At 61.2% G+C, this 57,671-nt stretch carries 47 protein-coding genes (2 of these 47 cut by a window edge); 36 read left to right on the forward strand and 11 right to left on the reverse strand.

Translation table 11 applies throughout. The features are described from left to right. The 3 genes in view from DW024_RS01775 to DW024_RS01785 are tightly spaced (at most 2 nt apart) and all read left to right on the forward strand, a layout consistent with a single transcriptional unit that may run on beyond the window. Positions 1–3,455 carry the 3' portion of a hypothetical protein gene (locus DW024_RS01775; protein ID WP_118376842.1) on the forward strand. Its footprint begins 2,017 nt before the window's first position, so only the last 3,455 of its 5,472 coding nucleotides appear in the window; its start codon lies off the left edge, out of view; the stop codon is at positions 3,453–3,455. A gap of 1 nt (position 3,456) precedes the next feature. After that, positions 3,457–4,038 carry a hypothetical protein gene (locus DW024_RS01780; protein WP_118376843.1) on the forward strand — a complete coding sequence of 194 codons (582 nt, stop codon included), beginning with the start codon at positions 3,457–3,459 and terminating at the stop codon, positions 4,036–4,038. A gap of 2 nt (positions 4,039–4,040) precedes the next feature. After that, on the forward strand, positions 4,041–4,739 hold the full coding sequence (locus tag DW024_RS01785) for a hypothetical protein (RefSeq protein ID WP_117564342.1): 699 nt from the start codon (positions 4,041–4,043) through the stop codon (positions 4,737–4,739). Between the two features lie 702 nt (positions 4,740–5,441). Here the strand turns inward: DW024_RS01785 and DW024_RS01790 are convergent. Next, complete coding sequence (locus DW024_RS01790) at positions 5,442–7,742, reverse strand: LTA synthase family protein (RefSeq protein ID WP_118376844.1); 2,301 nt, start codon at positions 7,740–7,742, stop codon at positions 5,442–5,444. Positions 7,743–7,956: 214 nt separating this feature from the next. Here DW024_RS01790 and DW024_RS01795 point away from each other — a divergent pair, with 214 nt between their 5' ends. The 4 genes from DW024_RS01795 to DW024_RS01810 all read left to right on the forward strand — a co-directional run bounded on the left by DW024_RS01795 (position 7,957) and on the right by DW024_RS01810 (position 13,459). Next, the gene (locus DW024_RS01795) at positions 7,957–8,826 is read left to right on the forward strand and encodes a nitroreductase family protein (RefSeq protein ID WP_233541303.1); all 870 of its coding nucleotides are present in this window, start codon (positions 7,957–7,959) and stop codon (positions 8,824–8,826) included. Between the two features lie 158 nt (positions 8,827–8,984). Next, entirely contained in the window at positions 8,985–11,012 is a 2,028-nt protein-coding gene (locus tag DW024_RS01800; RefSeq protein ID WP_118376845.1) for a KUP/HAK/KT family potassium transporter, read from the forward strand. A 103-nt stretch (positions 11,013–11,115) separates the two neighbouring features. Beyond that, complete coding sequence (locus DW024_RS01805) at positions 11,116–12,741, forward strand: ATP-binding protein (protein ID WP_117803944.1); 1,626 nt, start codon at positions 11,116–11,118, stop codon at positions 12,739–12,741. Positions 12,742–12,745: 4 nt separating this feature from the next. Continuing rightward, positions 12,746–13,459, forward strand: a complete 714-nt coding sequence (locus DW024_RS01810; RefSeq protein WP_233541304.1) for a response regulator — start codon at positions 12,746–12,748, stop codon at positions 13,457–13,459. 94 nt (positions 13,460–13,553) lie between these two features. Here DW024_RS01810 and rlmKL read toward each other — a convergent pair whose 3' ends face one another. Beyond that, positions 13,554–16,121 (reverse strand): bifunctional 23S rRNA (guanine(2069)-N(7))-methyltransferase RlmK/23S rRNA (guanine(2445)-N(2))-methyltransferase RlmL, encoded by a 2,568-nt coding sequence (gene rlmKL / locus DW024_RS01815; protein WP_118376847.1) that lies wholly within the window; start codon positions 16,119–16,121, stop codon positions 13,554–13,556. 75 nt (positions 16,122–16,196) lie between these two features. Between rlmKL and DW024_RS01820 the strand changes: the two genes are divergently transcribed. Next, complete coding sequence (locus DW024_RS01820; RefSeq protein ID WP_158572112.1) at positions 16,197–17,024, forward strand: HAD hydrolase family protein; 828 nt, start codon at positions 16,197–16,199, stop codon at positions 17,022–17,024. A 193-nt stretch (positions 17,025–17,217) separates the two neighbouring features. Continuing rightward, positions 17,218–17,922, forward strand: a complete 705-nt coding sequence (locus DW024_RS01825) for a transaldolase (RefSeq protein ID WP_199576905.1) — start codon at positions 17,218–17,220, stop codon at positions 17,920–17,922. A 380-nt stretch (positions 17,923–18,302) separates the two neighbouring features. Here the strand turns inward: DW024_RS01825 and DW024_RS01830 are convergent, their stop codons facing one another. The 4 genes from DW024_RS01830 to DW024_RS01845 form a co-directional block, all read right to left on the reverse strand. Then, entirely contained in the window at positions 18,303–20,450 is a 2,148-nt protein-coding gene (locus DW024_RS01830; protein ID WP_118376850.1) for a Tex family protein, read from the reverse strand. Positions 20,451–20,871: 421 nt separating this feature from the next. Beyond that, positions 20,872–21,912 (reverse strand): Gfo/Idh/MocA family protein, encoded by a 1,041-nt coding sequence (locus DW024_RS01835; RefSeq protein WP_117655361.1) that lies wholly within the window; start codon positions 21,910–21,912, stop codon positions 20,872–20,874. A 68-nt stretch (positions 21,913–21,980) separates the two neighbouring features. Next, positions 21,981–23,237: an MFS transporter gene (locus DW024_RS01840; protein WP_117564355.1), complete on the reverse strand. Its 1,257-nt coding sequence runs from the start codon at positions 23,235–23,237 to the stop codon at positions 21,981–21,983. Between the two features lie 84 nt (positions 23,238–23,321). Further along, entirely contained in the window at positions 23,322–24,203 is an 882-nt protein-coding gene (locus DW024_RS01845; protein ID WP_117564356.1) for an SDR family NAD(P)-dependent oxidoreductase, read from the reverse strand. Positions 24,204–24,436: 233 nt separating this feature from the next. Here DW024_RS01845 and DW024_RS01850 point away from each other — a divergent pair, with 233 nt between their 5' ends. Then, the gene (locus DW024_RS01850; RefSeq protein ID WP_233541305.1) at positions 24,437–25,315 is read left to right on the forward strand and encodes a LysR family transcriptional regulator; all 879 of its coding nucleotides are present in this window, start codon (positions 24,437–24,439) and stop codon (positions 25,313–25,315) included. Positions 25,316–25,444: 129 nt separating this feature from the next. Here the strand turns inward: DW024_RS01850 and DW024_RS01855 are convergent, their stop codons facing one another. From DW024_RS01855 to DW024_RS01865, 3 genes are read right to left on the reverse strand one after another with little or no spacing between them, the layout of a single operon-like run. Next, positions 25,445–27,364: an ABC transporter ATP-binding protein gene (locus tag DW024_RS01855; RefSeq protein ID WP_117716362.1), complete on the reverse strand. Its 1,920-nt coding sequence runs from the start codon at positions 27,362–27,364 to the stop codon at positions 25,445–25,447. Next, a complete protein-coding gene (locus DW024_RS01860) occupies positions 27,357–29,171 on the reverse strand; it encodes an ABC transporter ATP-binding protein (RefSeq protein WP_118376852.1) in 1,815 nt (604 codons plus the stop codon). The genes DW024_RS01855 and DW024_RS01860 overlap by 8 nt, the downstream gene beginning before the upstream one ends. Beyond that, positions 29,164–29,667: a MarR family winged helix-turn-helix transcriptional regulator gene (locus tag DW024_RS01865; RefSeq protein WP_117800283.1), complete on the reverse strand. Its 504-nt coding sequence runs from the start codon at positions 29,665–29,667 to the stop codon at positions 29,164–29,166. Before DW024_RS01865 ends, DW024_RS01860 begins: the two co-directional genes overlap by 8 nt. Before the next feature lie 706 nt (positions 29,668–30,373). Between DW024_RS01865 and DW024_RS01870 the strand changes: the two genes are divergently transcribed. Both DW024_RS01870 and DW024_RS01875 read left to right on the forward strand, forming a co-directional pair. Beyond that, entirely contained in the window at positions 30,374–31,198 is an 825-nt protein-coding gene (locus tag DW024_RS01870; RefSeq protein WP_118376853.1) for a PfkB family carbohydrate kinase, read from the forward strand. Next, a complete protein-coding gene (locus DW024_RS01875; protein WP_199576906.1) occupies positions 31,191–31,520 on the forward strand; it encodes a TIGR04076 family protein in 330 nt (109 codons plus the stop codon). The genes DW024_RS01870 and DW024_RS01875 overlap by 8 nt, the downstream gene beginning before the upstream one ends. A gap of 227 nt (positions 31,521–31,747) precedes the next feature. Here the strand turns inward: DW024_RS01875 and DW024_RS01880 are convergent, their stop codons facing one another. Then, positions 31,748–32,194: a low molecular weight protein-tyrosine-phosphatase gene (locus DW024_RS01880; protein ID WP_195404543.1), complete on the reverse strand. Its 447-nt coding sequence runs from the start codon at positions 32,192–32,194 to the stop codon at positions 31,748–31,750. 51 nt (positions 32,195–32,245) lie between these two features. Beyond that, positions 32,246–33,490: an MFS transporter gene (locus tag DW024_RS01885; protein ID WP_369834732.1), complete on the reverse strand. Its 1,245-nt coding sequence runs from the start codon at positions 33,488–33,490 to the stop codon at positions 32,246–32,248. Between the two features lie 152 nt (positions 33,491–33,642). On the opposite strand from DW024_RS01885, the gene idi reads away from it, so the two are divergent. The 24 genes from idi to atpA all read left to right on the forward strand — a co-directional run. After that, the gene (gene idi, locus DW024_RS01890) at positions 33,643–34,590 is read left to right on the forward strand and encodes an isopentenyl-diphosphate Delta-isomerase (RefSeq protein WP_158572113.1); all 948 of its coding nucleotides are present in this window, start codon (positions 33,643–33,645) and stop codon (positions 34,588–34,590) included. 244 nt (positions 34,591–34,834) lie between these two features. After that, positions 34,835–36,292, forward strand: a complete 1,458-nt coding sequence (locus tag DW024_RS01895) for an SLC13 family permease (RefSeq protein WP_192934640.1) — start codon at positions 34,835–34,837, stop codon at positions 36,290–36,292. Between the two features lie 142 nt (positions 36,293–36,434). After that, a complete protein-coding gene (locus DW024_RS01900) occupies positions 36,435–37,922 on the forward strand; it encodes a UbiD family decarboxylase (RefSeq protein WP_118081653.1) in 1,488 nt (495 codons plus the stop codon). 33 nt (positions 37,923–37,955) lie between these two features. Further along, positions 37,956–38,534 carry a UbiX family flavin prenyltransferase gene (locus tag DW024_RS01905; protein ID WP_118094303.1) on the forward strand — a complete coding sequence of 193 codons (579 nt, stop codon included), beginning with the start codon at positions 37,956–37,958 and terminating at the stop codon, positions 38,532–38,534. 92 nt (positions 38,535–38,626) lie between these two features. Then, positions 38,627–39,490, forward strand: a complete 864-nt coding sequence (locus tag DW024_RS10180; protein ID WP_199576907.1) for a MerR family transcriptional regulator — start codon at positions 38,627–38,629, stop codon at positions 39,488–39,490. Positions 39,491–39,664: 174 nt separating this feature from the next. After that, positions 39,665–40,534 carry a hypothetical protein gene (locus DW024_RS01915; RefSeq protein ID WP_118376855.1) on the forward strand — a complete coding sequence of 290 codons (870 nt, stop codon included), beginning with the start codon at positions 39,665–39,667 and terminating at the stop codon, positions 40,532–40,534. 79 nt (positions 40,535–40,613) lie between these two features. Next, positions 40,614–41,507 carry an aldose 1-epimerase family protein gene (locus tag DW024_RS01920; RefSeq protein WP_118376856.1) on the forward strand — a complete coding sequence of 298 codons (894 nt, stop codon included), beginning with the start codon at positions 40,614–40,616 and terminating at the stop codon, positions 41,505–41,507. Positions 41,508–41,763: 256 nt separating this feature from the next. Continuing rightward, complete coding sequence (locus DW024_RS01925) at positions 41,764–42,690, forward strand: transporter substrate-binding domain-containing protein (protein ID WP_117806678.1); 927 nt, start codon at positions 41,764–41,766, stop codon at positions 42,688–42,690. A 9-nt stretch (positions 42,691–42,699) separates the two neighbouring features. Then, positions 42,700–43,848: an amino acid ABC transporter permease gene (locus tag DW024_RS01930; RefSeq protein ID WP_117637676.1), complete on the forward strand. Its 1,149-nt coding sequence runs from the start codon at positions 42,700–42,702 to the stop codon at positions 43,846–43,848. 22 nt (positions 43,849–43,870) lie between these two features. Beyond that, the gene (locus DW024_RS01935) at positions 43,871–44,656 is read left to right on the forward strand and encodes an amino acid ABC transporter ATP-binding protein (RefSeq protein WP_118376857.1); all 786 of its coding nucleotides are present in this window, start codon (positions 43,871–43,873) and stop codon (positions 44,654–44,656) included. A gap of 71 nt (positions 44,657–44,727) precedes the next feature. After that, positions 44,728–46,143, forward strand: coding sequence for a M20/M25/M40 family metallo-hydrolase (locus tag DW024_RS01940; RefSeq protein WP_118376858.1), 1,416 nt, complete (start codon positions 44,728–44,730; stop codon positions 46,141–46,143). Positions 46,144–46,372: 229 nt separating this feature from the next. Further along, positions 46,373–47,440 carry a peptide chain release factor 1 gene (gene prfA, locus DW024_RS01945; protein ID WP_118376859.1) on the forward strand — a complete coding sequence of 356 codons (1,068 nt, stop codon included), beginning with the start codon at positions 46,373–46,375 and terminating at the stop codon, positions 47,438–47,440. A 655-nt stretch (positions 47,441–48,095) separates the two neighbouring features. Next, entirely contained in the window at positions 48,096–49,370 is a 1,275-nt protein-coding gene (locus DW024_RS01950; protein ID WP_118376860.1) for a HemK/PrmC family methyltransferase, read from the forward strand. A gap of 75 nt (positions 49,371–49,445) precedes the next feature. Further along, entirely contained in the window at positions 49,446–49,841 is a 396-nt protein-coding gene (locus tag DW024_RS01955; protein ID WP_117840426.1) for a type II toxin-antitoxin system RelE/ParE family toxin, read from the forward strand. Next, complete coding sequence (locus tag DW024_RS01960; RefSeq protein WP_117840425.1) at positions 49,828–50,130, forward strand: helix-turn-helix domain-containing protein; 303 nt, start codon at positions 49,828–49,830, stop codon at positions 50,128–50,130. The genes DW024_RS01955 and DW024_RS01960 overlap by 14 nt, the downstream gene beginning before the upstream one ends. A 148-nt stretch (positions 50,131–50,278) precedes the next feature. Beyond that, a complete protein-coding gene (locus DW024_RS01965; protein ID WP_118376861.1) occupies positions 50,279–51,022 on the forward strand; it encodes an L-threonylcarbamoyladenylate synthase in 744 nt (247 codons plus the stop codon). Positions 51,023–51,035: 13 nt separating this feature from the next. After that, a complete protein-coding gene (gene glpK / locus DW024_RS01970) occupies positions 51,036–52,577 on the forward strand; it encodes a glycerol kinase GlpK (RefSeq protein ID WP_118376862.1) in 1,542 nt (513 codons plus the stop codon). A gap of 123 nt (positions 52,578–52,700) precedes the next feature. After that, on the forward strand, positions 52,701–53,348 hold the full coding sequence (gene upp / locus DW024_RS01975; RefSeq protein WP_118376863.1) for a uracil phosphoribosyltransferase: 648 nt from the start codon (positions 52,701–52,703) through the stop codon (positions 53,346–53,348). A gap of 280 nt (positions 53,349–53,628) precedes the next feature. Then, a complete protein-coding gene (locus DW024_RS01980; RefSeq protein ID WP_118376864.1) occupies positions 53,629–53,940 on the forward strand; it encodes a hypothetical protein in 312 nt (103 codons plus the stop codon). Positions 53,941–53,943: 3 nt separating this feature from the next. After that, positions 53,944–54,747: a F0F1 ATP synthase subunit A gene (gene atpB / locus DW024_RS01985; RefSeq protein WP_022094263.1), complete on the forward strand. Its 804-nt coding sequence runs from the start codon at positions 53,944–53,946 to the stop codon at positions 54,745–54,747. A gap of 123 nt (positions 54,748–54,870) precedes the next feature. Then, positions 54,871–55,065: an ATP synthase subunit C gene (locus DW024_RS01990; RefSeq protein ID WP_022094262.1), complete on the forward strand. Its 195-nt coding sequence runs from the start codon at positions 54,871–54,873 to the stop codon at positions 55,063–55,065. Positions 55,066–55,080: 15 nt separating this feature from the next. Further along, positions 55,081–55,683, forward strand: coding sequence for a F0F1 ATP synthase subunit B (atpF, locus tag DW024_RS01995; RefSeq protein WP_055286332.1), 603 nt, complete (start codon positions 55,081–55,083; stop codon positions 55,681–55,683). Next, positions 55,673–56,149, forward strand: a complete 477-nt coding sequence (locus tag DW024_RS02000) for a FoF1 ATP synthase subunit delta (protein ID WP_006235713.1) — start codon at positions 55,673–55,675, stop codon at positions 56,147–56,149. Before atpF ends, DW024_RS02000 begins: the two co-directional genes overlap by 11 nt. Further along, positions 56,149–57,671, forward strand: the 5' portion of a protein-coding gene (gene atpA / locus DW024_RS02005) for a F0F1 ATP synthase subunit alpha (RefSeq protein WP_117635547.1). The gene runs 76 nt beyond the window's last position; only the first 1,523 of its 1,599 coding nucleotides appear in the window; its start codon is at positions 56,149–56,151; its stop codon lies off the right edge, out of view. Before DW024_RS02000 ends, atpA begins: the two co-directional genes overlap by 1 nt.

The raw sequence follows: 57,671 nt of genomic DNA on the forward strand, positions 1-57,671 counted from the left end.
CTGCCAGCGCCACCTTTATCGGTTGGACGACGCAGCCGAGTGGCGAGGCCGGGATGCATGGCGGTTACGCGGCCATCACCTCGCCTGAGCTTGCCGAGTTAAAAAACGCCGGTGCGTTCTATCCTGCCGGCACCGAGATCACTGTGCTTGGCCCTACCGATTTTTATCCGGTGTACACCGACTATGTGTCGAACATCATGACGGTGTTTGAGGGCAATGAGCAGGATGCAACCGACGATCAGACTCGGCGCGACGGTGTGGGCAAAACTGACGTTAAGGTTGAGACTGCAGAAGATGGCACAAGCGCGTATACCGTACAGGTGCTCGACGTATCCGGTAAAGCTATATCCGAGGAGGGCCAGCTGCCCGACGGCTATCGTTTCCTGGGTTGGTATGAAAACAAGGGAACCGAGGATGCCCCGCTCGAGGTGCGCGTAAGCCGCGACCCCAGCTATACGCTCCCCGCCGATGTCGATTTAACCGCGCCGCATACCTACATCGCCCGCTTTGAGTACCGAGTGGATTATTACGTTCGGGCTTATACCAACCATGAGTTTACGGACAGCAAGCTACTTTGTTCCGTTTGGAATCGCTATCAAACGCCCTTTGAGGAAAACGTCGGTAGTACCTTCGTGCGTGAAAACGTCGTCCACTGGGGCCCGGAGCATGTTGACCACGGTATAAAGGATAGTTATGAAACGTGTGGCACGCGCTTCACGAAGGAAACCCTTGTCGTGAGTCCCCTTAACGCGTACTCGCACAACGTTAAAAACGATACGGGAGCCGATACTCTAAAAAACCTCTATGCCGATACCGATTTTCCAGGCGCTGCAACGCTAAGCGATACTTGGACTTCGGCTTCGCTGAACGTAACGGTCAAACCGGTGAATGATCGCTATCGCCTGAATTTCTGGACGCTTGAGCGCGATGGTGAATATTGGACATATGTGAAAAATCCCATCGAGAGCATGGTGCGTACAGATAAGAAGTACTACGTTCGCGCGATGATTACCACGGACGTTAATTTCTACAACAAGGGCGATAATGTCGTGAGGACTGCCACGCGGCGCTATGAGAGTAACTTGCTGCAGACCAAGGTGAACGGGGCGGATCCGACGTTCACGTATTACTACCCGCATGTTAATAAGTCGGTTAAAGTGGCCGAAAAGCCAGAAGATGGTGAGAAGGGATCGTATGAGAGCCCCCTGACCCTCGAAGCTTCCCCGACCGATGCCGACATGGCCGTGCCGGGCTATAAGTTCCTGGGCTGGATTTCGACCGCCGAGGTTCAGAAGGATTCTGACGTCTGGAAGTATATCTACGACGTCGCCGGCGACTCCTATGTGACGAGTGATCCGGATAAGGCAGAGCCGTATCTGGCGACCGACGAGTCCAAGGTCACCCAGTGGCAGGATGCCTATCCCGTCTACGCAAAGTACGACGTCAGCTACACCACCAACCTGCATCGCGCAGGTTTTGAGGGTACGGACAAGGTCAATGTGCCTAGCTACAACATCGCTCCCGTTATCAACGCGGACACCAATCCTGCTACGGCAACGGTGACCCCTGACGTTACGACGCTGGTTTATAAAGCAGGCGGTGAGCTGTATAAGTTGCAGAAGGTTGAGATCGAGCTTCCGAACGGCGAGATCAAGACGCTTCCCTACGATGTGGAGCATGGTACTTGCTCTTATCCGGTGGAACCTGGCGGAGCCTATACATTCGTGGCGTACTATTCGCCGTTGGCGGTTGTGTACCACCTCAATGCCACGGATGTGGACGGCAAAGTTGCTCAGCAAGACGATATGCTCGGCAACCTTAATGGCGGCATCCCGAAGCCTACTTATGACGTCAGCACTATCGATGCGGATACAGGCAAGTTCAACGTCTTCGTGGGCTGGACGGAAGCCGAGCCGGCACCTGGCAAGGGCTATGTCGCTTGGTCAGAGGGCATCCGTATGGTGAGTGCTTCTACCGTGGTCAAGGCCCCCATGGAGCTGTACCCGGTCTACCGTCCCAACCTGGTTACCGTTCAATCGAACATTGACTCTAAACTTGCGAATCCCGATCTTGTCCGTAGCCTCGGCCGCACTGATTCCGGCGACCAGATTTCTCTTGAGGTCAAGGCCGCCGAGGAGGTTGAGGGCACTGACGGCACCAAGTACGACTTTGTCGGCTGGTCGCGCGATTATGTCAATGACGGGCAGTACACCCTGATGACTGACGATGAGAAGTATCCCCTCGAGGGCAGCGAGCCCTTTGAGAGCGTGACCTACACTGCGGTGTACAAGAAGACGCCGCTTAAAGTGCGCTATCACGACACCGAAGGCAACGTCATCTACACCGCTACGGTAGACCCGAACGATACGAGTGTTCTGCGTGGCCAGGATGGCAATGCCGGCTTTGTTCAGACAGTTAAGGTGCCCAAGATGGACGAGAACGGCAACCCGGTCTATGACGACAAGGGTGAACCCGTCATGGAGCCAAAGGAAGTGGCCTACGATCCCGAAGCCTACTCCGCAATCGTCGCATTCCTGGGCGAGCGAGCGGATAGCAGCTTGAAGGAGTTGTTCTTGGAGTGGCAGTGGGTTAATGGCGACAAAGCTGTGGCGTGGAGCGACTTCAAGGGTAAACCGGTTACAGCCAACATGGATTTGTATCCGGTGACGTATAAGGTCGTCGCTAACGACACATCGGACGATGCGAGCCCTAAGAATGTGACCGGGCAGCTCAAGTGGTTGCTTGATCCCAATGCCGCGAACACGATAGATGACAAGAGCGATAAGGCGCCGTTCAAGGCTTGCTTTGCAAAGCCCTTCATGGGCACGCAACTGACGGTGCACGTTGACCGCGTGGGCTATGGTCTTCCTGGCCAGACTCCTGCGCCTGTCAACGGGAAGTATGTCTCGCTTTACAGTTCGGGTTCAGGCGAGGGCTCGTTTGAGCTGACGAATCGTTTGGACTACAAGCTCACGGGCGACGGCACTCAGAGCGATGGCAATGCGGTGTTCGATTTCGCCGCTACGCATACGCTCAAGATCGTCAAGCAAACCCAGGATAGCTGGGCGAAGGGCAAGACGTTCCGCTTCAAGGTTTCCCGGGCCGACATGGACGGCAACGCCTTGGATGAGCGCACGGTTGAGGTAACGGTGTCATCGGATGCGCAGCTGAAGGACGGTTCCGCCTGGTACTCCGGCGCTATCGAGCTTGCGGTCCCGGCGGGTATCTACACCGTCGAGGAGGACTCAGCGTGGGCATGGCGCTACAGCAGCCAAATCGGTGTCCCTGGCAAGCAGCCGGGCGATAAGGCGCAGGCGACTATCTCCGCTGCATCGAGCGCGAACGATGCCACGTTCACCTGCACGAACACGCGTGTGGAAGACAAATGGATCGACGGCAGCGATTGTGCCCATAACGTTTGGAGCAACGGCAACGTAGCAAAGAAGGAGGACTAGCATGTCCAAGCGCAAGCGCATCATCGCCTTGCTGGTGGGGGTTATCCTCCTGGCCGGTACGGCAGGCACGCTGGCCTGGCTTTCGGTTACGGGCGTGCTGGTCAACCAGTTCGGCATCGGATCGGTGACGCCATCGGTTCAGGAAACGCTCAACGGCAATGTGAAAAGCGATGTCAAGGCACAGAACACGGGTACTGCGCCCGCCTATATTCGTGCTGCAGTGGATATCTACTGGCAGGATGGAAACGGTGCCCGCCTGTGGGAGGAGCCGAAGGAGGAGCCGAAGGAGGAGGCGGATTACGAGATTGCGTGGAGCGTGGCTGATGCCTCGGACGCGAACTCGGCTGATAACTGGGTTAAGGCGAGCGACGGGTTCTATTACTGGACGTCGCCCGTCGCTCCCGGCGCGGAAACCGGCGTGCTCATTAATAGGGTTACCGAGCTCAAGGCAACCGAAGGTCGCAATCTTGTCGTGGATATCTCCACTCAGGCGGTCCAGGCGACGCCCGATGAGGCCGTGCACGACGCATGGGGTTGCTCGGTCGAGAATGACGTGCTGGTGCCGCCGCATGGAGGTGCGTAAGTATGGCGTTCCCGATTCGTAAAGGTGTTGCGCGCTCCTTGCGTTGCATGGTCGCGGCCATTTTCTGCGTGGTCGCGCTCGCTGTTCCCGCCCGTGCGTTTGCCGATACTCCCGCGATTGCCTATGACGGAAATGCGCGTCAGCTGACGGTCTCGGGGGCGACGGACTCCTCGGGGGAGCCCGATCTGTTTTTGGCCTTTAAAGATCTGATGCCTGGCGATGTGCGTGATCAGCAGATAGAGATTCGTGCCACGGGCGTAAAGTCCCAGGTGCGCGTGTTTGTGCGTGCCGTTGTCGATCACGAGACGGCACGCCTGCTGTCGCCCATTACCCTAACGGCGTCGGCGGGCGATGGCTCTGCAGGTTGGCTCCAGACAGGAACACCGGGCAGCGCGTTCGCTTATCCCACGCAAATCGCCACGTTTACGAGCGATGGCAGCACGGTGCTTAATTTGCAGCTAAACGTTCCGACATCGGTGGGCAACGAGGTTGCCGACGCAAACAAGACCATTCGCTGGGAGATTACCGCCGAGGACGATGGCGAGAAGATTCCCGTGCAGTCTGCTGACAGCAAGAAGCCCGGCTTGCTTGGTCTGGCGGCAACGGGCGACAACACGCTCACGTTGCTTTTGGTGTTGCTGACACTTGCAATCATCGCATTTATAGCCGCACTTCTTTTGTCCCGGAGGGATAAGCGCTAGGTTCATCTTCTAAACGCAACGCCCTCCCGGGCGGCGGGCACGAAGTTCCCTGCTCTACAGTCCTGCGCAAGACGAAGGCCACATTAAGTGGCCTTCTTTGCGTGCGGAACTCGCGATGAACTTCGAGCCCGCCGCTCGGGAGGGCGCCCCTTTATTGACGGAAGGCCTAATAAGCGGATATTCCATGCCCGGATGTATTCAGAGCGGGGCGGGCTTTCCGGATGGGCGGTGTTTCGGAAAGTGTGTCCCAGAATCGGCGCTCAGAGTGGTCCCCACTTTCCGGTTGATGTCTTGTCCGGAAACTATGTCCCGGAATTAAGGCTTGGAATGGGATGCACTTTCCGGTTGAGAGCCTTAGCGGAAAGTGCGACCCGGAATTTACTCTTGAAGTGGGATGCGCTTTCCCAACAGGCCCTCAAGTGGAAACTGCGTCCCATTCCGAAGGCAGATTCCGGGATACACTTTCCGAATACAAAGAAGGCCACTTAATGTGGCCTTCAACTTATATATGTTGCGGATGCTTTCATGACAAGCCGCGCTTCAACACCGAGGCGTCTGCCCGGCGACGCGGAATGTAAGGTTCATCGCGAGTTCCGCACGAGCCGGAGAGCACTTAATGTGCTCTCCGTGCGAGCAGGACTGTCCGAGCAGGGAACCTTACGTTTCGCGCCGCCGGGCAGACGAACCAGTTAAGACGTGTCGCTATTTGATCTTGGTTGTACCCGGTGCCAGGTTGGGGTCGGTCTCGTTGGCCTCGGTCTGGAAGTGCTCGGTGTAGACGTTCTTGCCGTCGCGGAACATCTCGTAGTACTGCATCTTGGCGTAATCCTCGCGCGCCTTGGTGGCGGCTGCGGCAGCGGCGTCGTCACCGGTGACGTTGGAGGAGAGCGCCCAGCGCAGGCTGGCGTCCTCGTAGCCCACGGAGTTGATGGCGGGCAGCGACTCGCGCAGCGTCATATGCGCCTTCTGGTAGTCGGTCAGCGGTGCGCCGATCAGCTGCATGAGCTGGGTGGACAGGTAGTTGGTGGACAGGTCGTCGGTCTCACTCGTCTGGTCGCAACCGGCAACGTCGTAGTTGGCCCAGATGATGTAGTCGGTCTGCCACAAGCGCTCCTGATGCGTGGCGTCGTCCTCGTCGGTAAACCACTTATCGTTGAACTTGGACGGGAAGAACGGCTGATGGTCGCCCCAGAACACCACGACCACCTTGCGGTCAAGCCTGCTCAAGGCGTTGAGGAAGTAGCGCAGCGCCTGGTCGGACTGCTCGATGCACGAGACGTACTCGTCGACATCGGACAGCGTGCCGTCCTCGACGGTCTTGGCGTCCAGATCGGTCGTGTCGATGTTCAGGTGCATCTGCTTATCTGCCGGCAGCAGGCCCGTGTCGTAGCCCGAGTGGTTCTGCATGGTCACGTCAAAGATAAACTGCGGATCGGCGTTCTGATTGAGCAGCTCAAGAATCTTGTCGTAGGTCGCCTGGTCGGTCACCATGCCGCGCAGGGTGTCGGCGCCCTGGAAGTCGTTGATGGACAGGAACTGGTCAAAGCCAAAGTCCTTGTAGACGTTCTCGCGGTTCCAGTTGGTCGCGTGGTTGGGATGCATGGCCGTGGTGGAATATCCGAGCGACTTGAACTGCTCTGCCAGGTTCCCGGTCGTTTCCATGTTGTAGATGGTGTAGGGGTACACGCCCGAGCCCAGGTTGGCCATGGAGTTGCCGGTCATAAACTCAAACTCGGTATTGGCCGTGCCGCCGCCGTAGGCGCTCACGTAGAGCTTGCCGCGGCTGAGGCAGTTGGACAGGCTCTTAAAGTACTGCGGACCCTCGTAGCCGGCGCGCATATTCTGGTAGATGGATAGGTCCGAGAAGGTCTCGTTCATGATGGCGATGACCGTGGGCTTCTCGCTGTCGAATTGCTCCTCTGCGGCGGCGCGCTCGTCGCTCTTGGCCGCGTCGGACTTGTCGTAGGCCTTGGCGTACTTTTTGAGCGTGGCCTTGGCATCGTCGACGGAGTAGTCGGCGGGTTTGGGCGGCTTGATGGACTGCGCTGCGCTAATGAAAGCGGGCAGGTAGCCCTCGCGCCAGTAGCTCTCGAGCGGACGCCAAGTGTAGACGGTGATGCCGAGAGTGTTGTAGTAGTCGATGAGCGTGACATGCGCGGTCACACCGCCCAGGCATAGCACTGCCACGAGCAGGTTGGTGAGCAGCATGCGCTTGGCGTTGGCGGCACCCTTCTGACGGTGCGGTGCCACCAGGCCGGCGTACTCGCACAGCAGCATGGCGATGGCGGTAAAGCCCATGGACAGCACGCAGAACAGCGAGATCGAGAAGGTGTAGCCGTTGCCGGCGACCGCGGCGGCGGTGGAGATGGCCGAAAGGTCGCCCGGCTGGATGGGCATGGATTTAAACGTGATGACGAAGAACTCGGCAATGCCCAGGACAAAGAGGGCAAAGGCCAGGACCGCGGGAGCTGCGCCGTGGCGCTGGAATAGGAAGAACAAGCCGGTCATGAGCACGGTGATGATGGCCCACTCGAGCAGGATGCACAGGGGGTAGACCCAGGTAAAGTCGTGGTTGGACGAGACCTCCATGCCCAGCAGCGCAAAGACGCCGGCGAGCAGCAGGCACAGGACGGCGGCGACGAGCGGGCGGCCCACAAAGGCGCCGCGCAGGCGGGCGAGCTTGCCGGTGGGAGCGGGGGCATCGGGCGCGGCAAACGCAAAGGCGCGCGGGGCGATGCGGTCGCGGGCGATGCTGGCCCAGGCGCAACCGGTAAGGATGGCATTGGTCAGGATGAGCATCACAAAGGCGAGCGGCTCGTTTTGGGCGACGAGGCCAATGGCGCCCCAGACGGTCAAAAAGAGCTGGAACAGGCCGAAGGCGACGCTCCACCCAAGAGCGCCTTTGGCAACGGTGCCCGACTGTGCGCGAATGGCCTTGGCCTCGCGCAAGACGAGGTAGACGGTCGCCGCAAGACCGACGAGCGAGATGGCGGCAGCGAACATGCTGAGACTCCTCACAAACTTAAAACCTACGAAAGCGGGGGTTTACCCGATTGTTACCAAGATATGCGCTGCAATTGGTGGCTGCGCACAACAACCAGCCATATTAACGCGCATGTGTGGCGGTGTGGCGCAATGTAGTGTCGACCTGCGCGATAATGGACGGGAATTACACGGAAACGTAAAGGCTTCTTAAAGAAATGACGAGGGCAGGGCGATGAGCGAGCAGGTTTGCAAGGCGGACATGGGCGACGACGGAGCGGCGGTCGATACGCGCGGCTATCCGGCCGAGACTACGGGCAATGCGGTGCTGGACATTTTGGAGCACCGTTCGTCCACGCGCGCTTTTGCGCGCGATGACAGTGACCGTCCCGTAGCGGTGACCGACGAGCAGCGGGCGGCGATCTTGCATGCGGCGAGTCGCGCGCCGTCGGCGGGCGCCATGATGATGTATTCCATCGTGAGCATTCGCGAGCAGGCTACGCTGGATCGTCTGGCCGACCTGTGCGATCACCAGCCCATGATCGCCAAGGCGCCCTGGGCACTTATATTTGTGGTCGACTATGCCAAGTGGATCGATCTGTTTGAGCATGTGGGTTGCTTTGAGCCCGAGTTTGTCGAGCGCACGGGCAAGGCGCCCCGTCGTGCGCCGGGTCTGGGCGACTTTGCCATCGCGGCGCAGGATGCCGTGATCGCTGCCCAAAACGCCGTAGTTGCCGCTGAGGCCCTGGGGCTGGGGAGCTGCTACATCGGTGATATCGTCGAGAACGCGGAGGAAGTTGCCGCGCTGTTGGACTTGCCGCCCTATACCATGCCGCTGTCGATGCTCATCATCGGCACGCCCCGCAAGGAGCGCCCGGCGATCGCGCATCCCGTGGTGAACCTGGTGCACGAAGAGCGCTACCGCCGCGCGGACGCCGCGACCATGGATGCGCAGGTGGCCGAGATGGATGCGATGTTTCGCCCTCATGCCCGCGAGGTGGGCGAGCGCGTGGTGGATATCTACACCCGCAAACACACCAGTCCCTTTATGGCCGAGATGAGTCGCTCCATGGAGTGGTGGTTCAAAAACTGGCTCGGCAAGTAGCCAACGTGACAAAGGGGCGGCTCCTTTGTCACGTTCAACATCATGCGATGGCCTAAAGACCGTATAAATGTTTATCTAGCTGGGAAGACAGTGCCATTTAAACATGGGCCGATTACCTATAATCCCTTCGAACATTAAAGTTGGGAGGAAACCGGCTTATGGAACAAAAGGCCAAGGAGGCAGCCTCGCACGCTGCGATTCCTGTGAGCATCTCGGCGATGCTCGTCACGCTGGGCGTGGTGTACGGCGATATCGGCACCAGCCCTATGTATGTAACCAAGGCGCTCGTTGCCGGCAACGGCGGCATCGGAAGCGTCACGCAGGAGTTCGTGCTCGGCGCGCTCTCCCTTGTCGTGTGGACGGTCACGCTGCTGACGACCGTCAAGTACGTGCTGATCTCGCTGCGCGCCGACAACCACGGCGAGGGCGGCATCTTTGCCCTGTACAGCTTGGTCAAGCGCTGCGGCAAGTGGCTCATCATCCCCGCCATGCTGGGCGGCGCGGCGCTCCTCGCCGACGGCATCCTGACGCCTGCCGTTACCGTCACCACGGCCATCGAGGGCCTGCGCACCATCCCGGCGGTCCATGCCGTGCTCGGTGACGACCAGGGTCGTGTCGTCGCCATCACGCTTGCCATCATCATCGCGCTCTTCTTGGTGCAGCGCATCGGCACGGCCAAGATCGGTCACGCCTTCGGCCCCATCATGACGCTGTGGTTTTTGTTCCTGGGCGGCACGGGCCTGTTCTTTGTCTGCCAGTATCCCGCGGTGCTGCTGTGCCTCAACCCGTTGCGTGGCATCGCTTTTCTGCTGAGCCCCAACAACCATGCGGGCATCATGATTTTGGGCAGCTGCTTCCTCGCTACCACCGGTGCCGAGGCGCTCTATTCCGACATGGGCCATGTGGGCCGCGGCAACATCTATGCCACCTGGCCGTTCGTTAAGTGCTGCCTGCTGCTGTCCTACATGGGCCAGGGCGCGTGGCTTATCAACAACGCCGGCAACCCGGAGCTCATGGGTATCGCCGACCTCAACCCCTTCTACCAGATGCTCGCCCCGGGTCTGCGCCCCTTTGCCGTCGGCCTTTCCACCGTCGCGGCCATCATCGCCTCGCAGGCGCTCATCACCGGCGCATTCTCGCTGGTGTCCGAGGCCAGCCGCCTGGACCTCATGCCGCATATGCAGGTCTTCTATCCTGCCGAGACCAAGGGCCAGCTCTACATCCCCATGGTCAACAACGTCATGCTCGTGGGCTGCGTCGTCGTGGTGCTGCTGTTCCAGAACTCGGCGCACATGGAGGCCGCGTACGGCCTGGCCATTACCCTGACCATGATGTGCACGACAATGCTGCTCTTCTTCTATCTGCACGTGGAGCGCAATCTCAAGGTCGCGCCGTGGATCTTTGCCGCCTTCTTCCTTATGCTCGAGGGCTTCTTCTTTGTGAGCTCGCTCACCAAGTTCTTCCACGGTGGCTATTTCACCATCCTTATGGCCGCGCTCATCATGGGCATCATGGTGTGCTGGTACAACGGCACGGCTGTTGAGCAGCGCCAGTTTACGCTGCTGCCGCTGCGCAGCTATCTGCCGCAGCTCAAGCGCCTGCGCGACGACGATCGCTACGAGCTCGTGAGCGACAACATCGTGTACCTGACCAAGGACACCAACACCGACTATATCGACCGCGATATCGTCTACTCGATTTTGGACAAGCACCCCAAGCGCGCTCGTGCCTGGTGGTTCGTGAACGTCGAGACCATGGACGAGCCGCATACCTTTGCCTACTCGGTCGAGACGTTCGGCACCGACTACGTATTCCGCGTGCATCTGTACCTGGGCTATAAGATCAACCAGCGCGTCAATGCTTACCTGCGCCAGGTTGTTCAGGACCTGGCTGCCAGCGGCGAGCTGCCGGCGCAGACGCACGATTACTCGGTCTACAAGGATCCGGGCAACATCGGTACGTTTAAGTTCGTCATGATCCGCAAGCTGCTGGCGCCCGAAAGCGACGTGGAGCCCAGCGAGCGTACGGCCATCACGCTCAAGTACATCATCCGCCGCGCTGCCGGCACTCCCGCGCGCTGGTACGGCTTGGAGAACTCCAACGTGAGCTTTGAGTACGTGCCACTGTTCACCAAGTTTAAGGCCGTGAGCAAGATGCAGCGCCTGGCTCCCGACGAGCGCCCGTAGACTGCAAGGCTATACACTTGGAACCACCACAAGGGGAAACCACCACAAAGGTGCCTGTCCCCTTTGTGGTGGTTTTTGTTTTTGAGAGAGGGGCGGGGCGCTGATGGACGTCCATGCGGACGGCGATATTGCCGAGAACTTTTGGTGGCGGCGCACAACGCTGACGCGTCGCAGCCCTCTGTATGACGCCTGCGTATCGGCGGGGCTGCTGGCCGCGGCGACGATTGTGGGCGCGCTGCTCGACCATCCGGGACTCGCGCCGAGCATCATGATCGTCTATGTGTTCGCCGTGCAGCTGTGCGCATTCTTTACCTGGAGCCGCCTGTATTGCCTGCTGAGCTCGGCTGCTGCCGTGGCGCTCTACAACTATTTGTTTGTCGACCCGCGCTACTCGTTGTCGCTCATCGACCGCGTCTATCCCGGCATGTTCTTTATCATGTTTGTGGTCTCGCTCGTGTCGAGCTCGATTGCGCTGGCCCTGCGCCGCGCCTTGGCGCAGGCTGCCGCCAGCGACCGTCGCACGCAGATGGTGCTCGAGACCAACCGCATGCTGCAGCGGTGCGGCGATCAGCAACAGATTGTGCATGCTATGGCAACGCAACTGGCGCGTCTTTCGGACTGTCCGGTCGTGTGGTATAGCGCCGATCCGGAAGACGATGACCTGCTGCCGCGCACGATGTACACGGCCGTGGGCGATGCCGCGCCGGTGCACCAGCTAGCGCCCCAGATGCCGCCACGGCTCTCGGCATCCGCCTATGTGGGAACGCCGCTCGATGCCACCTATGGCGGCTCGGCGTTCTTTGGCATATACCTGACCGTGCACTCGGGCGACACCATGGTGCGCGCGGGTGATCCCGACTCGGTGGTGGGGGTGCTCGCCATTGTCGCCGAGCCCGATGCGCTGACGCCCGAGGAGCGGACGCTTGCCGATGCCATCGTGAGCGAAGGCGAGCTGGCGCTCGATCGCGCCCGCGCCATGGAGGCCCGCGAGGAAGCGGCGGTGCTCGCTAAAAACGAGCAGCTGCGTGCCAACTTGCTGCGCTCCATCTCGCACGATCTGCGCACGCCGCTTACCAGCATTTCGGGTAATGCCGACGTGCTGCTCGACCAGGGCTCGACCGGCACGGCCGTGCTTGACGACCAGACGCGCCGCGGCATGCTCCTATCCATTCGCTCGGACGCGCAATGGCTCAACGCCACCGTCGAGAACCTGCTCGCCATCACCAAGCTCGAGGGCGGCGGCATGCATCTGTCGACTACGCTCGAGCTTATGGACGATATCGTCGAGGAGGCGCTGCGCCACGTAAACCCGGCCGTGCGCGAGCACGACCTTAAGGTGGTGGCGTGCGATGAGCCGGCGCTCGTCAACGTCGATGCGCGCCTGATGGTGCAGCTGGTGGTAAACCTGGTGAACAACGCCATTACCTACACGCCCGCGGGCTCGCATATCGTGATTTCGATTAGCGTCGACGGCGGGTGCGTGAGGTGTTCGGTCGCCGACGACGGCCCGGGCATTGCGCCCGAGGACCGCGAGCGCATCTTTGAGTCGTTCTACACCGCCAACCATGGCCTGGCCGACAGCTGCCGCAGTGTGGGCTTGGGACTATCCCTGTGCCGCTCCATTATGTTGGCACATGGCGGTAGCATAGAGGTTGCCGCGGCGGATCCACACGGTTCGGTCTTTACGATTGAGCTTCCCGCCGCCGATGTTTCGTTTGATAAGGAGTAGCGCCGTGCCGAACTCTGCCGCAAAACCGCTCATCTTGGTCGTTGAGGACGATCCCGCCGTCCGCAACCTTATCGTTGCCGCGCTCGAGGCACACGGCTTGCGCCATATGGCGGTGGAGACCGCCCACGCCGCCATTGCCGCCGCCTCGTCGCAGGCGCCGAGCATTGTGCTGCTCGATCTGGGCCTGCCCGATATGGACGGCGTCAAGGTGGTGGAGTCGGTGCGCGCGTGGTCGGGCATGCCGATCATCGTGGTCTCGGCACGCAGCGAGGACGCGGACAAGATCCGCGCGCTCGATGCCGGCGCCGACGACTACCTGACCAAGCCGTTTTCGGTCGAGGAGCTGCTCGCGCGCATTCGCACGACGCTCAGGCGCCTTTCGTATGCGCAAACGGGCGGCGTTGCCTCCGAGGGCTCGTTCGATACCGGTGAGCTGCATATCAATTTTGATGCCGGCATCGCCACGATGGATGGCGAGGAGCTGCATCTGACGCCGATTGAGTACAAGCTTTTGTGCTTGCTGGCGCACAACGCCGACAAGGTGCTGACGCACCAGTTTATCTTGCACGAGATTTGGGGCACGGCGACCAAGAGCGACCTGGCGAGCCTGCGTGTCTTTATGGGCACGTTGCGTAAGAAGATCGAGTCCGACCCCGCGCATCCGCGTTACATCCAAACCCATGTAGGCATTGGCTACCGCCTGGTCACCCAAGGCTAGATCGCCAACCACCATCCCAATATGAGTTGCGGTGAAATACGGTCTAAATTTGCCTAATTCCAGGCAAAACAGTCCGTATTCCACCGCAACTTTGTTATCTGCCCTTAGGCTTGCTGGCGTAGAACTTCTTCTTTTTGGGCTTGCCGGCGGGGGAGGGTTTGCCGGCAAAGTTGGACTTGCCGTTGCCGGCCTGCGCGTGCGCGGGTACTGCCGCACGGGGCTTGCGGGCCTCGGGGTTGCGCAGCTCCTCGGTTCGTTCGGCAATTTCCTCGGCGCTAAAGCCGACCTCGGCCATGGCGTCCTCGATGGGCAGGCGGCGCACGATATAGCAATGGTGCACCTTCTGGTTGCGTGCGAAGTCCTCGGGGATGGTCTGCGCCGTTATGTCCTGTAGCACCACGCCCGCGCGTGCGAGCTTGCGTGTCTCGGGGCGGAAGCCTCGCAGGTTGCAGCTAAAGATGGCATGGCCGCCCTGTGCGAGCAGGCGCGATACGCCGGCCAACAGCTCAACATGGTCGCGCTGGACATCCCAGGTGCGGCGGCCCATCTTGGACGAGTTCGAGAACGTGGGCGGGTCGACAAAAATCAGGTCCCAGCGGTTGCGCGTCTGGCGCTGGTCGCGAATCCAGGCGAGCACGTCGTCGCGCACAAAGTGATGCTGCGGACCCACAAAGCCGTTCTGGCGCATGTTGCGCTCGGCCCAGTCCAGATAGGTGTTGGAGAGGTCGACCGTCACGGTCTCCTCGACGCCGCCATCGGCCGCGTAGCAGGTGGCGGTGCCGGTGTAGGCAAACAGGTTGAGGAAGCGACGCGCCTGCTTGGCGTGCTCGCGCACCAGGTTGCGGGTGACGCGGTGGTCCAAGAAAATGCCCACGTCCAGGTAGTCGTCAAAGTTGACGGCAAAGGTAAGGCCGCCCTCTTCGATGAGCGGGAGGCGACGGCGTGCGATATTGGCGCGCTCGCCCGATCCGCCCTTGCCGGCGCCCTGCTTGCCGTACTGCGAGCCGCCACGCGAACGCATGCGGGCCTTGGCGTGCACATGCTCGGCGGGAACATCTAGGATACGCGGTGCGATGGCCAGAATGTCGAGCATACGGGCCTGGGCCAGTGCGGGGTCGATGGTCTTAGGCGCGGCGTATTCGGCGATGACGAGCCATCGGCCCGGCGTCTGCGGGCAACCCTCGTACAGGTCGATGGCGGCGGAGTAGTCGGGCAGGTCGGCATCGTAGACGCGGTAGCAGCTCACGCCCTCGCGCTTGGCCCACTTGCGACGCAGGCGAGCGTTCTTGCGCAGGCGGTTGGCGAACTGCTCGGACTCGGGGATGAGCACGGGCAGCGGCTTGCCGTCACCCAGGTCGAGCGTGGCGGCAGGCTCGGGCATGGCGGGGGCGGCGGCTTCATCGTTGACTTCGTTGGCATCCGCAGCCTCGGCCTCGGCATCCGCACTGGTCGCAGCCTCAAACGCTGCGGCGGCGTGGTCGAGTGAAGGCCAGACTTCGACGGTCGCCTCTTCGTTGTTGGGCATGACGGCGATTGAGCGCTCGGGCTCGGTGTGGAGCGCGCGGGCCAGCAATCCGTCGCGGGTGAGCGCGGCGACCGGTGCCGAAGCGAGCTCGGGCGCGCGGCGCAGCTCGCCGACCAGCGTCATGGCGTCGTGCATGAGCGAAAGCGGGGTCTCGGTGGTGTCTGCGACCAGGGCGGCACCGGCAACGGCACCTGCGTGGTCCAGCACGGTGGCGGACTTGGCGGCGCAAAAATCGACAAAACGCTTGTAGCCGGCACACTTAACCATGCGCTCGGCGGTCTTGCGTGCGGCGGGGTCAATGTCCACGGCGACGATGCGTGCCTGCCGCTCGTGCGCTGCCGCCTCGCGCTCGCGCGCCTCGGCAAGTAGCTGCTCCCACAGGGCGGCGTCGTGCAGCTGCCAGCCCTCAAAGCCCCAGTGCTCGCGGGCGGCGCCCGGGGCGCGGTCGGTTAGGATATTCACTGCCTCCAGCAGCAGACCGCCGCCGGCGCACGAAGCGTCGACCAGCGTGGGCAGGGCTTCGTTCTCGTAATCGTCGGCCGTCAGCTCGCGCTCGCACAGTGCAGTCCAGCCGACCTGCGCCAGCACCAGGGCGGCGTAGTCGGGGCGCAGCACGTGTGTGCCCTCGCCGGCGCGGGTCGCGGCGGGCGGCAGGCGCTTGAACAGCGGGTCGCCCGAAAGGTCCAGGCTTATGCTCGCGCGGCGCTGACGCAGCGAAAGCAGCAGGTGAACATCGGGATCGGCGGCGTCGACATCGGCGCGACGGCCCGTGGTCTCGGCCAGACGGTCGCACAGCGCGTCCTTGGCGCGCAGGGCCGAGAAGCGCGTGTTGCGCAACTGCTCGGTCACGCCGCGGGCGGTAATGGCGATGGTGGCGCCGGGGCGGACGATGCTCTCCCAGGCGATGTCGTAAACGCTATCGTACAGTTCATCGGCATCCTGCGCCTCAAAGCGCCCGAGTACCACGAACACGCGGCTGGCCAGGCGCGACCACAGACAGGCGCGATAGCCTTCTTCGAGCTCGCCCTCAAACGTAGCGCGGCCCTTCAGGCGGCGGACATGCGAAAGCCCGAGGCGTTTAAGCTCATCGGCGAGTGCGGACTCAAAGCCCTCGGGGCAGCTTGCGTAAAATTCCATGGGTGACCTCTCTGGTTGCGTCGCTCCATTATATGATGGATGCTTCGTTTGCCCTTATCCTCGAAAGGAACCCATATGATTGATGCGTGTCCCGAACCCGCTGTGCTCTTTTTTGACGTGGACGGCACGCTGACGTCGTTCGATCCCGACGATATGACCGATAAGGACTTTTCGGCGGTTCGCCCTTCGCAGACGGTGGTTGAGGCGTTCCATGCACTGCGCGATGCGGGGCACAAGGCGTTTATCTGCACGGGTCGTCCCCTGTGGCTCATCGCGGACAGTTTGCGTGCGCTCGACCCCGCGGGCGTCGTTGCCATGGCGGGGGCCACGCTCGAGGTCGAGGGCCGCGTGGCACACGAGGACTGCATTGACGAGGACATTGTTGAGGAGCTCGCGCGTCGCATTACTGTGGCGGGCGGCGAGGCGTTGTTCGAGACGAACGGTGCCACCTATTCACTTGAGCCAGTTGGTGTCGAACAGTCATTTCTGCTAGGCGCCGGCGTGGTGCATGGCACCGATCAGATGCGCGTCGATGGGCATTTGCGCGTAGGCAAGGTGTGCATTAACGCGTGCGACCTAGCTCGCGTAGCCAACGACGATGGCTTTATCGAGCGCGAGTTTGAGCTGTGCAACACCGGTGGTCAGAATCGCGAGCTGAGCCCCAAGGGCATCGACAAGGGCGTGGGCGTGGCGCGAGCGCTGGAATACCTGGGTCGCACCGGCAACGCGCGCACCTTTGGCTTTGGCGATTCCGGCAACGATCTGGGTATGCTCGCCGCCGTCGAGACGGCTGTAGCCATGGGCAACGCCATGCCCGAGGTCAAGGCAGTCGCCGACTACGTGACCGACGATGTCGCACACGATGGCACCGTCACAGCGATGCAACATTTCGGCCTCATCTAATGAATCTCGCCTTCTGACGTTTGCTCAAACTGCGACTCTTTGCTTTTGCATGCTCAATCGATTTATCAATCCAAATACTGAGGTGTTTATACCGTTCGCCGAGAAGATAAAAAACCGCAGTTCACGCCTTGATAAACGTAGGTAAAGTGTTTAGCAGTTTACCGGCCGTGTGCAAGCGAAAGGAATCAGGCAGATGGCAATCAAGGTGTTCGCTGACGGTGCAAACCTCGAGGGCATGCTCGACATGTACGAGAACGGCAACGTTCAGGGTTTCACGACCAACCCGTCCCTTATGAAGAAGGGCGGCGTGACGGATTACCGCGCGTTTGCCAAGGAGGTCCTGACCCACATCACCGATGTGTCCGTCTCGTTTGAGGTCTTTGCCGACGACGTCGAGACCATGGAGGTCGAGGCGCGCGAGATCGCTACTTGGGCCGAGAACGTCTACGTCAAGATTCCGTGCGTGACCACCAAGGGCGAGTCCACCGCCGAGCTGGTCCGCAAGCTTTCGGCCGGCGGCATCAAGGTCAACGTCACCACCATCTTTACGCCTAAGCAGGTCGATGAGATGGTCGAGGCCGTGGACGCCGAGACGCCGTCTATCATCTCGCTCTTTGCCGGCCGTATCGCCGATACCGGCGTCGACCCCATTCCGTTTATGACGGAGTCGGTCAAGAAGGCCGCCGCCAAGCCCAACTGCGAGGTCCTGTGGGCATCCACACGCGAGCTTATCAATATTTACCAGGCGGAAGGATGCGGTTGCCAGATCATCACGGTGCCCAATAGCATCCTGGCCAAGCGCAAGAACATCGGCCGTGACCCGTACGAGGTCTCGCTCGATACCGTGCGCGGTTTTGCCAAGGATATCGCCTCGCTCGGTTTCCATATCCTGCCGTAACGCGAACGCTGGCTACATCGCGGGTTGTTCGCCCCGGCCTTTCCTTTCCCTATCGCTCACGCGCTTCGCGAGGGTCGCGCTAGGCAAAGGAAAGGCCGGGGCTGCCGACACGAACTTGCCGGTAGGTTGGTGATAGGCTTCCATATCCTGCCGTGGACAAAGGTACCCCTGCCTGCGCCGTGCAAAATTGAGAGTATTCAGCAAGGTAAAGGCTTTTACCAGCTGGGTGAAGCATGGAACAGCCCCCGTTTTGGCTCTGATGACGCTAAAACGGGGGCTGTTTCTTGCTTTTTCGTCTCTGAGGGGCATCCGGAACGGTGGAATTTGCAGAATACTCGCGATTTTGCACGTCGCGAGAGGGGGGACCCTTGCTTGGCGGTTTACTTCCCCTGCACCATGGTGAGGGAGATCTTCTTGCGGTCGCGATCGACCTTTTCAACCCACACCTTGACCGTGTCACCGACGCGCACCACGTCGCTGGGGTGCTTGACGAAGCGGTTGGCCAGCTTGGAGATGTGCACGAGGCCGTCCTGGTGCACGCCCACGTCGACGAAGGCGCCAAAGTCGACGACGTTGCGCACCGTGCCCTTGAGTTCCATGCCGGGCTCCAGGTCGTCGATCGAAAGCGCCGAGCGGCTAAAGACTACCTCGGGCGCGTCGTCGCGCGGGTCGCGACCGGGCTTCTTGAGCTCGTTGACGATGTCGATGAGCGTGAGGGTGCCGCAGTCCAGGTCGCTTGCCAGCGCCGAGATGCTGCCCAGGCGGCGCTCGATATCGGGCACGCCGCCGCGGCTGAGCTCGCTTGCCGCAACGCCGGCGCGCTCCAGGACGGCCGTGGCCACCTCGTAGCTTTCGGGGTGGACGCTTGTCGCGTCGAGCGGGTTCTTACCGCCGCTGATGCGCAGGAAGCCTGCGGCGTTGAGGTATGCCTTGGATCCCAGTTTGGGGACCTTCTTAAGCTGGCGGCGATCGGTAAAGGCACCGTTTTCCTCGCGGAAAGCCACGATGTTCTTGGCCACGCTCGGCGTGATGCCCGATACGTATCCCAGCAGGCTCGCGCTCGCGGTGTTGACGTCGACGCCCACACGGTTGACGACGTCTTCCACCACGTGGCCCAGGGTGCGCGAAAGCTCTGCCTGGTCAAGGTCGTGCTGGTATTGGCCCACGCCGATGGATTGGGGCGGGATCTTGACGAGCTCTGCCAGCGGGTCTTGCAGGCGGCGGCCCAGGCTCATAGCGCCGCGCACGGTGACGTCCAGGTCGGGATATTCCTGGCTGGCGAGCTCGGAGGCGGAGTACACCGACGCGCCCGCCTCGTTGACGATGGTGTAGCGAAGGCTGGGCGCCTGCTCGGCAATAAACTCCGAGACGACTTCCTCGGTCTCGCGGCTGGCGGTGCCGTTGCCGATGACGATGGTGTTGACGCTGTCCTTCTTGACGAGGCGGGCGAGCTCGCGCTTGGTGCCGGCGACGTCGTGGCGCGGCTTGGTGGGGTAGACCACGCCGTGGTCGAGCAGCTTGCCGGTCTCGTCCATGACGGCGACCTTGCAGCCGGTGCGGTAGCCCGGGTCGAGCGCGAGCACGCGGGCGCCGCGTACGGGGCGTGCCGAGAGCAGGCCCTCGAGATTCTTGGCAAAGACGTTGATGGCCTCGGTCTGGGCGCGAACGGTGAGTTTGGCGCGGGCCTCGCGCTCCAGCGAGGGAGCCATGAGGCGTTTGTAGCCGTCGGCGATGGCGGCATCGAAGATGGGAGCAAACACGCCCTGGCGTCGGGGCCAACGGCTGCCGAGGCGCACCGTGGCGGCAGCGCCGTCGACGTTCACGCGCACGCGGAGCTTGCCCTCGCGCTCACCGCGGTCGATAGCCAGCACGCGGTGGTTGGGTATACGGCGCAGCGGCTCATCATAGCTGTAGTACGGCTCGTAGGGGGTCTTCTCGGCGGGGTCGGTGGCCTCGACGACGATGTCGGCGGTGTTTTGCGTAAAGGCGCGCAGGTCGGCGACGTTCTCGGGATCTTCGGCCACCGTCTCGGCCACGATGTCGGCGGCGCCGGCGAGCGCCTTCTCGGGCGTGTCGAAGCCGGCCTCCTCGTTGACGTAGTCCGCGGCGGCGTCGAGCGCGCTGCCCTTGGCCGAGGCCTGCATGATGATCATGTTGGCGAGCGGCTCCAGGCCTGCCTCGCGGGCCTTCTGCGCGCGGGTCATGCGCTTTTTGCGGTAGGGCTTGTAGAGGTCCTCGACGCGCTGGAGCTGCGTGGCCTCGCGAATCTGCTGCTCGAGCTCGGGCGTGAGTTTGCCTTGGGCGTCGATGAGCAGGATGACGTCCTCTTTGCGCTGTTCAAGATTGCGCAGGTAGGACAGGCGCTCGTCGAGGGCGCGCAGGGCGACGTCATCCATGCCGCCCGTGGCCTCCTTGCGGTAGCGCGAGATAAAGGGGATGGTGTTGCCCTCGTCGATGAGCTTGACAGCCGCCTCGACGTTGGCGGCCTTAAGGTTGAGCTCGCGGGCGAGCTGGGCGATAAGATCCATGAAACTCCTTGCGTTTAAGGTGCGTTTGCAGCACAGGGCTACCAAGGATACCACCTGCCACTTCGCCCAAAAAAGACTGTTTTGGCGCGGAACCACGAAAGCGGCCTATCTACTACGTTTGAACCGTGTGGGTCGACCATCCCCCGGTTTTCCGAAAATGCGCAACTCGTCTACCTGCGGTTTTTATTCCGCGAAATTTGGCATGGTTGAGGGCGATCGGTTAAACGTAGTAGATAGGCACATTTCGTGGCGAACGAACCAAGCTGAGGCGCAAAAAGGCCCCCCGCCTCAGAAAAATCGTCAGCGAAGTAGCAAAATGCCCCGCGGGCAGGAAGCTGCTCGCGGGGCAAAGAAGAGGGGCTTATTTGTGGCGGACCGAGGGGCCCGGCATGGGGTTTCTGCCGCGGCCTGTCCTAAGGTGCTACAGCTCGACGAGCTGGCCGGTCTCGGCGGCCTCCTTGATGGCGTTGAGAAGCGTGAGCGTCTTGACGTTGTCGGCGGGGGTTACGACGGGCTCGACCTCGCGGCGGACGACCTTCACAAAGTGCTTGAGCTGCATCTTGTGCGGCAGCGCCGGGTCCACGGCCGGAATCTCCATCTGCAGCGGCTTGTGCCAGTTGGAGGCGCCGTCGTAGGAGAACTGGTGCAGGCGGGGCAGCGAAAGGGCGCCCAAGGTTCCGCCGATAAAGTAGGCGTCGGCGTCGAAGGGACGGTACTGCGGGTCCTCGCGAGCGGTGGCCTCCCAGTTCCAGGGGCTGGCGGTGGCATCGGAGATGGTCATGCTTGCGAGCGCGCCATCGGCAAAACGGACGTTGACCACGGCGGAGTCCTCAGTCTCAAAACCGCGGGCGGCGCTGGACTGCATACCCTGGACGGCAACGGGCTCGCCCAGCAGATAGCGGAGCAGGTCGACGTCGTGAACCAGGTTAACCAGGATCGGGCCGGCACCCTTCTTGCGGCGCCACTCGACATCGAAGTACTCGTCATTCTTATAGATCATGTAGTGGAAGCTCGACACGGTGAGCTTGCCCAGCTCGCCGGACTCGATGATCTCCTTGGCCTTGTTGACGAAGGGGTTGTGGCGACGGTGCTGGCCCACGAGCACGGGCACGCCGGCGGTCTCGGCCTCGGCGGCGAAGGCCTGGGCATCCTCGAGGTCATTGGAGATCGGCTTTTCGACCAGCGGCACGATGTTGCGCTTCACGGCCTCGCGGGCAACGCCCAGATGCAGGTCGTTGGGGGTGGCGATGATGACGGCCTCGGGCTTGACCTCGTCCATCATCTGGGCGGGATCGGTGTAAAACGGCACGCCGGCGGCCTCGGCCGTGGCGCGGGCGCCCTCAAAGGCGTCGGCGATGGCGACGAGCTCGGCTTCGGGCTCCTCGGTGACAAAGCGGATGTGGTTGCGGCCCATGGCACCGGCGCCGATAACGGCAATGCGGACGGGGTTGAGCTCAGACATTTCGACTCCTTAATACTGGTGACCGGTGGAATGCGGCAAGAGAACGGCCCTTGCCGCGTCAAGCAAAACTAAGCGGACTTCTTCTTGCTGTCGGAGACCATCATGTAGACGGTGAGCACGACGGCGATGGCGGCAATCACAATGGCGCCATAGAAGGACTGCTGGTAGGCGGCGCTGCCGGCTTCGGCGTGATACAGCACGGCGGTGATGGGCTGGCTGATCCAGGTAGAGGCGGCGTAGCCCAAGAACATGATGCCGTAGTTGACACCGATGTTGCTGGTGCCAAAGGCGCCACCGGTGAGCGGCGGGTAGATGACGAGCAGAGCGCCAAAGCTAAAGCCGAGCAGGGCGAGCGCCACAAAGAACATGCTCTGCGTAAAGCTCATCGACATGATGACGAGCGCGACGATGGTGACGACAAGGCTGATGAGCAGCGACTTGTAGGCGCCGAGCTTGTCGATGATCTGGCCAAAAGACAGACGGCCGACCAGGTTGGCGCAGGTGTTGACGGAGACGACCACGCCGCCGAGGGCGACGGCCGCGGCGCTCGTGGGGTCGGCGAAGAGCTGGACAGCGGCGATGGAGGCAACCTTGCCCACGAGCAGGGTGCCCGCGGTGGCGGCGAAGGCGAAGGTGGCGATGAGGACCCAGAAGCGCGGGGTTTTGACCATCTCGCCCGGGGTGAGGTCGCCGAAGGTGCCGGCGTGCGCGCCGCCCTTGGGGGCCTCGAAGCCCTCGGGCAGCCAACCGGCCTCGGGGGCCTTCAGGAACAGGGCGGAGGCGGCGATCGTCACAAAGAAGATGACGCCGAGTGCCTTAAGGGCGCCAAAGATGCCAAGGCTCGGGATGAGCAGCGAGGCGAGCACCGGGGACAGCACGGCGGGGCCGGCGGTCGAAGCGGCCAGGGTGATGCCGGAGGCGAGGCCCTTCTTGTCGATGAACCATTTTTGGCCCGTGGTGAGCGCGGGGTTGTAGCCCAGGCCGTTGCCGATAGCGGCGACGAGCGAGAACCACAGGTAGAACTGCCACGGCTCAGTGACGGTGCCGGACATGAACCAGCCCACGCCGTAGCACACGGCGGCGGCAATCACGACGTTGCGGGGGCCGATCTTATCGGAGATGCGGCCGGCGAAGATGCCCGTCACGGCCATGATGGTCTGAAAGACCGGGAAAGCCCAGGTAAGGGCGCTGGACCACTCGGGGTAGACGGCGAGCAGGTTCTTGCTCACGACGGAATACAGCGCGATGGAGCTGATGAAGAACATGGTGACGCACGCGGCGGAAAGCACGACGGCGCGACCCTTGTTGGAGTTGGTGGAAGCCATTGGACTCTTTCTAATCGATACGGGGGAGGGGAGGGGCAAACGCCGCTGAGGTGCTTGCCCCGCGCCCCTTTCTACCGGGCTGGTTTACTGGTCAGTCGGCTTTGCGACGCCGGACTCATCGGACCAGAGCTCGACGCCCTTGTTCTTGAGGTAGTTGTCGGCAAAGGCGCGGCGGCCGCCGGGCTTGGCGGTGAGGTCGCCCATCATGTTGGAGAAGCCGCCGTCGACCTTGATGGCGTCGCCGGTGGTAAAGTCTGAGCGCGTGGACGCCAGGAACATGACGGCGTTGGCGATATCGCTGACCTCGCCGATGCGACGCGTGGCGATGAGGCGGCTGCGGCTCTTCTCGACCTCGGGATCGGCGTAAAAGCTTGCCGACATGGGGGTCTTGACGAAGCAGGGCTCGACGCAGTTGGAGCGCACGCCGTAGGGACCCCACTCGGCAGCCAGCATCTTGGACATCATGTTGACGCCCGCCTTGGTGGAGCTGTACACGCCCGAGAACGTTTCGGGGGAGTGACTGGCGACGGTGGAGATGTGAACCAGGCGGCCCTGGCCGGCCTTGATCATCTCGCGACCAAAGCGCTGCGAGGTGATGAAGTAGCCGGTGAGGTTGACGTTGATGACCTCGTTCCAGTCGGAGAGCGGCAGGTCCTCCATGGCTGCGAAGCGCAGGATGCCGGCGGTGTTGACGAGAACGTCGACGCGGCCGAAGTTGGCGATGGTGGCGTCGACGGCGGCCTGAACCTCGGCCTCGTCGGTGGCGTTCATCTTGTAGCCCTCGGCGTGGATGCCAAACTCGGCAGCGAGGTCGGCGGCAGCGGCCTTGACCTTCTCCTCGTCCAGGTCGAGCAGGACGACGTTAGCGCCATTGCGGGCGAACTCGCGGCAAATCTCGACGCCCATGCCGCCGAGCGCTCCAGTCACAGCGCAGACATCGCCCTCGAGCTTAAGCCAATTGCTCATAGGAACTTCCCTTCTTATGCCTCCCGGTGGGTCGCTCCCATTAACCGACCCACGTGGTTTTCGCTGGTTATCGTATGCTTTGCATTTGCGCAGGTGAATTGCATATTTGTTAGAATGGCGTTAACCATAGGTATACACTGTGCGATGCAGTTTATTCTCAATTGAGCGCATGACCTGCGAAAACAACCTCCTGTGGCACCATGTGGCCACGGGCGCGAAAACGGGAGATTGACGTGTACGATCGACGACTTGAGGCCATATCGGCCGCTGCGGAGCTGGGAAGCTTCTCGCGTGCGGCGGCACAATTGCGCGTGTCGACTCCGGCGCTCGTCAAGCAGGTGTCGGGCTTCGAGGCCGAGTTCGGCATCACGCTGTTCGAACGCTCGCACTCGGGCGTCAAAGTGACGCCGGCCGGCGCACTACTGGTGGACGACGCGCGCTCGATCATGCGGCAGTCCGAGGACGCGCTGCGCCGTGCCCGACGCGCGGCGGGCGATGGCGGTGCCGTGCGCCTGGGCGTATCGATGATGTGCCCGGGGCGCCACACGCTCGCGCTGTGGCCGCAGGTGCACGACATGGAGCCGCGCTTGCGTTTTGAGATTGTGCCGGTGGGGGACCTTTACGATGAGCGCGAGACCGTCATGCGCAGTCTGGGGCGCGAGGTGGATGTGGTGCAGTCGAGTTTTTCGACCCCGCGCTGGGGCGACGCCTGCCAAAAGCTCCGCATCGTTACCGTGCCGTTTTATATCGACGTGCCGCGCACGAGCCCGCTTGCGCGCAAGACGCGCATCACAGTTGCCGACCTGGAGGGCATGCGCCTGCGCGTGCTCCGTCACGGCAACGACGCCATGGACAGCCTGCGCATCGACCTTTTGGCCGACGGCGGCGTGGACGTGATCGACGTGGATAGCTTTGACTTTGCGCTTTTTAACGAGGCGGAGGAAAAGGGCGACGCGGTGCTCACCTGCGGAGCTTGGTCAGGCGTACACCCGGCCTTTGTAGGCGTGCCGTTCCTGTGCGGCCGCGAGGTGCCAGTCTATTTGCACTACCCGCTCGAGCCTACCCTCCAAGTCCAAAAATTCGTCAACGCCATGGCCCAACTCCTCAAGTAGCTTACACAAAACGAGGCCCTGGCCAAACGGCCAGGGCCTCACTAACCTTTATTCCGTTTTAAACAACGGGCTGATTGCGCGCAGGAGGGTGCCCCGGAGCGGCGGGGGACCCTCCGTCAGTAATCGGTCCTACTCCAGCTCAAACGCTCCGGTGTAGAGCTGGTAGTAATACCCGCGCTTGGCGATCAGTTCGTCGTGGTTGCCGCGCTCGATGATACGGCCGTGGTCCAGACAGATGATCGCGTCGGAGTTACGCACGGTGGACAGGCGGTGTGCGATGACAAACGTCGTGCGGCCCTCCATGAGCTTATCCATGCCCGCCTGCACGATGGCCTCGGTGCGGGTGTCGATGGAGCTCGTGGCCTCGTCTAGAATCATCGCCGGCGGATCGGCGACGGCGGCGCGGGCGATCGAAATTAGCTGACGCTGGCCCTGCGACAGCTGTGCGCCGTTGCCGGTGAGCATGGTGTCGTAGCCGTCGGGCAGGCGGGTGATAAAGTCGTCTGCGCCCGCGAGCTTGGCCGCTGCGATGCACTCCTCGTCGGTGGCGTCCAGGTTGCCGTAGCGGATGTTGTCCATCACGGTGCCGGTGAACAGGTTCACGTCCTGCAGCACGACGCCCAGCGAGCGGCGCAGATCGGCCTTGCGGATCTTATTGACGTTGATGCCGTCGTAGCGAATCTTGCCGTCGGCGATGTCATAGAAGCGGTTGATGAGGTTGGTGATGGTCGTCTTACCGGCACCGGTGGCGCCGACAAACGCGACCTTCTGACCCGGCTTGGCAAACACGGACACGCCGTGCAGGACCTCGTGGTCGGGGGTGTAGCCAAAGTCGACGTTGTCCATGACCAGGTCGCCGCGCAGCGGGACGTACTCGATCTCGCCGGTTGCGCGGTGCGGATGTTTCCACGCCCACATGCCGGTGTGGTGGTCAGCCTCCTCGAACTCCCAAGTCTCGGGGTTCACCTGCGCGTTGACGAGCGTCACGTAGCCTTCGTCGGCCTCGGGCTTCTCGTCGATGAGCTCAAAGATGCGGTCGGCGCCGGCGAGGCCCATGACCACGGCGTTGATCTGCTGCGAGATCTGGCCGATCTGTCCGCAGAACTGCTTGGTCATGTTGAGGAACGGCACCACGACGGCGATGGACAGCGCCATGCCCGAGATGCTCAGGTTGGGCACGCCCAGCGCCAGGAAAATGCCGCCCGCCAGTGCGACCAGCACGTAGAGCAGGTTGCCCAGGTTCATAAGGATGGGCATGAGGATGTTGGCGTACATGTTGGCCTTCTGGGAGACCTCGAAGAGCTTTTCGTTGCGCTCGTCAAAATCGGCCTCGGCGGCAGACTCGTGGCAGAACGCCTTGACGACCTTCTGGCCGTTCATGACCTCCTCGATATGGCCCTCGACCACGCCGAGCTCGGTCTGCTGCGCAATGAAGAAGCGCGCGGAGTTGGAGCCGAGCAGCTTGGTCATAAAGGTCATAAAGGCGACGCCGGCGATGATGACCAGGCACATCCACACGCTGTAGTACAGCATGATAAAGAACACCGTGACGATGATGATGATCGTCATGAGCAGGTTGGGCAGCGACTGGCTGATCATCTGACGCAGCGTGTCGATGTCGTTGGTGTAGTGGCTCATGATATCGCCGCGCTGGTGCGTGTCGAAGTAGCGGATCGGCAGGTCCTGCATGCGGTTGAACATCATCTCGCGCAGCTTCTCGAGCGAGCCCTGCGTGACGATAGCCATGGCGCGGTTCCAGAAGAGCGAGGACAGGACGCCGACGCCGTAGATGCAGGCGAGGGTGGTCACGAGCTGCAGAATCTTGGGCTGTGCGGCTTCCCAATCGCCCGACTGCCACGATTCGCTAATAATCTGCAGGGCGCTCTGCAGGAAGGTCGCGCCGATGGAGTTGATGATGGCGCAGAGCACCACGCCGGCGACGACAAGGGGCAAAAGCACGGGATAGAAGCCAAAGAGCGTCTTGATGAGGCGCGACATGGTGCCGCCCTTACGGTTGAGCGCGCGCTCGGCGGTCGTTGCCTTACTCATGTGCCTCGCCTCCTTCCTGGGTCTGAGCTTGCGTTGCGGATGCCTCGGTGTCGGCCTCGACGGCCCCTTCGCCCTCGGCAGACATCTTGTTTTGCGAGGTAAAGGTCTCGCGGTAGATCTCGCTCGTCTTGAGCAGCTCTTCGTGGTTGCCGATCTGTGCGATGCGGCCACCCTCCATGACAATGATGCGGTCTGCGTCCTGCACGGAGCTGATGCGCTGGGCGATGATGAGCTTGGTCGTGTTGGGCAGATAGCTTGCCAGCCCCGCGCGGATCTTGGCGTCGGTCTTGGTGTCGACGGCGCTGGTGGAGTCGTCCAGGATCAAGATCTTGGGGCGACGCAACAGGGCGCGTGCAATGCACAGGCGCTGCTTCTGACCGCCCGAAACATTAGAGCCGCCCTGTTCGATCCAGGTGTCGTAGCCCTTGGGGAAACCGTCGACAAACTCGTCGGCGCAGGCCAGATGCGCTGCCTCGCGGACTTCCTCGTCGGTGGCGTTCGGGTCGCCCCAACGCAGGTTCTCGGCGATGGTGCCGCTAAACAGCACGTTTTTCTGCAGCACCATGGCGACCTGGTGACGCAGCGCGTCCAGGTCGTAGTCGCGCACGTCCACGCCGCCCACGCGCACAGCGCCTTCGGTGGTGTCGTACAGGCGGGCGATGAGGTTAACGAGCGTGGACTTGGCCGAGCCGGTGCCGCCGATGATGCCGATGGTCTCGCCGCTCGTAATGTGCAGGTCGATATCGTCGAGCGCCTGGCGCTTCGCATGCTTGGAATACTTAAAGCTCACGTGGTCAAAGTCGATGGAACCGTCGGCAACCTCGAGCACGGGCTCGGCGGGATCGGCGATCGTGGGCTCGGCGGCCAGCACCTCGGCAATGCGGTGTGCCGATTCGTCGGCCATGGTCACCATGACAAAGATCATCGACAGCTGCATCAGGCTCATGAGAATCTGGAAACCATAGGTAAAGGTCGAGGAGAGCTGGCCCACGTCGAACAGCGTGCCCTGGCTCGTGATGATGAGCTTGGAGCCCAGGTAGATGATGACGACAAACGCGCAGTTGACGCAGATGTTCATCATGGGGTTGTTAAAGGCGAGCAGCTTCTCGGCGCGGGTGAAGTCCATCTGGACGTCGCGTGCGGCGGTCGCGAACTTCTCCTTCTCAAAGTCTTCGCGCACATAGCTCTTGACCACGCGCATGCCGGTGACGTTTTCCTCGACGGACTCGTTAAGGGCGTCGTACTTGTGGAACACGCGCGAGAAGATGGGACGCACCTTAAAGATGATAAAGAACAGTCCAAAGCCCAGCAGCGGAATGATGACCAGGTAGACCATGGCGACGCTGCCGCCCATGATAAATGCCATGGTAAAGGCGAAGATCAAGACCAGCGGCGCGCGCACGGCGATACGGATGATCATCATAAAGGCCTGCTGAACGTTGTTGATGTCGGTGGTCAGACGCGTGACGAGTGAGGAACTCGAGAACTCATCGATGTTGGCAAAGCTGAACGTCTGGATCTTGTAGAACAGGTCGTGACGCAGGTTCTTGGCGAAGCCGCAGCTCGCATGACTGCAGGTGACGCCGGCCGCAGCGCCAAAAGCAAGCGACGTCAGCGCGATGAGCACCAAAAGGCCCGCGGTGGGAAGCATCTCGGCTACGGTGGCGCCGTCTTTGATAGCGTCGATCAGGTTGGCGGTGATAAATGGAATCAGCATCTCGCAGAGCACCTCGCCAAGCACGAGCAACGGCGTGGCAACGGTGACTTTCATATAGTCGCGGATGCTGCCCATGAGGGTTTTAATCATCCAGTTCCTCCCAGGTTACACGGATTTTTTCGAGCATTTCGGCGAGCTGCTCGCGCTCGTCGTGGGTGAGGGCACTAAAGGCTTGCTCTCTAAAGCGAATGCGGGCCGCCTGGTCGATGCGGGCGTTTTCCCGGCCGGTTTCGGTCAGGCGAATGGTGAGCTGCCGTCGATCCTTGGGGTTACGGCTGCGCTCGATGAGGCCGTTGAGCTCGAGCTTGGACAGGATCTCGGAAAGCGATCCCGGCTTGAGGTCAAAGTGCATGCCGAGCTCCTGCTGCGACATCTCGCCGCCGGGTTGCTTGGCCAGCAGGCAGATGATGGGCGCCTTGCCGGACACGCCTCCGCCATGAAAATGCATGTAATGGCCGCAAAAGCCCAGGCCGCTCAGGATGCGCTTGGCGAGTTTGTCTTCGGCGCTGACCGCTTCGGGTATGTCTACCGGTTGCGACGGGTCACCGCCGGGCTCATGCGGAAGGACGAGTGGTTCAACACACATATCTAAGCTTCGCTCCTTTCTTTAGTTAGGTAGTTGAATTGTTTTGTGCCTAACCAATTTAGGAGCACGGTAAATAAATGTCAAGGTACCAAACTTTATAGTTACGGCGTTTTGCCAAACGCCGTAACCGCTCGACGCTGCAAGCGTTCCTAAGCGGCAATCTGACGTTCAATCGTCGGGCATGGCCACAAGGCCTATGCCCTCCTCTTTCACGTCACCTTGCTCGCTTAGGAACGCTTTCGCTGTCCGTCCTCAACCTGTGATTCCGCCACGGTCTGCTTCGGTGCATGTGATCCCTTGGGGATGGAGGAAAAAGGATCACTTTAAAAGGGATCACTTTGGGCTGCGATGATGCCTTTCGAAGCGGCCTTGCCAAAAACTATGCCTAATTACTACGATGAATCCAGCATCCCTGACCACAAAGCTGTTTCTGAAAAAACGCAAGCTATCTACCTGCGGTTTTGTTGGAGAGAAATTCGTTGTGGTTGGAGGCGGGCGGTTGAACGTAGTAAATAGGCATAGTTTTGAAATGGCGCTATACGAGTAGCATCAACTAGGCCGCTATGGAGCAAACAGCCCCCATTTCCGAAACCTTTCCGCAACAATTTGCCCTTCGTACCGCTCGCCTCCGCTCACAACGTCCCCTGCGCTACACTTAGTCGCACTGTGGTGCTGCCGCGCCGCACCCGAAACAAGGGAGACCCTCATGAAGAACACTCAGCTGCTGCTGATCAACGATATGTGCGGTTACGGCAAAGTCGCGCTTTCCGCCATGCTGCCGGTGCTGTCGCACATGGGTTACCGTATCCACAATCTGCCGACGGCACTTGTGTCCGATACGCTCAACTATCCCAAGTTCTACATCCACGACACCACCGAGTATGTGCGCCAAAGCCTCGCTATCTGGGAGGAGCTCGGCTTTGAGTTCGACGCCATCTCGACCGGCTTTATCGTGACCGAGGAAGAGACGCGCATCATCTCGGACTTTTGCCACCGCCGTGCGCAAAAGGGCACCAAGGTGTTCGTCGATCCCATCATGGGTGACAACGGCAAGCTCTATGCCGGCGTGCCCGAGTCCACGATTGGCCTCATGCGGCACCTGCTGGAGTGCGCAGACTACGCGGTGCCCAACTACACCGAGGCCTGTCTGCTCGCCGATACGCCTATTGCAGAGCAGATCACGCCCGATGAGGCCCGCGCCCTTGTGGACGCCGTGCGCGAGTTGGGTGCCAAGTCGGTGGTCATTACGAGCGCCGTGGTCAATGGCACGAACGCGGTTATCGGTTACGACCATGTAGCGGGGGAGTACTTCACGATTCCCTTTGAGCTCATTCCGGTCTATTTCCCGGGCACGGGCGACACGTTCTCGGCGGTGCTCGTCGGCCGCGTTATGGCAGGTTGGAGTCTGCAGCGCGCGACGTCCGATGCCATGCGTGTGGTGGCTGAGCTTATCGAGCGCAATGCCGACCAAGAGGACAAGCCGGCCGGCCTGCCCATCGAGGCCTGCCTGGATGTGATTGACCATGAGTAATGCTGGCGAGGGCGGCATCAAGCCTGCGGGCGAGAACAAGCCGCTCGGCGCTCCGCGTGGCAAGCGGCCGCGTATCCGCGTGAGCTGCGTGGGCCAGTTGGGTGCGTGCCGCTGCCACCATGGTCACAAGCCGGGCGACGTTTTTGACTTCGACCGAGACCGCGGCAAGATGTGCGCCATGGCCTGCCATGTGGGCTTTCCCTATATCGATATCCTGCGCTATGGCGGAACCGTGCCTGGCAACGAGCCTGGTACGGCAAAGTTCTGCTGCCCCGAGGTCGATACCCTCAACGTCTGGCTTGCCGAGATCGTCGACGAGTAGTTGAGCGTGGATTATCTCCCGCCGAGAAAATGAGCGTGGATTTTCTCCCGTTTAGAGCGCACTTGAACGCTCAAAGTGGGAGAAAAACCACGCTCGATTTGTATATGGGAATTCCGACTTCGCTTATGCCTATGCTTAGGCGTTGTCGTCGTTGTGCTGTGCGCGAGTAAGGTCAAATTTCTACATTTCATCCGATTTATGGCTCTAAAAACTCTGCATTTCATCGATTACAGCTGCTCGAGCATAGCAGTGCAACCGTCGAGTACGCCGCGGTAGGTGGCATCGAAGTTGCCGGTGTACCAGGGATCGGCCACGTCGCCGGGGCGCTCGGTCCAATCGAGCAAGCGCGTAATCTTGCCGTAGGGGTCGTCGCCAAAGATGCGACGCAGGCCGCGCGCGTTCTCAGCATCCATATAGACAATGTGATCCCAGTCGCCATACTCTGCTCGACGCACCTGGCGGGCACGGTGCGCAACGACGGGAATCCCGACTTCGCGCAGCTTGGCGACCGTGCCATGATGCGGCGGGTTGCCGATCTCCTCAGTTGAGGTCGCTGCGGAATCGATGACAAACTCCGCCTCGCGCCCAGCGCGGCGCACGAGCTCGGTAAACACCGACTCAGCCATCGTCGAGCGGCAGATGTTCCCATGGCAGATAAACAGTACACGTTGCATATGCGGTTTCCTTTCGATCGCCATCATCGAGCTCGAGTATCGCATCTGCGCTTACGCCCTCGCTCGCTTGCGCTCCCAGCGAGCCAGCTTAATCGTCACCAGCGTAAGCGCCCAGGCCACAAGCGAGAACGCGGCACCAACCGCGCCAACGTAGGCAATGCCAACGCTGCTCACCACGGCGCCGCCTACTGCGGTGCCAAACGAAATGCCGACGTTAAACGCCATGGGTTCTACCGAGCTCGCGAGTACCATCGATTTGGGATGGCGGCTGCGTGCCACGTCCATAAAGTGCGTGATGCATGAGACCGAGAACAGGTACATGAGCATCGCCAGGCTAAAGACAAAGACCAGCGCGAGCGGCATGGTGCCGCCCACGGCAAACAGCCCGAGTAACGCCGCGGCCTGCAGCACAAACGTCACAAGCAGTGCCTTCATGCCAAAACGCGCGTCGATCCATCCGCCCAGGATGTTCGAGATCAGGCAGAACACGCCGTAGGCCATAAGCGTGGTGCTCGCCTGAACGGTTCCCATACCCAGCACCTGCTCAAGATAAGGCGTCACGTAGCCGTAGAATACGTAGACCGAGCCCACGCCAAACAAGAAGATGAGCATGCCGGTGATGATGCTCGGTTCGCGTAGAAGCCCCGCCTGCTCGCGAAAGGTAGCGGGCTCATCGGTCTGTCCGGCGCGCGGCATAAACACCACGAGCGCGGCGCAGATCAGAACGGCAAAGGCCAGCGTGCCGTACATGGCAACGTGCCAGTCGAGCGTGTCGGCCACAAACTTGCCGATCGAAGTGACAAAGACCATTGCCACGGAAAACGCACCATATACCACCGAGATGGCAAGCGAAGTTTGCTGCGGGGACAGCAGCTCGGGGATGTACGTCACGCCCACGGCGAGCAGTGCGCCCGAGACGGATCCCAGGACAATGCGCGAGATAAACAGTACCTGGAAGTTGGGCGCCAACGCCATGACCAGATTGCCGAGCACAAAGATAATGCTGTAGCACACGAGCAGCTGGTAACGACGGAAGCGCCCCGTGCTGAGCGCAAGCACCGGCGTCGCGATGGCGTAGACCAGTGCAAAAACGCTGATGAGCTGGCCCGCAGTGGCAAGCGATATGCCGAGTTCCGTCGCCAAGTCACTTTCGATGCCGATGACCACGAACTCGGAGCAGCCGAGCGAGAATCCCAGCAGCACGAGCAGCGCCAGGCAGAGCCTGGTGCGCGCGGGGGAGAGCGCGGCGGCGGTTGACTTCCTTTTAGGCGTGGTTGCGGCGGTCAAGGTTGTCACTCCAATGTCGCATGAATAAGCGGGATTCAATCCCTGCAACTCTAACAGAATGTGTCAGGTGCCTGCCTCCTTTGTCGCAGGTTGCGCTTGCCTGTATAGTCGCAATACAGGTGAAGATGGTCTCAGGTACATCGCGGGCGACAGGAGATCCCATGGGTATGCACACGACAAAGGTTGCAGTGGGCGAGGGCAAGTTTACGCTCGAGGCCCAGCTGACGGTGACGCCGCGAGGCATGGCGGTCTACGCCTGCTCGCCGGAGTTCGCGCACCTGGGCGCCACGGCGCAGGCCATTCCTCGCCCCGAGCCCGGCCGTACGGCGACGGTGAGCATCCTGGCCGTTCCGTGCCATCGAGACGAGATCCCGGCGCACGATATTGCGGCGGCGCTGGCCACGCGCTTTGGCGTGCCGGTCGTTGCAAGCACGGGTTTTCATGTGGAGAACGCGACCGCGGACGACTTGCGGCGCATGCTCGATACCACCAAGGAACTCATCGCCGCGCTCGAGGAGGCCGCAGCCCGCATTCTGCGCGCCGGCTGGGATGAGGGCGGCGCAGGCGCCGAGGTCGTGGCGGTCGATGCCGCGACCGGCGAGGCGCTTGGCCCCGTCGACCGCATCGAGGCCCATACCGGCGAGGGTATCCTGCATCAGGCATTTCTGACGCTTCTGGTCGAGGGCCAGGGCGAAGACGCGCGCCTGCTGCTCTGTCGTCGCAGCCCGCTCAAACGCCTGTGGGGCGGGGTGCTGGCCGATAGCTGTGCCGGCCATCCGCTCCCCGGGGAAGACGTCGCGGCCGCCACGGCACGTCGCATCAACGAAGAGCTTGGCATCACGCGCGAGCCCGATCAGCTCAAGCACCTCGGACACGTGGTGTACCGCGAGGACCACGGCGACGGCCGCTGCGAGTGCGAATGGTGCGAGGTCTACCTTGCCCATGTTGAGCCGGGCGAGCTGCATATCAACCAAGAGGAGATCTCGGAAGTGCGCCGCGTGGCCCCGTCCGAGCTTAAAGGCTACCTGCAGGGTCACCCCGAGCAGCTGGCCCCCTGGCTCCGCGAGGCCCTCAGCGACCCATCCATCCGTACGGATCTCGCTATGTGAAACAAAAGACAGTCCCTTTGCCACATCCAAACCGTCACAACATTCGATGAAAATCTCGAAATCGAGGAAAAGCGTCGAATGTTGTGACGGTTTTTGCCCAGAGGATCGCTTCTCATCCAAAAATCCCGCTTGACTGTATTGCCACAACACAGCGCAACGTAAGGGGTGTCCGATAACGGGCGCCCCTTTTTAAGTGGCAACGTGGCCGCGAATCCGGAGCGCCCCCAACAAGAAAGGTGGGGAGATGGAAGCGGAAAAGAAGGCGTTTAAGATCACCAAGCGCGAAATTGGCTTTGTGCTGGGTATCGTTGTCTTTTTGCTGGTGAAGTTTCTTCCTTTGGCGGAGCTGAGCTCGACGGTCGAGCTCACGGTCGGCGCTCAGACCTGTCTGGCACTGACGCTCGCCACGGTGGTGTTCTGGGCATGTGGCGTGGCGCAGCCGGGCTTTGTGGGCCTGCTCTACTGCGCGCTGCTCGTTCTGTTCAAGGTGTGCGTGGACGACACGGGCGCCGCGAGCATCTCGGCGACAGTCGCCTCCACGTTTAGCTCGTGGACCAAAGCCACCATGTGGCTCGTCATTGGTGCCTACCTCATCGCCAGCGCGGTCAAGGAGTCGGGCCTGGGCGAGCGCATCGCCTATGCGTTTATGCTCAAGTTCGTGCGCGATGCCAAGTCGCTCATCATCTCAATCTTCGCGCTCACCTTTGTGCTGTCGCTGCTGATCCCGCATCCGTTCCCCCGCGCCTTCCTCATCCTCGCCGTCGTCTCGGTCATTGCCGAGTCCGCCGGCTACGGTGACGACGACCGCGGCAAGCTCGGCTTCCTCGTGTTTGCCGCTGCTGCCCCGGGCTCCATGTTCTTCCTGACGGGCGACTCCACGCTCAACCCGCTCGTCGCGCAGTACAGCGCCGAGGCCGGCGGCATGAGCCCGTCCTTTGTCGACTGGTTCCTGTACATGAGCGTGCCTATGCTGGTCGCGCTGCTGTGCACCCTGTTCCTGGGTCTCTTCCTCTTTAAGCCCAGCAAGGAGCTCGTCTACGATCGCGAGCAGATCGTGGCCAAGCAGGCCGCGCTCGGCAAGCTCTCCGTCAAGGAGATCCGCACCATCGTGTGGCTTGTCATCGCCATCGCGCTGTGGCTTACCGTCTCGGGCGATTACATCGGCTGGGTGACACTTGCCATCGGTGTCGCGCTCGCCATGCCCATCATCGGCGAGGTTCTCACTCCTGCCAGCTGGAACGCTGTCGACATCAAGTCCCTCATGTTCCTGACGGCCGCCATGGCCGTGGGTTCCGTGGGCGGTGCCACCGGCATGAACGCCTGGATCGCCGATGTCGTGCTTCCCAGCTCCGTGCCCGAGAACATCTTCCTGTTCGCCCTGCTCGTCGCCGCGCTCTCCATGATCATCCACATGTTCATGGGCTCGGTCATGGCCGTGCTCGGTGTGTGCGTGCCGGCGTTCATCAGCTTCGCGGCCGGCTCCAGCGTAAGCCCGCTTGCCGTGGCGCTCATCGTCTTCACGTCCATCAACATCCACTACATCCTACCGTTCCACAACCTGCCGATCCTTATCGGCGAGGGCAAGGACGCCGGCGGCTACACCTCCAAAGAGGCCATGCGCATGGGTATTCCCCTCACCGCGGTCGTCTTTATCGTCGTGCTGGTCGAGGCCGCCTGGTTCCACCTCTTTGGCCTGATGTAAGCAGTCGAGTGCTTGGCTGTAATTAGCCGAGTGCTTGAACTGCGAGTGCCCGAGCGCCCCATCTATGAGCGCTGCGGCCCCATTACGTTACCAAGCCCGGCGGCATCCTCGCCGCCGGGCACTCTCCCGAAAGGAGCATGCTATGTCCACTACCGATGCTTCCCAGATCCACGACCTGCGCTCCGCGCTCGACTTTTTGCGCGAGATGCCGGGCCAGCTGCTCGAGACCGACACTCAGGTCGATCCCGATGCCGAGGTCTCGGGCGTCTACCGTCACGTCGGCGCCGGCGGCACCGTTATGCGCCCGACCAAAGAGGGTCCGGCGATGGTCTTCAACAACGTCAAGGGCTTTGACGATGCCAAAGTCTGCATCGGCATGCTTGCCAGCCGCAAGCGCGTTGCCGCCCTGCTCGACCTGGACGAGGAGCACCTGGGCCTCGAGATCGGCAAGCGCTTCGAGAACCTGATCGCGCCCGAGCAGATCGCCGAGGGTGCGCACGTCGACTGTCAGGAGGTCGTGTACAAGGCGACCGACGAGGGCTTTGACCTGCGCAAGATCGTTCCCGCTCCTACCAACACGCCCGTCGACGGCGGCCCCTACATCACCATGGGCCTCGCCTACGGCACGAGCCCCGACGGCTCCCAGTCCGACGTGACCATCCACCGCTTCTCCTGCGTCGACAAGGATAAGCTTGCCATGTGGATTACCCCCGGCAGCCGTCACCTGGGCGCGTTCTTTGACGAGTACTGCCAGCGCGGCGAAGACATGCCCATCTCCATCTCCATCGGTTTGGACCCCGCCGTGTACATGTGCTGCGGTTTTGAGGCTCCCACCACACCGCTCGGCTTCAACGAGCTGCAAATTGCCGGCGCCCTGCGCGGCCACGCTGTCGAGCTTGCCGACTGCGTCACCGTTCCGCAGAAGTGCATCGCCAATGCCGAGTATGTGCTCGAGGGCTACCTCATGCACGACGAGACCATCAACGAGGACGTCAACGGCCACGGCTACGCCATGCCCGAGTTCCCCGGTTACACCGGTGGCGCCAAGGTCTGCCCGGTGATCAAGATCACCGCCGTCACCACGCGTGTCAACCCCATTATGGAGAGCTGCATCGGCCCTTCGCACGAGCACGTGTCCATGGCCGGTATCCCCACCGAGGCTTCCATCTACAAGATGGTCGAGACCGCTATCCCGGGCCGCCTGCTCAACGTCCACGCTGCACCCTGCGGCGGCGGCAAGTTCGTTGCCATCATGCAGTTTAAGAAGTCGAGCAAAAATGACGAGGGCCGTCAGCGCAACGCCGCCATGCTCGCCTTCTCGGCATTCTCCGAGCTCAAGCATGTGATCTTGGTTGACGAGGATGTCGACATCTTTGATATGAGCGACGTGATGTGGGCCATGACCACGCGCTTCCAGGCCGACGTCGACCTCATCACCATCCCCGGCTGCCACTGCCACGTGCTCGACCCGTCCAACGACCCTGCGTTCGACCCCACGATTCGCGAGCACGGCATCGCCTGCAAGGCCATCTTCGACTGCACGGTTCCGTTCGACCTCAAGAAGAATTTCATTCGCTCGCAGTTCATGGAGATCGACAAGGACAAGTGGGCCAAGGAGATTGCTTTCTAGTAAGTAGCCCTACCAAGTAGTCAAGGAGTTGTCATGCCTGAGTCTTCTGTCCGTCCCCGTCGCATCGTCGTTGGCGTTTCGGGCGCCAGCGGTGCCGCGCTGGGCCTTGAGTGCCTCAAATGCCTGCGTCAGGCCGGTGCCGAGTCGGCGCTTGTCGTCACGCGCGGGGGAGAGATTACCATCGAGCAGGAGCTCGGCATGACGCTCGACGAGTTTGCGTGCCATGCCGATGTGGTCTACGACAACAAGAACATCGGCGCCGCCATCGCAAGCGGCACCTATCCGGTCGACGGCATGATCGTGGCGCCCTGCTCCATGAAGACGCTCGCCGGCATCGCGAGCGGCTACAGCGAAAACCTGTTGCTGCGCGCGGCCGATGTTCAGATGAAAGAGCAGCGCCGCCTGGTGCTCATGGTGCGCGAGACGCCCTTCAGCGCCATTCACATCGACAACATGGCGCGCCTGGCGCGCGTGCCGGGCGTCATGCTCATGCCGCCCATGCTCACGTTTTACAACGGCCCCGCCACGCTCGATGACGCGGTGCACCACATCGCCGCCAAGGCGCTCGAGGCCGTCGGCGTGTCATGCGCAAACTATAAGCGCTGGTCATAGGCGTCTTTAGGGTAGGATACGAGTAGTGTTTGAGCCCGCTGCCCCTGTGGGCGGCGGGCTTTGTGCGCAAAAAGGATGTGTCGGGAGGACCTATGCAGACGGGCATGTATGCGATTAGCGAGATGGCGAGTTTGTTTAACGTTTCGCGCCAAACGCTCATCTACTACGACAAGATCGGCCTGTTTAAGCCCGCCGTGGTTAACGAAAAAGGCTACCGTTTCTATTCGCCCACGCAGATCCCGCTCATGCGTCTGATCTGCATGCTGCGCGACCTAGGGCTCGAACTCGATGAGATCGACCGCCTAGCCTCGACGTTCGACATTAGCGAGATGACCGACCACCTGCGCTCGCGGGTGCAGGCGCTCGACGAGCAGATTGCCGGGCTCAAAGCCGAGCGTGCGAGCGTGCAGGAGCGTCTGAGCTTTTACGACGAGGCAGTTTACTGGCGCGAGCGCGAGGGCAAGCCGGAGCTCAAGCAGTTCGAGCGCCGCTTCGTGGTCTTTGAGGAGTTTCCAGGCGATATCGAGCGCGGCCGCTCGATGCTTCACCCCACGCTCATGCGGGCCATCCTGCGCATGCGTGCGCTCACGGGCACGCGCCCTATGCGCGGCTGGGGTGCCATGCTGCGTCGTGAGGCGCTGCATTCCGACGACCCTATCGCCGGCGCGGGCTCCTTTGCCGTGCTGCCGCGCGGTGTCGAGGAACTGCTGCCGAGCGATCCCGCCGAGCTGGCAGAGATCGGCATCGAAGTGCTGCCCGAGGGCACATACCTGTGCATGAGCCGCTGGGGCATGCCGTACGAGCCCGAGGGTATCCGCGCCATCGTCGCCTGCATGGACAAACATGCGCTCCAGCCCATCGGCAACGCTTTCGATTTTTGCTACTTGGACACCACGAGCTACGACGAGTCCCACCAAGAGGACTTCTGCTGCATCCAAATCCCCGTCGCCCTCTAGATGTGACAAGGGGACTGCCGCCCAAACCATCACAACATTCGATGAAAATCTCGAAAACGAGGAAAAGCGTCGAATGTTGTGACGGTTTTCCTGTCTGTGCCGGCGAGCTCCAGCGCCGTCTGGGGGTATAAGGCTAGCAAGTGTTTTATTTGCGAGGCCTAAGGGGCGCCCCGTATGGATATCGATAACTTTGAATGGTGGTATAGCGAGGGCGAGGCTCCGGACGAGGAGTTGGACGAGCCCGCGCCGCGTGACGTGTCGAGCGACGAGGACGAGACCGGCAGCGATGCTGCTGTCGAGCCTGACGCCGCCTCCGATGCCGCCGAGCCTCTGACCTTTGAGCAGGCTTGGGCCCAGGCTGAGGCCGACGAGGCAAAGGCCGATGCCACGGCCACACTGGGTGAGCCAGCCGACATGTCCATCTCGCCGGCAAAGACCCCGCAGCCGCGTCACACTATCGATCCCGACAGCACGGCATCCTTCAGCATTCTCGACGTGCCCTCGCAGGGTGCCCAGGCGCCTGCGCCCACGCATCGCCCCGATCTGGCTCGCGAGGAAGATGCGGGACGTCGCTCTCCGCTTGGCCCCATCCTTATCGCCTTTATGGCCGGCGTTATCGCATGCTCGGTAATTGGAAACGTCTGGAGCCATGTTGAACAACAGCGCAAAGACGCCGCCAAGGTCGAGATGTCTGTCGAGCAATCGCTCAGCCGCACGCGCTCGGTGCATGTATCGGTCGAGGTCAAGGACGGCGCGACGTGGGACACCGCGCGCGGCGACAGCCAGATGCTCGTCCATATCGTGGGTCGCACGCTCAAGGGGCAAGCGATCGACGAGTACCAATACGTCAATTCCGAAGGTGACGGCATCGAGCTCAAGCCCGGCGACTACGAGCTCACGGTCGATGAGCCGCCCGTCGCCACCGACGGCACGCGTTACCGTGCCTCAAAGCGCATGGTTCCGGTGAGTTTTAATTCACAGGCGCCCGATACGGTCGATAGCACGCCGCAGGGCGGGTTTGACCTTTACGCTATTGCTCAATAACTGCACCTGTCGCTCAACCCCGCCGCCAAGAGTGGGACAATAGCCCTCGACACCGCTGTTTACTATTGGAGGAAGTAGCATGTCCACCGTCACTACCATCAAGCGCGGCGGCCTCACCGCGGCCATCGATTCCATGGGCGCCCAGCTCACGAGCCTTGCCCTCAACGGCAACGAGTATCTGTGGCAGGGCGACCCGGCCTTTTGGGGCAAGCATGCGCCTATCCTGTTCCCCATCGTGGGATCGCTGCGCAACAACATGGCGACATCTGCGGCCGGTACCTGCGAGATGCCGCGCCACGGACTCGCTCGCATCGTCGAGCACAAGTTGGTCGAGGTTTCGGAGGACGGCTCCTCGGTAACGTACGAGATCACTGACACGCCCGAGTCGCTCAAGGCGTTCCCGTTCCACTTTAAGCTCAACATGACCTATGCCCTGACCGGCGACGCCACGCTCACGCAGACCTTTGCCGTCACCAACACCGGCGACGTGGCCCTGCCGTTCTCGGTGGGCGGTCATCCTGCATTCAACTTGCCCGCCCCCGGTGCCGAAGACGAGGCGTTCGAGGATTACGAGCTGGCGTTTACCGAGGCCTGGACGAACGAGGCCCCCATCATCACGCCCGACGGTCTTATGACGTTCGAGGGCAGCTACAAGGCTCCCGATAACTCGGACGTGCTGCCCATCACGCACCGCAGCTTCGATAACGACGCCATCATGTTCACCGATGCCCCGGGTTCCACGCTCACGTTGCGCGGCCGCAAGTCGGGCCACGGCGTCAAGATCGACTTTGAGGGCTTTAAGTACATCGGCGTGTGGTCTGCCGCCAACGACGCCCCGTTTGTGGCGCTCGAGCCCTGGACCGGCCACACCACCATGGACACCGAGGACGACGTCTTTGAGCACAAGGTCAACACCATTACCTTGGCACCGGGTGAGACGGACGTTCGCAGCTTTAGCGTTACCCTGCTCTAGAGGTTCCGCCGTTCTAACGAACGACGGACCGGTCGACGCTGCGCGCCACCCAGAGCGACAATTTGGCATGAAAAAGGCAAGGCATGACCAGAAGGTCTATGCCTTGCCTTTTTCATGCCAAGTGGTACATGGGGACAGGTTACTTTGTGCCAATCGTCCTCGTGTGTCTATTAATTTTTCGCGCACATGCCGCGCTGCTGGTTGTTGACGTATATCCTGTCTTATTGTCAGCAAAACGAAATTGGGAAGGCACCAGATGCAATCTCGACAACAGCGCGACGCGCATCCACAGCCGGTGTGCAGTCGTCGCATCTTCTTGGGTAGCGCTCTCGCTGCGAGCGCTTCTGTCGTCGCCGGCGCACTTGCCGGCTGCCAGCGTCCCTCCACGCTGGAAGTAGTTCAGCCCACGACGGGCGGCGGTCGCGATGACCTGTCCGATTCCGTTATCGGCAAGGATAAGATCCGCATCGGCATGGAGGCGGCCTACGCCCCGTACAACTGGCAGGTTTCCGAGGCCAGCGAGTTCACGATCCCCATCGATAACGTGCAGGGCGCCTATGCCGATGGCTACGACGTGCAGATCGCCAAGATCGTCTGCAAGGCTCTCGGCGGCGAGCCCGTTGCCGTCAAGCAGAGCTTCTCGGGCCTTATCGACTCGCTCAACAACGGCCAGATTGACCTCATCATCGCCGGCATGAGCGCCACGCCCGAGCGCGAGGAGTCCGTCGGCTTTTCCGACCCGTACTTCATTGGCTACTTTGGCCTGTTCGTAAAAGAGGGCTCGCCCTACCAAAACGCCACCAAGCTCAGCGACTTCAGCGGTGCCACGGTGCTCGGCCAAAAGGACACCATGCTCGATACCGTCATCGACGAGATTCCGGGCGTTGTGCACAAGAACCCGGTCGATTCGGTCCCCACGGTGTTCTCGAATCTGCTGCAGGGCACGTGCGACGCCGTGACCTACAACACTGAGAACGAAAAGGGCTATATGGCCCAAAATCCCGGTATCGTCCCCATCCACTTTGCCGAGGGCGAGGGCTTTAAGCAGGAGGTCACGGCGAATGTCGGTTGCCGCAAGGGATCGGACAAACTGCTTAAGCTCATCGACAAGACACTCAAGGGCATTAGCCAAGAGGAGCGCGACCAAATGTGGGACGCGTGCCTCGACCGTCAGCCGGCATAGGGAGGCAGCATGAAAGGCATCAATCGTCTGGCCTCCTTTATCAAGGCCGACCACCGTTATGTGTACCTGGGCACGAGCGTTATCGCGGCGCTCGGCTTGGCATTTAGCCAGCGCAACCCCACGCCGCTGAGCTTTTTGGCGCCCACCGGCATCTTCCAAGATTGCCTTTGGGCGATTCTTTGGGCCTGGATCGTCGTGTCGGCGGCAGCGCTCGTCACCAAGGTTATGCACTGGAGCGACTATCGCGAAAAGTCACCGTTTGCATCCGAGCGTTTCCGTCGCGGCGCGCGCCTGGGCAGCTATGTCGTGGTCGTCATCGCGGCGATCTTCTTTGTCGACCGCTGCGTCATGTCGTTTATCGACCTGGTGCAGGTGAGTATTGTCTCGGACTCCAACCCCAGCGACTTTTTGTCGAGCCTGGTCTACATGACCTACAAGAGCGGGGACTTCTTTATCCGCGGCATCGAGATCACCATCGCACTTGCGACCTTCGGTACCGTCATCGCTTTTTTCCTTGCGCTGCTCTTTGTGTTTTTGCGCATTCAGACCTTCGATCGCGTGGACAACGACCTGGTGCGCTTCTTTAAGAGTGTCGGCCGCGGCTTTGCGACCATCTACTCCACCATCGTGCGTGGCACGCCCATGATGGTCCAGGGCCTACTCATCTATTACGCGGGCTTCACCGTTTTGCGCGGCATGGGCTTCGAGACCGCCCAGGCCAACCAGATCTGGAGTACCTTCACTGCCGGCCTCGTCACCATCTCGCTCAACTCTACCGCCTACATGATGGAGGTCCTGCGCGGCGGCATCGAGTCCATCGACCCCGGTCAGGCCGAGGCAGCGCGCTCGCTGGGTCTGTCACAGTGGCAAGCCATGCGCAAGGTCGTGTTCCCCCAGGGCATTAAAAATGCGATTCCGGCGCTCACCAACGAGCTCATCATCAACATCAAGGATTCGTCGGTGCTTTCGGTCATCGGCGTGTTTGACCTCATGTACGCTACTACCACGGTCGCCGGCGTGTACTACCGCCAGATGGAGGTCTACTGCGTGGCGCTCGTGGTCTACCTGATCCTGACGCTCGTGGCGAGCCGCCTGCTCGAGGCCTTTGGCAAAAAGCTTGGCGCCGAGGCCCCGGCAACGCTGCCCAGCTCCAACTAGGCTCAAGACGAGGAGAATCATCATGGCAGATACCGCCACTACCGGCACCGCGGCCGCCGCACAGACCAATGAGCCGCTTATCCGCGTCGAGGGCCTGCGCAAGAGCTTTGGCTCGCTCGAGGTGCTTAAGGGCATCGACCTCGCTGTCAATCCCGGCGAGGTCGTCACCATTATCGGCGCCTCGGGCTCGGGCAAGTCGACCTTCCTGCGCTGCCTCAACCTGCTCGAGACCCCGGACGCGGGCCACATCTGGTTCCACGGCCAGGACCTTACGGCCGAGCGCTGCAATATCAATAAGCTGCGCGAGGACATCGGCATGGTGTTCCAGGGCTTCAACCTGTTCAACAATATGGACGTGCTCGACAACTGCACGCTCGCGCCCGTCACGCTCAAAAAGATGAGCAAGGCCGAGGCCGAGAAGGTCGCGATGGAGCATCTGGCGAGCGTGGGACTCGAAAAGTTCGCGCACGCCGCCGTGGGTCGCCTGTCCGGTGGTCAAAAGCAGCGTGTGGCCATCGCTCGCGCCCTGTGCATGAGTCCGCAGATCATGCTGTTCGACGAGCCGACTTCGGCACTCGACCCCGAGATCGTGGGCGAGGTGCTCGAGGTCATGCGCAAGCTCGCGGCCGACGGCATGACCATGGTTGTCGTCACGCACGAGATGGCCTTTGCCCGCACGGTGTCCGACCGCGTGGTCTTTATGGACAAGGGCGTGGTGCTCGAGGACGCCGCGCCGGCCGAGCTCTTTGGCAACCCCAAACATCAGCGCACTCGCGAGTTCCTCTCTCGCTATCTCGAGGACAAATAACCGGCGCAAACGCCTGCGTTGCAGGGCCGCTCCCGTGGGGCGGCCTTTGTCGTCACAATCGAAAGGATGTCATGGCCGAGGTTTGGCGCTTCTTTGCGCATGAGGACGATTTTGCCGATATGGACGAGGCCGGCGCGTGCGAGCGCTTGGGCCGCGTGCTGTCGTTTCCGACCATCTCGAGCATGGATGCCGAGGCGGTGGACTGGCAGCCCTTCGACGACCTGCGCGCCTATATGCAGCAGGCCTGGCCGCGCGTGTTTGCGGCGGGCGAGGTCGAGCTTATCGACCACTCGCTGTTGGTGACGCTTGGCGGTTCCGACTCCGCCCTCAAACCCGTCATGCTCATGGGCCACATGGACGTGGTCCCCGTGGTGCCGGGTACCGAGGCCGACTGGACGCACGCCCCCTTTAGCGGACAGGTGGACGACACCTACATTTGGGGTCGCGGCGCTATCGACATGAAGGATCAGGTCGCAGGCATTCTCGAGGCGGTTGAGTATGCGTTGGCGCACGGCTGGGAGCACAAGCGTTCGCTGTTGCTCGCCTTTGGCCAGGACGAGGAAACCACGCAGTACGGCGCTGGAGCTATCGGCCGCGTGCTCGAGGAGCGCGGTGTTGAACTTGAATATCTGATCGACGAGGGTGACTACCGTATTGTTTCGGCTGCCGAGTACAACGCGGGCGAGGGTTGGCTCATGCACGCCGACCTGGCTGAGAAGGGTTATGCCGACATTGTGCTCAAGACAAAGAGCGCGGGTGGGCATTCTTCCAACCCCTACGGCGGCACGTCGCTCGAGGTGTTGAGCCGTGCCATCACCGCAATCTGCGATATCGAGTGGCCGACGCGCGTCACGGACCTGCTTGCCGCACAGCTCGTCGAGCTGGAGCTCTACACGGCCGACGAGATTGCTTCCAACAAGGACGCCATCGTGCGCGAGTGCCTCGCCAGCAAGAAGCTCTATCCGCTCGTGACCACCACCTGTGCACCGACCCAGATCGAGGGTGGCAGCACCGGCGCCAACGTAATGCCGCAGGATATGTGGGCCAATATCAACTTCCGCATGCTCGAAGGCACGAGCGTTGCCGACGTTGTGGCGCGCTGCCGTGAGGCGGTTGCCGGGGCGGACCTTGCCGGTCGTGTCGAAGTGGAGCTGGGCCCCGGCAGCTCCGAACCCTCGCCGTCCCCGCGCATCGGTGGTCCCGGTCTCGAAGCGGTTCGCTCCATCGCCGCCCGCTATTTCCGTGATCCAAAGGGGACGGAGGAAAACGGATCATTCGAGCCAGTGGCAATTGTGCCCTCGACCGTGATCGGTGCGACCGACGCTGCCAACTACCAGCGCATTTGCCCTGAGTGCATTCGCTTCTCGGCCTTTGTGGTCGACGATGACGAGTGCGATCGCGGCGTCCACGGCACCAACGAGCGCATTACCCGCCGCGCCTACCTCCAGGGTGTCCGCTTCCTCATCGCCCTGCTCCATACGCTCTAGAATCTGACAAAGGGATTGTGCCTTTGTCAGATTCCGTGCGGGTTATATGCAGGTTTGCCTGCGCACGCTATCATGTATGGGTTAGACCGCAACTATGTACCCCATACGCGAAGGGATGCGCATGTATCTGAAGATCGACATGTTCTAGCCGGGCTTACCCCCGCAGCGGTGCCCCGCGCCTCATCAACTCTGCCGATTTTCACCTTCACGCATATAAAGGAGTCCCGCCATGCGCGACAAGCTCGAAAAGATCATCAAGGCCTACGAGGAGCTCGAGAAGAAGCTTTCCGACCCGGCCGTTGCCTCCGATATCAAGGAGTTCACGCGTCTCAACAAGGAGTACGCGCACCAGTCCGACCTCATCGCCGCCTCGCGCGAGTACATCGGCGCGCTCGATGACATCGAGGCTGCCAAGGAAATGCTGCACGATACCACCGATGCCGATGAGAAGGAGATGCTCCAGATGGACATCTCCGAAAACGAGGCCAAGCTTCCCCAACTCGAGGAAGTCATCAAGTACATGCTCATCCCGAGCGACCCCAACGACGACAAGAACACCATCGTCGAGATTCGCTCCGCCGCCGGTGGCGACGAGGCGGCCATCTTCGCCGGCGACCTCTACAAGATGTATCAGCGCTTTTGCGAGTCGCGCGGCTGGAAGACCACCGTGCTCGATTCCAGCCCCAGCGAGGCCGGCGGCTTTAAGTCCATTGAGTTCAAGGTCGAGGGCGACCGCGTTTACTCCGTCATGAAGTTCGAGTCCGGCGTGCACCGCGTCCAGCGCGTCCCCAAGACCGAGTCCCAGGGTCGCATTCAGACCTCCACGGCTACCGTAGCCGTGCTTCCCGAGGCCGAGGAAATCGACGTCCAGATCAACCAGTCCGACCTGCGCATCGACACCTACTGCGCCTCCGGCCCTGGCGGTCAGTGCGTTAACACTACCTACTCCGCCGTGCGCATCACCCACTTGCCCACCAACACCGTGGTGCAGTCGCAGGAACAGCGCTCCCAGATTCAGAACCGCGAAGTCTGCATGCAGATGCTGCGTGCCCGTCTGTACGAGATGGAGCTCGAGAAGCAGCAGGCTGAGCTCGGTGCCGAGCGCCAGAGCCAGATCGGCCACGGCAACCGTTCCGAGAAGATCCGTACCTACAACCAGCCCCAGGACCGCGTGACCGATCACCGCATCGGTTTCAACTCCACCTACAACGGCGTCCTTCTGGGCGATCAGCTCGGCACCGTCATCGAGGCACTCGCCGCCGCCGAGCGAGCCGAGAAGCTGGCACAGGCCGTTTAGGTTACGGCGTTTTACCAAACGCCGTAACGGCTCGACGCTGCAAACGCCCCTAAGCGGCAATCTGACGTTCAATCGTCGGTCGCGTACCCAAAGTACGCTTCCCTCCTCTTTCACGTCACCTTGCTCGCTTAGGGGCGTTTTCGCTGACTTATGCTTAACCTGCGGCGCCTTAGAGGTGGTCATTGGGGACAGACATAAATGAGTACCTACCTGCGGCGTTGCCATCGCTGCCGAATAGTCATTGGGGACGTTCTTAAATGACTAGGTTGGGTAAATTGCTTTTCAAATTTATTCAATTTGTTTTGTTAGAAATTAAGCTATTTACCCGCTTAAAGCAATTAACGGTATGCATCTGCAATTGAAAATATTGCTCGAAAAAACGTCCAAGAAGTCGCGGGGTCCTTTTTGGTGCGTCGCGCGTCAAGCGATGTGGCAAGTTCTTGGTTAGATATTGGTCAGTTTTGGGGCAACCTTGCCAAAAGCTTGACGGATACAAATCTAGACGTCGGCGAATGAACACTTTGAGCGAGCCCGGTGCAAAATTCTGGGCTGATTCTCGATAATCGTCTTCAATCGTCCCTTGCCAAGCGCTAGCCTCGCGTACAATCTGCTCCGACATTCGCGCGCCGTCCGGCGCTTAAGAGGGGAGGGCCCCATGGCAAACGAGATCTGGACCATCAAGCGTTGTCTCGAGTGGACCAAGGAGTACCTGGCCGAGCGCGGCGAGGAGCACCCCCGTCTTTCTGCCGAGTGGCTGCTGTGCGCCGCCACGGGCCTGGCGCGCATTGACCTATATATGCGTATGGACGAGACGCTTAACGCGGCCCAGCTCGAGACCATGCATGCGGCCGTTGTCCGCCGCGCTAAGGGCGAGCCGCTGCAATACATCACGGGCAGCACGCAGTTTCGCATGATTGACGTCGCGTGCGCCCCCGGCGTGCTCATTCCGCGTCCCGAGACCGAGATGCTCGTCGAGGAAGTCCTCAATTATCTGGATGCCGAGGTGCTGAGCCCCGAGGCTGCCGCCCGTCAGCGCGTTGAGCTGCCCTGGAACGATGAGGTTGAGGAGGCACGCAAGGCCGAGGCTGCGCTGGCAGACGAACGCGCGACCGCCGAGCGCCGTGCCGCCAACCTGACGGCCGCCGATGAGGCTGCGCTGGGTAGCGACGTGCTCGGTAGCCGCGCCTATGCCGAGGAGCTTGCCGATCGCGAGGCCGAGGAAGCCGCCGCGCAGGCGGCAGAAGCCGAAGCGGCAGAAGCAGAGGCCATGGAAACCCCCGAGCCCGAGCTCGACGAATACGGCATCGCCATTGAGGACAACGACCAACAGGCGACTCCCGCGCAAGATGCCGCCGAGGCCAACGCATCTGCTCCAGCCGAGCCCTGCATCGCCCGCGTTCTCGAGGTCGGCTGCGGCACGGGCTGCATCTCGCTCTCGCTTGCCTGGGAGCGTCGCGGCCACGTCACCTGCACTGCTACCGATATCGAGCCGCGCGCCATCGACCTGGCCACCAAAAACCGCGACGCGCTCGGGCTCACGTCCGATGAGGTCGCCTTCAGCCTCACCAACCTGGTGAGCTCCATTCCCCACGACGAGTGGGGCACCTTTGACGTGCTCGTCTCCAACCCGCCTTACATTCCGACCGATGTCATGCGCTCGCTGCCGCACGAGGTCAAGGACTTTGAGCCCGATCTGGCGCTCGAGGGCGGTGCCGACGGCCTCGATATCTTCCGCCGCCTGCTCAACGCGGCGCCCTACATGTTGCGCGCCGGCGGCCTCTTTGCCTGCGAGCTCTACGAGGGCGCGCTCGACGCTGCGGCCGAGCTCTGCCGTCAAGCGGGTCTGTCGGACGTGCGCATCGTCCACGACCTCACCGATCGCCCCCGCATCGTCCGAGCCATCGTCACCGAGCCCAAGCAGCGTATTTAAGCTGAACTAATAGACATTTGCTCAAGTTTGCTCTTGCAATATACCGTAAAACTTCTACTATAGAAGGAGGAAGGTATGTCGAATCAGCTGCATCGGTACCGTATTGTGCTTGATTACATTGAACCTTGGCTTGATGAGCAGGATGAAGCTACGCTGAAGCAGATTTATGCAGACCTTTTGGTGCTCGAGAAGGAAGGTCCCAGCCTTGGTCGTCCACTGGTTGATCGCGTTAAGGGCTCGAAGCTTCATCATTTAAAGGAGCTGAGAGTGACTTCGTGTGGTGGGCAGGTGATTCGCATCCTCTTCGCCTTTGACCCCAAGCGCCAGGCGGTATTGCTATTGGCGGGTGATAAGTCGCGAGCGGGATCGTCAAGGGCAAAATGGAACGGCTGGTATGCGATCAACATTCCAAAGGCCGAGCAACTATACCGTCGCCACGTAAGGAGGCTCGATCGAGATGGAACTGCATGAGTATATGGAATCTCGCGGGATAACGCGCGAATCCATTACCGCCGAGCAGGAGAGGACTCGCGATCGTATCGAAGCCTATAAGCTTGCTGAGATTCGCAGGCTAAAAGATCTAACACAGGCGTCGGTCGCCCAGTCGATGGGCGTTTCTCAAAAACGTGTATCCGAGCTCGAGCGCGGGGAGTTGGGGTCGATGAGGCTCGACACGCTGAGCAGGTACGCAGAGAGCCTCGGCGGAAAACTGGTTGCAAGCATCGAGTTTCCCGATCGTACCGTTACGCTTGCGCGCTAATAATCTTCAATTAACCCCCTCACTTTCACCGACTACTAGAGCCGCTCACCAAACCAACATGCGCTCTGGGCAAATAGATTGAACGTTTCGTGCGAGAATGCCCCACAGTAAACAAACTTGCACCAGAGCGTAAGGGGCTGGCATACACATGCAGACGGTCTATCGGGTATACGAGGGAACGCGCGAGCCGCATCGGCTTGCCGTTGAGCGTACGGCCGAGGTGCTCGGCTGTGGCGGTCTGGCCCTGATCCCGACCGAGACCGTCTATGGTGTCGCTGTGGCAGTTAACGCCTTTTCGGACGCCGTGCCTCAAGATACAAGTGAATTCCCATCGTGGCCGCGCGATCCGCAGGCCACCGTCAACGGCGCCGCGGTCCCCGCGCTCGGTACCGGCTATCGCCGTATCTTCACTCTCAAGCAACGTGAGCTCACGCAAACCGTCGCTTGGCTGGTCGATGGCGTCGAAGCACTCGACCGCTATGGCGTGGATATCCCGGAAGATGCCCGCATACTCGCGCGACGATGCTGGCCGGGCGCCCTGACTATCGTGGTCAAGGCGGCCCCCTGCGTGCCGACCTTTATGCGCGCCGCCGACGACACGGTGGCACTTCGCGCTTCGGCCTCGCCCGTGGTGCAGGCGCTCATCCGCGCCTGCGGCAGCCCTCTTGCCTGCACCAGCGCCAACACGCACGGCGCGCCCGCGCCGGCAAGTTTTGCCACGGTGGAGGAGCGCATCCTGGAGGGGGTCGATGTGGCCGTCGACGCCGGTGAGACCCCGTGTCGCGACGCCTCAACCATCGCGTCGTTTCAGCACGGCGAGCTCCAGATCCTGCGCCAAGGCGCGCTTCCAGCATCAGAGATCGAACGGGTCCTGTCCGACCCGATGCAATAGAAAGGTGTAAGCGATGTCGTTGAATCTGGGCAGCCTGGGCATGGAAGATGCCTCGTTTAACTTTGGCGGTTCCTACATCATGGCACTCGACTGCGGCACTACCTCGGTACTTGCGACCATCGTCGACGAGTACGGCTGCATCGTCGCCCAGGCGCGTCGTAGCGTCAAAACCAGCTTCCCGCGTCCCGGCTGGGTGGAACAGGATCCCACGGAGGTGCTTGCCAGCCAGATCGGCGTGATGATGGAGGTCCAGTTTAAGAGCGGCATCCATTCTGACCGCATTGCCGCCATCGGTATCTCCAACCAGCGCGAGACCACGGTGGTGTGGGACCGCATAAGCGGCCAACCCATCTATAACGCCATCGTGTGGCAATGCCGTCGCACCGCACCTCTGATCGACGAGCTGGTCGAGCAGGGCGCAGAAGAACTGGTGCGCTCCCGCACGGGACTCACGCTCGATCCGTATTTCTCGGCCTCCAAGGTGCAGTGGATCCTCGACAACGTCGATGGTGCGCGTGAGAGCGCGGCGGCGGGCGACCTCATGTTCGGCACCATCGACACCTGGCTCATCTACAACCTCACCGGCGGTCAGGTCTTTGCCACCGACTACACCAATGCCAGCCGCACCGCGCTCTTTAATATCCATACGCTCGATTGGGACGACGATCTGCTGGCACTTTTCGACGTCCCGCGTTCCATGATGCCCGAGGTTCGTTGGAGCTCGGGCGACTACGGCCGCGTCGCGAGCGACATCATGACCAACATGCCACCCATCATGGGCGTGGCGGGCGACCAACAGGCGTCGCTGTTCGGCCACTGCTGCTTCCATCCCGGCCAGACCAAAAACACCTATGGCACGGGTTGCTTTATGCTCATGAACACCGGCGACGAGATCGTCGAATCCAAGAACGGTCTGGTCTCCACAATCGGTATCGCCGCGGACGGCAAGATCAGCTATGCGCTCGAGGGTTCTATCTTTGCTGCCGGCTCAACCATGAACTGGCTGCGTAACAACATGGGCATCATCTCGAGCGTGAGCGAGTCCGCGCAACTCGCCACTTCGATTAACGACAACGAGGGCTGCTACTTCGTCCCCGCTTTCGCAGGCCTGGGCGCTCCCTGGTGGGACCCGCATGCTCGCGGTATCGTGTGCGGCCTGACCGGCGCCTCGAGTCGTGCGACCATTGTGCGTGCGGCCTGCGAGTCCATGGCCTACCAGAGTTATGACGTGCTACGCGCCATGGAGCAGGACGTGGGACTTTCGATTGAGCGCCTGTCCGTCGATGGCGGCGCCTCGCGCAACGAGTTCATCATGCAATTCCAGGCCGATCTGCTGGATATCCCCGTGCTGCAGTGCGAGACGGTGGAGACCACGGCGATCGGCGCCGCGTACTTGGCGGGCCTTGCCGTCGGCTATTGGGAGGATTTGGAGGAGCTGGAGCAAAACGCTCAGATCGTCAAAGTCTTCCATCCTCACATGTCCGCCGAGCGCCGTGAGAGCAACCTCGCTGGTTGGCGTGATGCCGTCAAGCGTTCGCTCAACACCGCTCAGTAGGGTTGCGACGAGCTGCTCGATGCAACAAACCGTTAAACTTATGCACGGCGCGAGGCAACAACGTCGCCATGCGCCTTGTCAGCAAGGCCATCTTCCGGCCGCAACGAAAGGGGCAATCAACCCATGACCGTCACCTACGATACGTCCCGTGTGACCCTTGTCGATCATCCGCTCGTCCAGCACAAGCTGTCGATCTTGCGCGACAAGAGCACCGGTACCAACCAGTTCCGCCAGCTCGTGCGCGAGCTCGCACTTTTTGACGGCTACGAGGCCATGCGCGACCTGCCCATGGAAGACGTCGAGGTCGAGACCCCCATCACCACCGCAACGTTTAAGCAGCTTGCCGGCAAAAAGCTCGCCATCGTTCCCATCCTGCGTGCGGGCCTTGGCATGGTCGATGGCATCCTCGACTTGGTACCCTCCGCTCGCGTGGGCCACATCGGTATGGAGCGCGACGAGGTTACCCACGAGCCGCATGAGTATTACTGCAAGATGCCCAAGGATATCGACCAGCGCATCTGCCTGGTTGTCGACCCCATGCTCGCCACGGGCGGTTCGGCCGAGATGGCCATCAGCTACCTGCGTGAGCGCGGTGTCAAGGATATCCGCATGCTGTGTATCGTCGCCGCGCCCGAGGGCCTCAAGTCACTGACCGAAAAGGACCCCGACGTACATATTTATACGTGCGCCATCGACGACCATCTCAACGAGGCTGCCTACATCGTTCCCGGCCTCGGCGACGCCGGAGACCGCATTTACGGTACGCTCTAGTCGTTGGGCCTTGTCGGCTACGGTCACAAATACGAAGAAATGGTGCGCGCGGGCGAGCAAAAGTCGTCCACGCGCACTTCTGTTAACGGACGTTTTGCGCTGAGGGGTTCGAAAAAACGTATTACCGTACCTGCGGCATAAAGAAGGCCTTAAGAAAACGTACAGGTGCGTATTAACCGTTTGTTTTACGGTTGTACTTTAGCGATTGGCTCGTACAATAGTCACCAATGTTTGGCTGGGACTGTGCTGTGAGGCGTTAAAAAGGAAAGTGAGGACGCCAGTGTTTCAGATAGCCGATCTGCTCGCTATCGTTGCAGGTGCCATCGCGGGCGCAATTGCCTTCCTTCCCTTTGTTTTTACGCTCAAGCCGGTTCTTGACGATAAACAGAATGCGGACATGCTCAAGGGCATGGTGAGCCTGGCGGTCTCGGCAGTCGCCCTGCTCGTCTTTACCTTGGTTGTGTTTGCGTTGTTCGGAGAGGCATTTCGCATGTTCCTCCTGGGCGAGGCGATCGGCTTCGTGGCCTTTATGGCCGCCTGCACGGTTCGCGTCGCCAAGGCGCTGCGAGATCCTCATGAGGTCGAAAGGTAAGTCGTGGAAATTTTTGAAAAGCTGCCTGATGAGATTAATCATCTGGTCAGCGAGTTCAGCTCCACTCCTGTCGTGGGCGATCTGAGCTGCGGCATCACGCAGTACTCGTTTTGGCTGATCGTCTCCACGATCGTGCTCCTGATCGTCCTGGCCGTGTTCAAGAAGAAGCAGACCCTAGTTCCCAAGGGCTTCTTCGTCAACGGTTTCGAGTACATCATCGAGTACGTCGAGAACGATATCGGCAAGGGCGTCGTGGGTGAGAACTGGAAGAAGCACTTCCCGTTCCTGTGCTCGCTTTTCCTGTTCATCCTGATCAATAACATGATCGGCCTGATCCCGGGAATGAAGCCCGGCACCGGCGCAATCGGCTCCACCGCCGCGCTCGCCATCTTCGCCTTCGTGTACTTCATCTACTACGGATGCAAGGCTCACGGCGTGATCGGCTACATCAAGAGCCTCGCCCCGCAGGGCGTGAGCTTCCCGATGAACGTGCTTGTGTGGGTCGTCGAGCTTTTCTCGACCTTCCTGCGCCTTATCACGCTCGCCGTCCGTCTGTTCTGCAACATGTTCGCAGGACACGTGGTCATGGGCTCGTTCGCCATCATGGCGAGCATGTTCATGCAGCCGCTGCTTCAGCAGGTTTCCGCGGCCCACGCCGTCGGCGCCCTGCCTTCGCTGGCCTGGCTTGCCATCCTCATCCTGATCTATGCGATCGAGCTTGTGGTCGGCGCCATCCAGGCCTACGTCTTCACGGTCCTTACCGCCGTGTATGTCTCCGAGGCAGAGGAGGTCGCGGAGGAGGAGTAGTCTTCCGTTCGCGCCTTAAAGGTAAGCAATTCGTTAAACCGCCGGTGCCCGTACCCATGGAGCCCGGCAGTTATAAAAAGGTTATCCTGCGTGAAATAAGACACGCACGACAAAGGAGGAATCGTGGGAGTTATCGGTTACGGTCTCGGTGTTATCGGCGCTGGTCTTGCTATCGGCCTGTCTGCTCTGGGTGCTACGGGTGCTATGGCCCGTCAGCCTGAGGTCCAGGGCCGCGTGTTCACCGTCTTCATCATGGGCTCCGCCTTCGGCGAGGCTCTGGCTCTGATCGGCTTCGTTGTCGCGCTGATCGTTAAATAGCACGGAGCGTCAAGTATGAATCTTTCATCCCAGAAGAGCGCGATCGCACTCTCCGCGTCCGCGGCCGCGCTGCTCATGCCGGTTTCCGCGTTCGCCGAGGACGGCGCTGCCGGTGCGGACATCCTCATCCCTAAGATGGCGGAGTTCATCCCGGCGCTTATCGCCTTCCTGATCATCTGGATCGTGCTGGCCAAGGTCGCCCTGCCGGGCATCATGAAAACCATGGAGGAGCGCGGCAAGAAGATCGAGGAGAGCCTCGACGAGGCCGAGAAGACCAAGCAGGAGGCTATCGCCAAGCGCGCTGAGTCCGACTCGATCGTCACCGACGCCCGTCGTCAGGCTGCCGACATCGTTCTCGAGGCCCGTAAGGACGCCGAGTCCGAGCGCGCCCGTATCATCGAGGCTGCTCACAAGGAGGCCGAGGAGATCATCGCCAAGGCCCATACGACCGTCGAGGACGAGCGCAAGTCCATCTACGCCGGTGCCGCGAGTTCCATCGCCGACCTGTCCGTTGCCGTCGCCACCAAGATCGTGGGCGAGGCACTCGAGGACGAGTCCGAGCAGAAGAAGCTCATCGAGCGCTACATCCAGGAAGCAGGTAGCCTGAATGCCGACTAGCCGCTATCAGGACAAGGTGCTCGAGACCTACGCGCGCTCCCTTTTGGAAGCCGCCAAGGCCGAGAACCATGTGTTCGAGGACCTCGAGATGATCGAGCGTCTGGCTAGCGCCAGCCCCGAGATCATCGCCGTGCTCGACACCATGTCCAAGCGCGACCAGCTCGACCTTCTTCCCAAGGTGGCAGCTGCCTTTAAGTATGTTGCCGAGGAAGACGAGGATGTAGTGGGCGTGACCGTCACCACGGCGATCCCGCTCGACGACGAGCTGCGTCAAACCATCACTAAGAAATGCGAGCAGGACTTCGGCCGCAAGGTATTCCTTATCGAGCAGGTCGACCCGTCTATCGTGGGCGGCCTGGTGCTCGAGGCCCGCGGCGAGCGTCGTGACATTTCCGTCAAGACGCAGCTGCGCATCGCGCAGGAGACCCTCGCAAACTCTGCTAATTCGTACGGAGGTGAAGCCTAATGTCCGAAACCCTCAATGCCCAGGATATCGCCAAGAAACTGCAGGAGCAGCTCACGAGCCTCTCCGCGACGGTCGATACGCATGAGGTTTCAACGGTCGACGAGGTAGGCGACGGCATCGCGCGCGTCTCCGGCCTCAAGAGCGCCATGGCAGGCGAGCTTCTGGAGTTCAAGAGCTCCGATACCGGTGAGACCGTCTTCGGCCTTGCCCAGAACCTTGACCGTGACGAGGTCGGCGCCGTTCTGTTCGGTGCCGTCGACGCCATCAAGGAAGGCGACGAGTGCCGCACCACTGGCCGCATTATGGATATCCCTGTGAGCCGCGCCATGCTCGGCCGCGTCGTCAATCCGCTCGGCCAGCCTATCGACGGTTTGGGTGACATCGTCGCCACGCACCGTCGCCCCATCGAGTTCAAGGCCCCCGGTGTCATCGACCGTACCCCGGTGTGCGAGCCGGTTCAGACCGGCCTGTTGGCTATCGACTCCATGGTGCCTATCGGCCGCGGTCAGCGTGAGCTCATCATCGGCGACCGTAAGACCGGTAAGACCGCCATTGCCATCGACGCTATCCTCAATCAGCGCGGCAAGGGCATGGTTTGCATCTATGTCGCCATCGGCCAGAAGGCCTCCACGGTTGCTAACATTCGCGAGACCCTCGCTCAGCACGGTGCGCTCGACTACACCATCATCGTTTCGGCCACCGCTGCCGATTCCGCCCCTATGCAGTACATCGCGCCTATGGCCGGTGCCGCTATCGGCGAGTTCTTTATGTACAACGGCGAGGACGGCAAGCCCGCCAGCGAGACCAACCCCGGTGGTCACGTGCTCGTCATCTACGACGACCTGTCCAAGCAGGCCGTGGCATATCGTCAGATGTCGCTGACGCTGCATCGTCCGCCCGGACGCGAGGCCTATCCTGGCGACATCTTCTACCTGCACTCTCGTCTGCTCGAGCGTGCCGTCAAGATGTCCAAGAAGAACGGCTACGGCTCAATGACGGCACTGCCGATCATCGAGACTCAGGACGGCGACGTTTCGGCCTACATTCCGACCAACGTCATTTCCATTACCGATGGTCAGATCTACCTGCAGTCCGAGCTCTTCTTCCAGGGCCAGCGCCCGGCAGTCGACGTGGGCATTTCCGTGTCCCGCGTTGGTGGCGACGCGCAGACCAAGGCCATGAAGCAGGTCGCCGGCAACCTTCGTCTGGACCTCGCTTCGTACCAGGAGCTCGCTGGCTTTACCCAGTTCGGCTCCGACCTCGACGAGGCTACTCAGAAGCAGCTGACCCATGGTGCCCGCATGACCGAGCTCCTGAAGCAGCCGCGTTACAAGCCGTTTGAGGTTGGCGAGCAGATCGTTACGCTGTTCGCTGGCAACGAGGGCTTCCTGGATGACCTGGAGATCGCCGACGTGCTGCCCTTCCGTGCCGAGCTCATCGAGTACATGGACAATGGCTTTGGCTCGCTGCTCGACAAGGTTCGCGCCAAGAAGATCGATGATGACACCAAGGCTGAGCTCTT

It is taken from the genome of Collinsella sp. AF37-9, from assembly GCF_003475115.1.
GTDB lineage: Bacteria > Actinomycetota > Coriobacteriia > Coriobacteriales > Coriobacteriaceae > Collinsella.

Bases quoted from the DNA above. Each gene is read 5' to 3' on its own strand.
- DW024_RS01780 (WP_118376843.1), top strand. From the start codon at position 3,457: ATGTCCAAGCGCAAGCGCATCATCGCCTTGCTGGTGGGGGTTATCCTC.
- DW024_RS01785 (WP_117564342.1), top strand. From the start codon at position 4,041: ATGGCGTTCCCGATTCGTAAAGGTGTTGCGCGCTCCTTGCGTTGCATG.
- DW024_RS01790 (WP_118376844.1), bottom strand. From the start codon at position 7,742: ATGTTCGCTGCCGCCATCTCGCTCGTCGGTCTTGCGGCGACCGTCTAC.
- DW024_RS01795 (WP_233541303.1), top strand. From the start codon at position 7,957: ATGAGCGAGCAGGTTTGCAAGGCGGACATGGGCGACGACGGAGCGGCG.
- DW024_RS01800 (WP_118376845.1), top strand. From the start codon at position 8,985: ATGGAACAAAAGGCCAAGGAGGCAGCCTCGCACGCTGCGATTCCTGTG.
- DW024_RS01805 (WP_117803944.1), top strand. From the start codon at position 11,116: ATGGACGTCCATGCGGACGGCGATATTGCCGAGAACTTTTGGTGGCGG.
- rlmKL (WP_118376847.1), bottom strand. From the start codon at position 16,121: ATGGAATTTTACGCAAGCTGCCCCGAGGGCTTTGAGTCCGCACTCGCC.
- DW024_RS01820 (WP_158572112.1), top strand. From the start codon at position 16,197: ATGATTGATGCGTGTCCCGAACCCGCTGTGCTCTTTTTTGACGTGGAC.
- DW024_RS01825 (WP_199576905.1), top strand. From the start codon at position 17,218: ATGGCAATCAAGGTGTTCGCTGACGGTGCAAACCTCGAGGGCATGCTC.
- DW024_RS01830 (WP_118376850.1), bottom strand. From the start codon at position 20,450: ATGGATCTTATCGCCCAGCTCGCCCGCGAGCTCAACCTTAAGGCCGCC.
- DW024_RS01835 (WP_117655361.1), bottom strand. From the start codon at position 21,912: ATGTCTGAGCTCAACCCCGTCCGCATTGCCGTTATCGGCGCCGGTGCC.
- DW024_RS01840 (WP_117564355.1), bottom strand. From the start codon at position 23,237: ATGGCTTCCACCAACTCCAACAAGGGTCGCGCCGTCGTGCTTTCCGCC.
- DW024_RS01845 (WP_117564356.1), bottom strand. From the start codon at position 24,203: ATGAGCAATTGGCTTAAGCTCGAGGGCGATGTCTGCGCTGTGACTGGA.
- DW024_RS01855 (WP_117716362.1), bottom strand. From the start codon at position 27,364: ATGAGTAAGGCAACGACCGCCGAGCGCGCGCTCAACCGTAAGGGCGGC.
- DW024_RS01860 (WP_118376852.1), bottom strand. From the start codon at position 29,171: ATGATTAAAACCCTCATGGGCAGCATCCGCGACTATATGAAAGTCACC.
- DW024_RS01865 (WP_117800283.1), bottom strand. From the start codon at position 29,667: ATGTGTGTTGAACCACTCGTCCTTCCGCATGAGCCCGGCGGTGACCCG.
- DW024_RS01870 (WP_118376853.1), top strand. From the start codon at position 30,374: ATGAAGAACACTCAGCTGCTGCTGATCAACGATATGTGCGGTTACGGC.
- DW024_RS01875 (WP_199576906.1), top strand. From the start codon at position 31,191: ATGAGTAATGCTGGCGAGGGCGGCATCAAGCCTGCGGGCGAGAACAAG.
- DW024_RS01880 (WP_195404543.1), bottom strand. From the start codon at position 32,194: ATGCAACGTGTACTGTTTATCTGCCATGGGAACATCTGCCGCTCGACG.
- idi (WP_158572113.1), top strand. From the start codon at position 33,643: ATGGGTATGCACACGACAAAGGTTGCAGTGGGCGAGGGCAAGTTTACG.
- DW024_RS01895 (WP_192934640.1), top strand. From the start codon at position 34,835: ATGGAAGCGGAAAAGAAGGCGTTTAAGATCACCAAGCGCGAAATTGGC.
- DW024_RS01900 (WP_118081653.1), top strand. From the start codon at position 36,435: ATGTCCACTACCGATGCTTCCCAGATCCACGACCTGCGCTCCGCGCTC.
- DW024_RS01905 (WP_118094303.1), top strand. From the start codon at position 37,956: ATGCCTGAGTCTTCTGTCCGTCCCCGTCGCATCGTCGTTGGCGTTTCG.
- DW024_RS10180 (WP_199576907.1), top strand. From the start codon at position 38,627: ATGCAGACGGGCATGTATGCGATTAGCGAGATGGCGAGTTTGTTTAAC.
- DW024_RS01915 (WP_118376855.1), top strand. From the start codon at position 39,665: ATGGATATCGATAACTTTGAATGGTGGTATAGCGAGGGCGAGGCTCCG.
- DW024_RS01920 (WP_118376856.1), top strand. From the start codon at position 40,614: ATGTCCACCGTCACTACCATCAAGCGCGGCGGCCTCACCGCGGCCATC.
- DW024_RS01925 (WP_117806678.1), top strand. From the start codon at position 41,764: ATGCAATCTCGACAACAGCGCGACGCGCATCCACAGCCGGTGTGCAGT.
- DW024_RS01930 (WP_117637676.1), top strand. From the start codon at position 42,700: ATGAAAGGCATCAATCGTCTGGCCTCCTTTATCAAGGCCGACCACCGT.
- DW024_RS01935 (WP_118376857.1), top strand. From the start codon at position 43,871: ATGGCAGATACCGCCACTACCGGCACCGCGGCCGCCGCACAGACCAAT.
- DW024_RS01940 (WP_118376858.1), top strand. From the start codon at position 44,728: ATGGCCGAGGTTTGGCGCTTCTTTGCGCATGAGGACGATTTTGCCGAT.
- prfA (WP_118376859.1), top strand. From the start codon at position 46,373: ATGCGCGACAAGCTCGAAAAGATCATCAAGGCCTACGAGGAGCTCGAG.
- DW024_RS01950 (WP_118376860.1), top strand. From the start codon at position 48,096: ATGGCAAACGAGATCTGGACCATCAAGCGTTGTCTCGAGTGGACCAAG.
- DW024_RS01955 (WP_117840426.1), top strand. From the start codon at position 49,446: ATGTCGAATCAGCTGCATCGGTACCGTATTGTGCTTGATTACATTGAA.
- DW024_RS01960 (WP_117840425.1), top strand. From the start codon at position 49,828: ATGGAACTGCATGAGTATATGGAATCTCGCGGGATAACGCGCGAATCC.
- DW024_RS01965 (WP_118376861.1), top strand. From the start codon at position 50,279: ATGCAGACGGTCTATCGGGTATACGAGGGAACGCGCGAGCCGCATCGG.
- glpK (WP_118376862.1), top strand. From the start codon at position 51,036: ATGTCGTTGAATCTGGGCAGCCTGGGCATGGAAGATGCCTCGTTTAAC.
- upp (WP_118376863.1), top strand. From the start codon at position 52,701: ATGACCGTCACCTACGATACGTCCCGTGTGACCCTTGTCGATCATCCG.
- atpF (WP_055286332.1), top strand. From the start codon at position 55,081: ATGAATCTTTCATCCCAGAAGAGCGCGATCGCACTCTCCGCGTCCGCG.
- DW024_RS02000 (WP_006235713.1), top strand. From the start codon at position 55,673: ATGCCGACTAGCCGCTATCAGGACAAGGTGCTCGAGACCTACGCGCGC.